The sequence below is a fragment of the Duganella aceris genome (assembly GCF_011090165.1).
In the GTDB taxonomy this organism is placed as follows: domain Bacteria; phylum Pseudomonadota; class Gammaproteobacteria; order Burkholderiales; family Burkholderiaceae_D; genus Rugamonas; species Rugamonas aceris.
Genome location: NZ_JAADJT010000003.1, coordinates 1 through 56,370 on the forward strand (window position 1 = coordinate 1; position 56,370 = coordinate 56,370).

The 56,370-nt window shown below is 65.9% G+C and carries 53 protein-coding genes, 1 tRNA gene and 1 pseudogene (1 of these 55 only partly in view); 12 read left to right on the forward strand and 43 right to left on the reverse strand.

Annotation, left to right across the window (positions count from 1 at the left end; genetic code table 11):
• Positions 1-120: 120 nt before the first annotated feature.
• Positions 121-717: a phage integrase N-terminal domain-containing protein gene (locus tag GW587_RS07210; RefSeq protein WP_229259344.1), complete on the reverse strand. Its 597-nt coding sequence runs from the start codon at positions 715-717 to the stop codon at positions 121-123.
• A gap of 832 nt (positions 718-1,549) precedes the next feature.
• Here GW587_RS07210 and GW587_RS07215 point away from each other — a divergent pair.
• On the forward strand, positions 1,550-1,756 hold the full coding sequence (locus tag GW587_RS07215) for a helix-turn-helix transcriptional regulator (RefSeq protein ID WP_229259345.1): 207 nt from the start codon (positions 1,550-1,552) through the stop codon (positions 1,754-1,756).
• A gap of 84 nt (positions 1,757-1,840) precedes the next feature.
• Here the strand turns inward: GW587_RS07215 and GW587_RS07220 are convergent.
• A tRNA-Pro gene (locus GW587_RS07220) sits at positions 1,841-1,917 on the reverse strand.
• A gap of 67 nt (positions 1,918-1,984) precedes the next feature.
• On the opposite strand from GW587_RS07220, the gene GW587_RS07225 reads away from it, so the two are divergent.
• A complete protein-coding gene (locus GW587_RS07225) occupies positions 1,985-2,809 on the forward strand; it encodes an SIR2 family NAD-dependent protein deacylase (protein ID WP_166100523.1) in 825 nt (274 codons plus the stop codon).
• A gap of 5 nt (positions 2,810-2,814) precedes the next feature.
• On the opposite strand, the gene GW587_RS07230 is transcribed toward GW587_RS07225, so the two are convergent.
• Entirely contained in the window at positions 2,815-3,522 is a 708-nt protein-coding gene (locus tag GW587_RS07230) for a fumarylacetoacetate hydrolase family protein (protein WP_166100526.1), read from the reverse strand.
• Between the two features lie 178 nt (positions 3,523-3,700).
• Between GW587_RS07230 and GW587_RS31205 the strand changes: the two genes are divergently transcribed.
• A complete protein-coding gene (locus tag GW587_RS31205; RefSeq protein ID WP_229259346.1) occupies positions 3,701-4,246 on the forward strand; it encodes a PEP-CTERM sorting domain-containing protein in 546 nt (181 codons plus the stop codon).
• Here GW587_RS31205 and GW587_RS07240 read toward each other — a convergent pair whose 3' ends face one another.
• The 4 genes from GW587_RS07240 to GW587_RS07255 form a co-directional block, all read right to left on the reverse strand.
• Positions 4,247-4,864 carry a TetR/AcrR family transcriptional regulator gene (locus tag GW587_RS07240; protein ID WP_166100528.1) on the reverse strand — a complete coding sequence of 206 codons (618 nt, stop codon included), beginning with the start codon at positions 4,862-4,864 and terminating at the stop codon, positions 4,247-4,249.
• Between the two features lie 82 nt (positions 4,865-4,946).
• Positions 4,947-6,383, reverse strand: coding sequence for an AdeC/AdeK/OprM family multidrug efflux complex outer membrane factor (adeC, locus tag GW587_RS07245; protein ID WP_166100531.1), 1,437 nt, complete (start codon positions 6,381-6,383; stop codon positions 4,947-4,949).
• A gap of 2 nt (positions 6,384-6,385) precedes the next feature.
• Positions 6,386-9,523 carry an efflux RND transporter permease subunit gene (locus GW587_RS07250; protein WP_166100533.1) on the reverse strand — a complete coding sequence of 1,046 codons (3,138 nt, stop codon included), beginning with the start codon at positions 9,521-9,523 and terminating at the stop codon, positions 6,386-6,388.
• 15 nt (positions 9,524-9,538) lie between these two features.
• Positions 9,539-10,744 carry an efflux RND transporter periplasmic adaptor subunit gene (locus GW587_RS07255; protein WP_166100535.1) on the reverse strand — a complete coding sequence of 402 codons (1,206 nt, stop codon included), beginning with the start codon at positions 10,742-10,744 and terminating at the stop codon, positions 9,539-9,541.
• A 218-nt stretch (positions 10,745-10,962) separates the two neighbouring features.
• Between GW587_RS07255 and GW587_RS07260 the strand changes: the two genes are divergently transcribed.
• The 3 genes from GW587_RS07260 (at position 10,963) to GW587_RS07270 (ending at position 16,257) form a co-directional block, all read left to right on the forward strand.
• Complete coding sequence (locus tag GW587_RS07260) at positions 10,963-13,116, forward strand: diguanylate cyclase domain-containing protein (RefSeq protein WP_166100538.1); 2,154 nt, start codon at positions 10,963-10,965, stop codon at positions 13,114-13,116.
• A 100-nt stretch (positions 13,117-13,216) separates the two neighbouring features.
• Positions 13,217-14,692, forward strand: coding sequence for an ATPase domain-containing protein (locus GW587_RS07265; RefSeq protein ID WP_166100541.1), 1,476 nt, complete (start codon positions 13,217-13,219; stop codon positions 14,690-14,692).
• Between the two features lie 5 nt (positions 14,693-14,697).
• On the forward strand, positions 14,698-16,257 hold the full coding sequence (locus tag GW587_RS07270) for a hybrid sensor histidine kinase/response regulator (protein WP_166100544.1): 1,560 nt from the start codon (positions 14,698-14,700) through the stop codon (positions 16,255-16,257).
• Between the two features lie 6 nt (positions 16,258-16,263).
• On the opposite strand, the gene GW587_RS07275 is transcribed toward GW587_RS07270, so the two are convergent.
• The 9 genes from GW587_RS07275 to GW587_RS07310 form a co-directional block, all read right to left on the reverse strand.
• A complete protein-coding gene (locus tag GW587_RS07275) occupies positions 16,264-17,025 on the reverse strand; it encodes a hypothetical protein (RefSeq protein ID WP_207393385.1) in 762 nt (253 codons plus the stop codon).
• 149 nt (positions 17,026-17,174) lie between these two features.
• The gene (locus GW587_RS07280; RefSeq protein WP_166100547.1) at positions 17,175-19,082 is read right to left on the reverse strand and encodes an MFS transporter; all 1,908 of its coding nucleotides are present in this window, start codon (positions 19,080-19,082) and stop codon (positions 17,175-17,177) included.
• Between the two features lie 96 nt (positions 19,083-19,178).
• Complete coding sequence (locus GW587_RS31615; protein WP_267878037.1) at positions 19,179-19,301, reverse strand: hypothetical protein; 123 nt, start codon at positions 19,299-19,301, stop codon at positions 19,179-19,181.
• A 165-nt stretch (positions 19,302-19,466) separates the two neighbouring features.
• Positions 19,467-21,026: a PepSY-associated TM helix domain-containing protein gene (locus GW587_RS07285; protein WP_166100550.1), complete on the reverse strand. Its 1,560-nt coding sequence runs from the start codon at positions 21,024-21,026 to the stop codon at positions 19,467-19,469.
• Positions 21,023-21,292, reverse strand: coding sequence for a hypothetical protein (locus GW587_RS07290; protein ID WP_166100551.1), 270 nt, complete (start codon positions 21,290-21,292; stop codon positions 21,023-21,025). Before GW587_RS07290 ends, GW587_RS07285 begins: the two co-directional genes overlap by 4 nt.
• Complete coding sequence (locus GW587_RS07295; RefSeq protein ID WP_166100552.1) at positions 21,282-21,575, reverse strand: hypothetical protein; 294 nt, start codon at positions 21,573-21,575, stop codon at positions 21,282-21,284. Before GW587_RS07295 ends, GW587_RS07290 begins: the two co-directional genes overlap by 11 nt.
• A gap of 13 nt (positions 21,576-21,588) precedes the next feature.
• The gene (locus tag GW587_RS07300) at positions 21,589-23,733 is read right to left on the reverse strand and encodes a TonB-dependent receptor (RefSeq protein ID WP_166100553.1); all 2,145 of its coding nucleotides are present in this window, start codon (positions 23,731-23,733) and stop codon (positions 21,589-21,591) included.
• 82 nt (positions 23,734-23,815) lie between these two features.
• The gene (locus tag GW587_RS07305) at positions 23,816-25,084 is read right to left on the reverse strand and encodes a sensor histidine kinase (protein WP_166100554.1); all 1,269 of its coding nucleotides are present in this window, start codon (positions 25,082-25,084) and stop codon (positions 23,816-23,818) included.
• Entirely contained in the window at positions 25,084-25,719 is a 636-nt protein-coding gene (locus GW587_RS07310) for a response regulator transcription factor (RefSeq protein WP_166100555.1), read from the reverse strand. Before GW587_RS07310 ends, GW587_RS07305 begins: the two co-directional genes overlap by 1 nt.
• Before the next feature lie 152 nt (positions 25,720-25,871).
• Between GW587_RS07310 and GW587_RS07315 the strand changes: the two genes are divergently transcribed.
• Positions 25,872-26,525, forward strand: a complete 654-nt coding sequence (locus GW587_RS07315; RefSeq protein ID WP_166100556.1) for an energy transducer TonB — start codon at positions 25,872-25,874, stop codon at positions 26,523-26,525.
• Here the strand turns inward: GW587_RS07315 and GW587_RS07320 are convergent.
• Positions 26,522-27,256, reverse strand: coding sequence for a class I SAM-dependent methyltransferase (locus GW587_RS07320; protein ID WP_166100557.1), 735 nt, complete (start codon positions 27,254-27,256; stop codon positions 26,522-26,524). The genes GW587_RS07315 and GW587_RS07320 overlap by 4 nt on opposite strands.
• 66 nt (positions 27,257-27,322) lie before the next feature.
• On the opposite strand from GW587_RS07320, the gene GW587_RS07325 reads away from it, so the two are divergent.
• Positions 27,323-28,183, forward strand: coding sequence for a polysaccharide deacetylase family protein (locus tag GW587_RS07325; RefSeq protein WP_371875553.1), 861 nt, complete (start codon positions 27,323-27,325; stop codon positions 28,181-28,183).
• On the opposite strand, the gene GW587_RS07330 is transcribed toward GW587_RS07325, so the two are convergent.
• The 25 genes from GW587_RS07330 to GW587_RS07450 all read right to left on the reverse strand — a co-directional run bounded on the left by GW587_RS07330 (position 28,184) and on the right by GW587_RS07450 (position 51,978).
• Positions 28,184-28,810 carry a 4'-phosphopantetheinyl transferase family protein gene (locus tag GW587_RS07330; protein WP_166100558.1) on the reverse strand — a complete coding sequence of 209 codons (627 nt, stop codon included), beginning with the start codon at positions 28,808-28,810 and terminating at the stop codon, positions 28,184-28,186. It lies immediately after the preceding gene.
• Between the two features lies 1 nt (position 28,811).
• Entirely contained in the window at positions 28,812-29,255 is a 444-nt protein-coding gene (locus GW587_RS07335; RefSeq protein WP_166100559.1) for an excinuclease ATPase subunit, read from the reverse strand.
• 13 nt (positions 29,256-29,268) lie between these two features.
• Positions 29,269-30,501, reverse strand: a complete 1,233-nt coding sequence (locus GW587_RS07340; RefSeq protein ID WP_166100560.1) for a beta-ketoacyl-ACP synthase — start codon at positions 30,499-30,501, stop codon at positions 29,269-29,271.
• Entirely contained in the window at positions 30,498-31,235 is a 738-nt protein-coding gene (fabG, locus tag GW587_RS07345) for a 3-oxoacyl-ACP reductase FabG (protein ID WP_166100561.1), read from the reverse strand. Before fabG ends, GW587_RS07340 begins: the two co-directional genes overlap by 4 nt.
• Entirely contained in the window at positions 31,232-31,699 is a 468-nt protein-coding gene (locus GW587_RS07350) for a hotdog family protein (protein WP_308495376.1), read from the reverse strand. Before GW587_RS07350 ends, fabG begins: the two co-directional genes overlap by 4 nt.
• Positions 31,696-32,877 (reverse strand): beta-ketoacyl-ACP synthase, encoded by a 1,182-nt coding sequence (locus tag GW587_RS07355; protein ID WP_166100562.1) that lies wholly within the window; start codon positions 32,875-32,877, stop codon positions 31,696-31,698. Before GW587_RS07355 ends, GW587_RS07350 begins: the two co-directional genes overlap by 4 nt.
• A complete protein-coding gene (locus GW587_RS07360; RefSeq protein WP_166100563.1) occupies positions 32,878-33,459 on the reverse strand; it encodes a DUF3261 domain-containing protein in 582 nt (193 codons plus the stop codon).
• A complete protein-coding gene (locus GW587_RS07365; protein ID WP_166100565.1) occupies positions 33,444-34,682 on the reverse strand; it encodes an NAD(P)/FAD-dependent oxidoreductase in 1,239 nt (412 codons plus the stop codon). Before GW587_RS07365 ends, GW587_RS07360 begins: the two co-directional genes overlap by 16 nt.
• Positions 34,679-37,027: an MMPL family transporter gene (locus GW587_RS07370; RefSeq protein ID WP_166100567.1), complete on the reverse strand. Its 2,349-nt coding sequence runs from the start codon at positions 37,025-37,027 to the stop codon at positions 34,679-34,681. Before GW587_RS07370 ends, GW587_RS07365 begins: the two co-directional genes overlap by 4 nt.
• Positions 37,024-37,632, reverse strand: a complete 609-nt coding sequence (locus GW587_RS07375; protein ID WP_166100568.1) for an outer membrane lipoprotein carrier protein LolA — start codon at positions 37,630-37,632, stop codon at positions 37,024-37,026. The genes GW587_RS07370 and GW587_RS07375 overlap by 4 nt, the downstream gene beginning before the upstream one ends.
• Complete coding sequence (locus tag GW587_RS07380; RefSeq protein WP_166100569.1) at positions 37,625-38,056, reverse strand: acyl-CoA thioesterase; 432 nt, start codon at positions 38,054-38,056, stop codon at positions 37,625-37,627. The genes GW587_RS07375 and GW587_RS07380 overlap by 8 nt, the downstream gene beginning before the upstream one ends.
• Positions 38,049-39,611, reverse strand: coding sequence for an HAL/PAL/TAL family ammonia-lyase (locus GW587_RS07385; protein ID WP_207393386.1), 1,563 nt, complete (start codon positions 39,609-39,611; stop codon positions 38,049-38,051). Before GW587_RS07385 ends, GW587_RS07380 begins: the two co-directional genes overlap by 8 nt.
• Positions 39,598-40,539 (reverse strand): lysophospholipid acyltransferase family protein, encoded by a 942-nt coding sequence (locus tag GW587_RS07390; protein WP_166100572.1) that lies wholly within the window; start codon positions 40,537-40,539, stop codon positions 39,598-39,600. Before GW587_RS07390 ends, GW587_RS07385 begins: the two co-directional genes overlap by 14 nt.
• Complete coding sequence (locus GW587_RS07395; RefSeq protein ID WP_166100574.1) at positions 40,536-41,279, reverse strand: glycosyltransferase family 2 protein; 744 nt, start codon at positions 41,277-41,279, stop codon at positions 40,536-40,538. Before GW587_RS07395 ends, GW587_RS07390 begins: the two co-directional genes overlap by 4 nt.
• Positions 41,272-43,122: an ApeI family dehydratase gene (locus GW587_RS07400; protein WP_166100575.1), complete on the reverse strand. Its 1,851-nt coding sequence runs from the start codon at positions 43,120-43,122 to the stop codon at positions 41,272-41,274. The genes GW587_RS07395 and GW587_RS07400 overlap by 8 nt, the downstream gene beginning before the upstream one ends.
• On the reverse strand, positions 43,115-43,660 hold the full coding sequence (locus GW587_RS07405; RefSeq protein ID WP_166100577.1) for a COG4648 family protein: 546 nt from the start codon (positions 43,658-43,660) through the stop codon (positions 43,115-43,117). Before GW587_RS07405 ends, GW587_RS07400 begins: the two co-directional genes overlap by 8 nt.
• Before the next feature lie 5 nt (positions 43,661-43,665).
• A complete protein-coding gene (locus GW587_RS07410) occupies positions 43,666-43,935 on the reverse strand; it encodes an acyl carrier protein (RefSeq protein WP_229259347.1) in 270 nt (89 codons plus the stop codon).
• A gap of 12 nt (positions 43,936-43,947) precedes the next feature.
• Complete coding sequence (locus tag GW587_RS07415) at positions 43,948-44,202, reverse strand: phosphopantetheine-binding protein (protein WP_166100579.1); 255 nt, start codon at positions 44,200-44,202, stop codon at positions 43,948-43,950.
• Positions 44,195-44,980, reverse strand: coding sequence for a lysophospholipid acyltransferase family protein (locus tag GW587_RS07420; protein WP_166100581.1), 786 nt, complete (start codon positions 44,978-44,980; stop codon positions 44,195-44,197). Before GW587_RS07420 ends, GW587_RS07415 begins: the two co-directional genes overlap by 8 nt.
• Positions 44,973-45,722, reverse strand: a complete 750-nt coding sequence (locus GW587_RS07425; protein ID WP_166100583.1) for a beta-ketoacyl synthase chain length factor — start codon at positions 45,720-45,722, stop codon at positions 44,973-44,975. Before GW587_RS07425 ends, GW587_RS07420 begins: the two co-directional genes overlap by 8 nt.
• A 237-nt stretch (positions 45,723-45,959) precedes the next feature.
• Positions 45,960-47,033 carry an ABC transporter ATP-binding protein gene (locus tag GW587_RS07430; RefSeq protein WP_166100585.1) on the reverse strand — a complete coding sequence of 358 codons (1,074 nt, stop codon included), beginning with the start codon at positions 47,031-47,033 and terminating at the stop codon, positions 45,960-45,962.
• Between the two features lie 25 nt (positions 47,034-47,058).
• Positions 47,059-48,834 carry an ABC transporter permease gene (locus GW587_RS07435; protein WP_166100587.1) on the reverse strand — a complete coding sequence of 592 codons (1,776 nt, stop codon included), beginning with the start codon at positions 48,832-48,834 and terminating at the stop codon, positions 47,059-47,061.
• A gap of 2 nt (positions 48,835-48,836) precedes the next feature.
• Entirely contained in the window at positions 48,837-49,925 is a 1,089-nt protein-coding gene (locus GW587_RS07440; RefSeq protein ID WP_166100590.1) for an ABC transporter substrate-binding protein, read from the reverse strand.
• Between the two features lie 20 nt (positions 49,926-49,945).
• A complete protein-coding gene (locus tag GW587_RS07445; RefSeq protein ID WP_207393387.1) occupies positions 49,946-50,911 on the reverse strand; it encodes a tripartite tricarboxylate transporter substrate binding protein in 966 nt (321 codons plus the stop codon).
• The gene (locus tag GW587_RS07450) at positions 50,911-51,978 is read right to left on the reverse strand and encodes a porin (RefSeq protein WP_166100592.1); all 1,068 of its coding nucleotides are present in this window, start codon (positions 51,976-51,978) and stop codon (positions 50,911-50,913) included. Before GW587_RS07450 ends, GW587_RS07445 begins: the two co-directional genes overlap by 1 nt.
• A gap of 179 nt (positions 51,979-52,157) precedes the next feature.
• Here GW587_RS07450 and GW587_RS07455 point away from each other — a divergent pair, with 179 nt between their 5' ends.
• The 3 genes from GW587_RS07455 to GW587_RS07465 are packed head-to-tail and all read left to right on the forward strand — an operon-like array spanning position 52,158 to position 54,732.
• Positions 52,158-52,856, forward strand: a complete 699-nt coding sequence (locus GW587_RS07455) for a response regulator (RefSeq protein ID WP_166100593.1) — start codon at positions 52,158-52,160, stop codon at positions 52,854-52,856.
• A gap of 21 nt (positions 52,857-52,877) precedes the next feature.
• The gene (locus GW587_RS07460; RefSeq protein ID WP_166100595.1) at positions 52,878-54,353 is read left to right on the forward strand and encodes a sensor histidine kinase; all 1,476 of its coding nucleotides are present in this window, start codon (positions 52,878-52,880) and stop codon (positions 54,351-54,353) included.
• Between the two features lie 37 nt (positions 54,354-54,390).
• Positions 54,391-54,732: a ribonuclease E inhibitor RraB gene (locus tag GW587_RS07465; RefSeq protein ID WP_166100597.1), complete on the forward strand. Its 342-nt coding sequence runs from the start codon at positions 54,391-54,393 to the stop codon at positions 54,730-54,732.
• Positions 54,733-54,823: 91 nt separating this feature from the next.
• Here GW587_RS07465 and GW587_RS31730 read toward each other — a convergent pair.
• Positions 54,824-56,079, reverse strand: a pseudogene (locus GW587_RS31730) (methyl-accepting chemotaxis protein); the annotation flags it as partial.
• Between the two features lie 97 nt (positions 56,080-56,176).
• Here GW587_RS31730 and GW587_RS07475 point away from each other — a divergent pair.
• Positions 56,177-56,370 carry the 5' portion of a sensor histidine kinase gene (locus tag GW587_RS07475; RefSeq protein ID WP_166100598.1) on the forward strand. It continues 1,231 nt past the right edge of the window, so only the first 194 of its 1,425 coding nucleotides appear in the window; it begins with the start codon at positions 56,177-56,179; its stop codon lies beyond the right edge, outside the window.

The following is a 56,370-nucleotide window of genomic DNA, read 5'->3' on the forward strand; positions in this document are numbered from 1 at the left end:
ATCCGCATTCGTCGTTGAAGTTGAAATCTCCTCGCATGTTCAGGAGGGAGCTGGCGCGCCGGGCTCAAGAAAGCGGCGCTAACTAAGCGATAGGACGTGTCCGGTTATACGGGGGCAAGATCACAGGCTTCCACCAGCGGCCAGCCGTTTGGCTTCATTGAGGACGGTGCGTTGTTCTGGCGTGCGGATGGCGATCTCGCGGTATTTGCCACCCTTGGTCCACGTGTCTTTCAGCTTTAATCTGTCGCCACCGTCGGCCCATGCGGGAATTATCTTGATGCTCTCTTCGCGGCGCAAGCCGAACGCGGATTGGAGGCGCAGCGACATCTCGGTGTAGGCATCGGTGATCTTGGCCAGACGCTCGTTATCGAGAGTTTTGGCCTTGGAGATGTTGGTGACGAAGGTGCGCTTGTCGATGTCGTAGCTGCGGTTGTCGCGGGCGATGATGTTGTCCTTGCCGATCTTCTGCGCCCACCAGCGCATGGCGCTCATGCGGTTCTTCATGGTGCCGGCGCTGATGCCTTCTGATTTCCATTGCTGTATCAGGGCGTCTACGTGCTTGGGTCGCAGGCTGTCTGCATTCATGTGGCGATATCCAAGTTCGTGCAACTGGTTGGCGACGTGGGAGAGGATACGTGTACGATCCGATTGCGTAGCGTAGCTGCCGTCACGATTGCGGTTGCATAGCTGCTTGAGTTGGTAGTTCAAGTCGCGCATGGTGCGTCTCCGATTTTGATGCGTAGTGTGGTCATGTCAGGTAAGTGTTTCTGGTCTCCGTGCTTGCCGCAGCAAGGACGGTTTGTTCAGACCTCGGGACACCACTCCCGTGTATGCGGTTTGTTCACTGCCTGCCCGCGCCGCATGCGCGTGTGGCGCCTCGATCCGCTTCTCGTGGAAGCCTGATCTCGGTGGGACCAGTTACCCAGGGTCCATGGGGTGTGCCTCGCACACGTTGTCGGCCCACGTGGGGCATATTGGCAAGCAGCGTTTTGCTGCACTGATGGCGGTCGATGCCGCCGTCACTGGCTGTCGTCACTATCGAAGCGGTGGCGCAGCCCTTATGGCGCTTGGTTGCTGGCGCGTCGTCACTGGCAGCAGGCCGCCAGTAACGACGCGCGGTTTGCGCTGCGGGAGATTGCGGCGCTGGGGATGCACGCGTTGGCGGGGCGGCGCGTGGATGCGGGCAGCTCTGTGGGTGCTCGCAAAATTGGGTTCCCGCTTTCGCGGGAACGACGGCGGGGGAGTTGATGGTCCGCCTTAGGTGGGGTGCTGCCATGGGTTGGTGGTGGTGGCTTTACCGCAGCCGGGCACCAGGATGTTTGCGTGGCCCTTTCTGGAACAGGGGCCGTATCGTTAGGCGCGTTACGAGCGCAACGCCTGGCATCCGCCAGGTGCGAAGGCGATCTTCGCATGTTGTGGGCTTATTGTGCGGCGTGCTTCGTCTTTATATCAACCCGGAATGGAGCCTTGTTTGGCTGCGCATTTGGGGTGGTGTACAGCGCGGAAGCTGGGGACACTGGTGGCTCCACTTGTACTTATGGAGGTTCCCATGATGCCCTCTTCTTCTGGCCACGGCACGCGATTGATACGGCTGCCGGAGGTGATGTCCATCTGCGGACTGGCCCGCAGTACCGTTTATTTGTATATCCAGCGTGGCGAATTTCCAGCCCCGGTTAAGATCACCAGACAGGCTTCTGCTTGGAGTCTGGAGGAGGTGCAGGCGTGGGTCGCCGGCCGGTTGCAGGCAAGGGTTTGATTTTGTTGGGGTATTTGTTGGGGTACGGCAGTAGTAGAAAAAACAAAGGCCCATCCGAAGATGAGCCTAAGTCTTTGATTCTATTGGTCGGGGCGAGAGGATTCGAACCTCCGACCCCGTGCACCCCATGCACGTACGCTACCAGGCTGCGCTACGCCCCGACGAACTTGAATTATAGCAGCGGCTTTAAGTATTTGTCATGTTTGCTTTGCGCAGCTAACATACCGCATGACCTCCGACGCCCTGCAACAAGCCGCCGACCTGCTCGACCAGGCCGACGCATTGATCATCGCCGCCGGCGCCGGCATGGGCGTCGATTCCGGCTTGCCCGATTTTCGCGGCGACGCCGGCTTCTGGAAAGCCTACCCCGCCCTCGGCCGCGCCGGGATGGCGTTCACCAGCGTCGCCTCGCCCGCCACCTTCCACCAAGACCCGGCGCTGGCGTGGGGTTTCTACGGCCATCGCCTGCGGCTCTACCGCGAGACGCAGCCGCACGCCGGCTTCTACCTGTTGAAACAATGGGGCGAGCGCATGGACCACGGCTACGGCGTCTTCACCAGCAACGTCGACGGCCAGTTCCAGAAGGCCGGCTTCGACCCGCTGCGCATGTACGAATGCCACGGCTCCATCCACCATCTGCAATGTCTGCAACCCTGCGGCGCCGACATCTGGTCCGCCGACGGCTACACGCCGCAAGTCGATACCGAAGCCTGCCGCCTGCTCAACGCGCCGCCCACCTGCCCTCGTTGCGGCGCGCTGGCGCGGCCGAATATACTGATGTTTGGCGATTGGGGATGGATCGAACAACGCGCGCAGATGCAGGAGAAACGCTTGCATGCGCTGCTGCGCAAGGCGCGCAGGCCGTTGGTGGTCGAGCTGGGCGCCGGCACGGCGATACCGTCGGTGCGCCATTTCGGCCAGCAGGTGATCCAGCAGCACAATGGCCGCATGATACGGATTAATCCGCGCGAGCCGCAGGTCGGCGGCCCGCGCGATGTCGGGCTGGCGATGGGCGCCATGGCCGCGCTGACGGCCATCGACGCCCTTATATAAACTATTTACACCAATTTGACGGCGATGCCCGACAGGCCGTCGACCTTGCCGGTCAGCGTCTGCCCGCGCACCACCGCGCCGACGCCTTCCGGCGTGCCGCTGAAAATCAGGTCGCCCGGCGCCAGCGCGAACAGCGTCGACAGGTTGGCGATGGTTTCGCTGATCGACCAGATCAGGTGATCGATGGTGGCCGATTGCTTGGTCACGCCGTCCACGTCCAGCCGGATCGCGGCCTGGTTGATGTCGCCCGCTTCGGCGGCGCGGTGGATCACGCCCACCGGCGCCGAGTAGTCGAAGGCTTTGCCGATCTCCCACGGCCGCCCGGCGTCGCGCATCTTGAATTGCAGGTCGCGGCGCGTCATGTCCAGCCCGACCGCGTAGCCGAAGATGTGCTGCGCGGCGTCTTCGGCGGCGATGTTGCTGCCGCCCTTGCCGATGGCCACCACCAGCTCGCACTCGTAGTGCAGGTTGCTGGTCACTTGCGGATACGGCAGCTCCAGCACCTGGTCCGGCGCGACGGCGATCACCGCTTGCGCGTCGTTCGGCTTGCAGAAGAAGAATGGCGGCTCGCGGTCCGGGTCGTAGCCCATTTCGCGTGCGTGGGCGGCGTAGTTGCGGCCGACGCAGTAGACGCGGCGGACCGGGAACAAATCACCGGTGCCGGCGACCGGCAGGCCGACGATGTCGTGGGCGGGGATAACGTAGGAAGTCATGATGCTCCGGTAGACAGGAAAAAGACATCACGATGGTACAACAGCCGCCGCCGGCTCACACGGGCGGGAAACAATAGGTGACAAATCTCCGGGAATATATTTCCATTTGCGAAATATTAGTGTAACCTTGGCAATTATTAGCGATGCACGAATTAACTGTCCCTGCGGGAGTCTCACCATGAAAAAACTGATCCGGTCGGCCGCGCTGGCCGTCACTCTTCTGTCCGGGGCGGCCGCACAGGCGACCACCTTCAATTTTTCCTATGATTTTGCAAGCGGCTATGCCTTCACCGGTTCCTTCGACGGCACGGCCAACGGCAACCTGGTGACCGGCCTGTCGAACTTCACCGTGATGCTCAATGGCGCCGCGTTTTTTACCGCACCGTTTACGGTGGGTGCTTACCATATGGCCTCCGACAGCTGGGACAGCAATGCCGTGGTGTCGTTTGATGGCTTGCACAGCAATTTCGGGCTCACGGACGGCGGCTTTTCCACTGGATATACGCACGCTTTCCTGCTGATCCCCTACGCTTCCACCACCACCGATCTGGCTCAGGCGATTTCGCCACAGGTATATGCGTTGGATCGGGCGTCGGAGACGGATGTTTCGGCCAACTGGCATCTGGACGCCGTCGCGGCGGTACCGGAACCGGAAACCTACGCGATGCTGCTGGCGGGCCTGGGGCTGCTCGGCTTTACCGCCCGCCGCCGCCAGCACGCCTGATCAGGTCAACAGCAGCGCCTTGAGCGCGACGCGGTAGCCTTCGACCAGGCCGTCGCGATCCAGTTGCGGCCGATACAAGGCCCGCACCGGCAGGCCGTGGAACAGCGACACCACGGTGTCGATGCGGCCGTCGAGCAACTCATCATCCACCGGCAGGTTGCGCCGCTCGCGTTCGCGCTTGATGATCGGCCGGAATTTCTCCATCGCCGCGACGTCGGCGGCGCGCAGCGCGGCGGCGATCTTCGGGTTGCGCGCCGCTTCGGCGCACATCTCCATCGGCAGCTCGAAAAAATGCGGATCCAGGCTTTCGTCGATGTGGCGCGGCGCTTCGTCGATCATCGACTGCAACGGGTCTTCCTTGCTGTCCAGCTCACGCAGCTGCGTCATCACATGCTCGGACTGCAAATCGACGAAGGCCATGATGATGGCGTCCTTGCCATCGAAATAATTGTAGATATGCCCGGCGCTCATGCCCGCCTCTTTCGAGATCTCGGCCATGCTGGCGCCATGGAAACCGCTGCGGGCGAAGCACACGGCCGCCGCCTGCAACACCTGGTTACGCCGGTTCTGCGCCCGTTCCGGGTCGCTGCGCCGTTTGGCGGTGGTGGGGGTGGTCATGCGGTGTTCCTTGGATCGGGTTTGTAACGAAGTATACCAAAACGGCGGACGCGCGATGGCGTCCGCCGACCCGGCTCGGGCCTTAGCCGCGCGGCGGCGCAAGCTCCGGCTGCCAGCCGCCGCCCAGCACCTTGTACAGGGTGACGGCGTTGCTGGTCTTGCTCAGGCGCGTGGAGATCAGCCCTTGCTGCGCCGCGTACAGCGCGCGCTGCGAGATCAACGCGTTCAGGTACGAGTCGGCGCCCTTGCGGTAGCGCGCTTCGTTGATGCGGTAGCTCTTCTCCGCCGCCTCGACCAGCGCCTGCTGCGACGCCACCCGTTCATCGAGCGTGCCGCGCGTGGCCAGCGCGTCGGCCACTTCGCGGAACGCGACTTGAATCGACTTCTCGTACTGCGCCACCGAGATGTCGCGGTCGGCCTTGGCGATGTTCAGGTTGGCGCGGTTGACGCCTCCGTCGAAGATCGGCAGGTTGATCTGCGGGATGAAGCTCCAGGTCGCCGAGCCGGCCTTGAACAGGCCGGACAAATTGGTGCTGGCGCTGCCGCCCGACGCCGTCAGCGAGATGCTGGGGAAGAAGGCGGCGCGCGCCACGCCGATGTTGGCGTTGGCGGCGCGCAGCGCGCGTTCGGCCTGCTGCACGTCCGGACGCGAGCGCAGCAGGTCGGACGGCAGGCCGGCCGGGATCGCGGCCAGCTGCGTCACGGCGTTCAAGTCGCCGCTCGGCAGCAGCTCGGCCGGCACGTCGCCGCCGACCAGCAGCACCAGCGCGTTCTGGTCCAGCGCCACTTGCGCGGTGTAGACCGCCATGTCGTTGCGCGCGCTCTCCACGCTGGTCTGCGAATCGTACACGTCGACGCCCGACGTGACGCCGGAGTCGAAGCGCTTCTTGCTCAGGTCATAGCTGGTCTGCTGGCTTTGCAGCGTGTCCGCCGCCAGCTTCAGACGCTGCTGGTCGGCGATCAGCGTCAGGTAGGCGTTGGCCACTTCCGACACCAGCGTGATCTGCTGCGCGCGGCGCGCTTCCTCGGTGCCGAGGTAGCTCTGCAGGCCGGCTTCGGACAGGTTGCGCACCTTGCCGAAGAAGTCCAGCTCATACGCGGACATCACCAGCCCGCCGGTGTACTGGCGGTTGATGAACGATTCGCCGGTGCCGGACAGCGTCGATGGCGTGCGCGACGCGGTCTGGCTGACGCTGGCCGACAGCTTCGGCAGCAGCGCGGCACTGTCGATGTTGTACTGCGCCTTGGCCTTCTCGATATTGAGCACCGAGACGCGCAGGTCGCGGTTGTTGGCCAGCGCCAGCTCGATCACCTTGCGCAGATTGGCATCGGCGAAGTAATCGCGCCACTGGATTTCCGACACCGGCTTGGCGTCGGCGGCGGCCTGCGGCACGCCTTTGTAGGCGTCGCCGGCGGGCCAGGCCTGGGGCACCGGCTGGTCCGGACGTTCGTACACCGGCGCCAGGCTGCAGCCGGCCAACATCGCCACGGCCGCCATCGTGATTAAAGATTTTTGCATGATTAATTTACCTCTACAGTCTTGGCTTCGGCCTTGCCGGGTTTCGGCGCGAAGTAGCCGCGCACCAGCACAAAGAACACCGGCACAAAGAAGATGCCGAGGAAGGTCGCGGTCAGCATCCCGCCCAGCACGCCGACGCCGATCGCGTTCTGGCTGCCGGAGCCGGCGCCGCTGCTGATCGCCAGCGGGAACACGCCGAGGCCGAAGGCGATGGACGTCATCAGAATCGGGCGCAGACGCAGCTTGACCGCCTGCAGCGTCGCCTCTTTCAGTTCGATGCCCTGCTCTTGCAGCTCCTTGGCGAATTCCACGATCAGGATCGCGTTCTTAGCCGCCAGGCCGATCACGGTCAGCAGGCCGACCTGGAAGTAGACGTCGTTCGACAACTTGAACACGAACGTCGCCAGCACGGTGCCGATCACGCCCAGCGGCACGACCAGCAGCACCGAGAACGGAATCGACCAGCTTTCATACAGTGCGGCCAGGCACAGGAACACGATCAGGATCGAGATCGCATACAGTTGCGTGGTCTGCGAGCCGGAGTCGCGCTCCTCGGTCGACAGGCCGGTCCACTCGTAGCCGATACCCGGCGGCAGCTTCTCGGCCAGCTTTTCGATTTCCGCCATCGCGGCGCCGGAGCTCTGACCCGGCGCCGGCGCGCCGAGGATCTCGGTCGACGGCAAGCCGTTGTAGCGTTCCAGGCGTGGCGACGCGTAGATCCACTGGCCGGTCGAGAAGGCCGAGAAAGGCACCATCTCGCCGTCGGCGTTACGCACGAACCATTTGCCCAGATCTTCAGGCGTCATGCGCGAATCGGCATCGCCCTGCAGGTACACCTTCTTGACGCGGCCACGGTCGACGAAGTCGTTGACGTAGGCGCTACCCCAGGCGGTGCTCAGCACCTTGTTGACATCGGCCACGGCCAGGCCCAGCGCGGTGGCCTTCTGCTGGTCGACGGTGATCTTGTACTGCGGCGTGTCTTCCTGGCCGTTCGGGCGCACACCCACCAGGATGGGACTCTTCGACGCCATGCCCAGCATCTGGTTGCGTGCCGCCATCAGCGCGTCGTGACCGACGCCGCCGATATCCTGCAGCTGCAAGTCGAAGCCGCTGGCGTTACCCAGTTCCAGCACCGCAGGCGGGGCGAAGGCGAACACCATCGCGTCCTTGATCTGCGAGAAGCTGCCCATGGCACGGCCGACGATGGCGTTGACGCGATGCTCGGCGCCCTTGCGCTCGGACCAGTCCTTCATCCGCACGAAGGCGATGCCGCTGTTCTGGCCATTGCCGCTGAAGCTGAAGCCGGCCACCGCGAACACCGAAGCGACGGCGTCCTTTTCATTGGTCAGGAAGTGCTGCTCGACCTTGTCGATCACCTTCAGCGTACGCTCCTGGGTGGCGCCGGTCGGCAGCTGGATCTGCGAGAACAACACGCCCTGATCCTCTTCCGGCAGGAAGGAGGTCGGCAGGCGCATGAACACCAGCACCAGCACCACCAGCAGCGCCGCATACATCAGCAGCGCGCGGCCGCTGCGGTTCAGCAGAGTACCGACGATGCCCTGGTATTTGTTGGTGCCGCGCTCGAAGCCGCGATTGAACCAGCCGAAGAAGCCGGTGTTGGCCATGTGGTGATCCTTGGCCACCGGCTTCAGGATGGTGGCGCACAGCGCCGGCGTGAACACCATCGCCACCACCACCGACAGCACCATCGCCGAGACGATGGTGATCGAGAACTGGCGGTAAATCACGCCGGTCGAACCGCTGAAGAAGGCCATCGGCACGAACACCGCCGACAGCACCATGGCGATACCCACCAGCGCGCCGCTGATCTGGGTCATCGACTTGCGGGTCGCTTCCAGCGGCGACAGGCCCTCTTCGGTCATCACGCGCTCGACGTTTTCCACCACCACGATCGCGTCGTCGACCAGCAGGCCGATCGCCAGCACCACCGCGAACATGGTCAGCGTGTTGATCGAATAGCCCAGCGCCGACAGGATGGCGAAGGTACCCAGCAGCACCACCGGCACCGCCATGGTCGGAATCAGCGTGGCGCGGAAGTTTTGCAGGAACAGATACATCACCAGGAACACCAGCACGATCGCTTCAACCAGCGTCTTGACCACTTCCTCGATCGACAGCTTGACGAACGGCGTGGTGTCGAACGCCACCACCGCTTTCAGCCCGGCCGGGAACTGCTTCTCCATCTGCGCGACCTTGGCCTTGACGGCGTTGGCGGTATCGAGCGCGTTGGCGCCGGTGGCCAGCTTGATCGCCAGGCCGGACGCCGGCTTGCCGTTGTAACGGGCCAGGATCTTGTAGCTCTCGCTGCCCAGCTCCATGCGGGCGACGTCGCGCAGGTGCACGGTGGCGCCGCTGGTGGAGGTCTTCATCAGGATCGCGCCGAACTGCTCGACCGTTTGCAGGCGGCTTTGCGCCGTCACGGTGGCGTTCAGCTGCTGGCCGGCGACCGACGGCAGGCCGCCCAGCTCACCGGCCGAGACTTCGGTGTTCTGCGCGGTGATGGCGTTGGTGACATCGGCCGGCGTCAGTTGATAGCTTTGCAGCTTGGCGGCGTCGAGCCAGATCCGCATCGCGTACTGCGAACCGAAGTTGGTGACGTCGCCCACGCCTTCGACCCGGCTGACCGGATCGATCACGCTGGCGGTGACGTAGTCGCCGATGTCGGCCTGCTTCATGCTGCCGTCTTCGGAGACGAAGCCCAGCACCATCAGGAAGTTCTTGGTGGCCTTGGCCACCACCAGACCTTGTTGCGTCACGGCGGTCGGCAGCAGCGGCGTCGCCAGCTGCAGCTTGTTCTGCACCTGCACCTGCGCGATGTCGGGATTGGTGCCGCTCTTGAAGGTCAGCGTGATGCTGATGCCGCCGGTCGAATCGCTCGACGACGACATGTAGCGCAAGCCGTCGATACCCTTCATCTTCTGTTCGATGACCTGGGTGACGGAGTCTTCCACCGTCTTGGCGGAGGCGCCCGGATAGGAGCCGCTGATCGAGATCGATGGCGGCGCGATGCTTGGATACTGCGATATCGGCAAGCCGAGAATCGCGATCACGCCCGCGAGCATGATCACTATCGCGACCACCCAGGCGAAAATCGGGCGGTCAATAAAGAAACGGGACATGTAATATCTCCTGGATTAGTGAGCGCTCTTGGCGTTCGGAGACATCGCGCCGCCGGCCGGGCCGGCAACGGCGGCGGCGGGCTTGGCGGCGGTCGCTGGCGCGCCCGGCTTGACCTTCTGCACGCCTTCGACGATCAGCAGGTCGCCGGCGACCAGGCCGGACTTGACCAGCCACTTGTCGCCCAGCGTGGCGCCGGTGACCAGCGTGCGCTGCTCGACCTTGCCTTCTTTGTTCAGCACCAGCGCGGTGGCCTGGCCCTTGGCGTTGCGGGTCACGCCCTGCTGCGGCACGGCGATGGCCGCCTCGTCGACGCCCGACTCCACCACCGCGCGCACGAACATGCCCGGCAGCAGATCATGCTTCGGATTCGGGAACAGCGCGCGCAGCGTGACGTTGCCGGTGCCCGGATCGACCGACACATCGGAGAATTGCAGCTTGCCCGCTTCGGCGTACTTGCTGCCGTCGGACAGCACCAGCGTGACCTTGGCCAGGCCGCCGGATTTTTTCAGGCCGCCGCTTTCGATGTCGCGCTTCAGGCGCAGCATGTCTTCGCTGGACTGGGTGACGTCGACATAGATCGGATCGAGCTGCTGCACGGTGGTCAGCGCGGTGGTCTGGTTGGCGGTGACCAGCGCGCCAGGGGTGACCGTGGAGCGGCTGATGCGGCCGCTGATCGGCGCGTTGACGTGGGTGTATTTGAGGTTGATCGCGGCCTGCTCCAGCGCGGCGGCCGCCGATTCGACATCGGCCTTGGCCTGCTCGTTGGAGGCGACGGCGTCGTCGTAGTCCTGGCGGCTGACGCCCTCGATCGCGACCAGCTCCTTGTAGCGCGACACTTTCGGGCCGCTGGTCATCAGGTTGGCCTTGGCCTTGGCCAGCGCGGCCTTGGCCGAGCTGACGGTGGCCTGGTAGGTGGCGGCGTCGATCTGGTACAGCGCCGTGCCGGCCTTGACGTCGGCGCCCTCGACGAACAGACGTTTCTGGATCAAGCCGCTGACCTGCGGACGCACTTCGGCCACCTGGAATGCGGCGGTGCGGCCCGGCAGTTCGGTGGTGATCTGCAGCGCCTCGGGAGCGACCTTGAACACGCCCACTTCCGCCACCGGCGCCGGCGGCGCTTCAGTCTTGGACTTGGAACAGCCGGCGACCAGCGTAGCGGCTGCGACCAGGGCGATGGCCCCTGCCGTCCGAGCGGACGGCTTGCGGAATTTGGCTTCCATAGTTGAAACTTTCTGAGTAGATGGTCATCACAAACTATAGAATGAACGATCATTCTAATTAAGTCAAGTGCGTTATTGCTGCAACGCAGCGAACTTAAGCGTGGCTTAAGCATCGCTTAAGTGCCGATTTAGTGGTGAATTTGTCCACGACACCCGGGGCATGACACCCGCCCGGTGCTACAATCGATTACTTTCCTTTAGACATCTTTCTAGCCTTCATGTCGACCACCGACCGCACCGCCCGCCCCCGCCTCGCCACTCTGGTGACGGTTGGCGTCAGCGCCATCGTGCTGCTGACGGTGCTGTCGCTGCTGGTGCTGGTCGACCACTTCGCCATCGACTACGCCGAGCGCGAAGCCGGGCAGCGGCTGCAACAGCTGTCATGGCAGATGCGCGACGCCCTGAACCGGGTGATCCAGAAGGCCACCGGCGACGTCGCCCTGCTGACCGCCTTGCCGCAGATCCGCGACGCGCAATCCCCGGCCGAGACCCGCAAGGTGCTGGAAAGCCTGCAAAAAACCTTCCCCGACTACGCCTGGATCGGCATGGCCAATCCCGACGGCACCGTCTACGCCGCCACCCAGGGCTTGCTGGAGGGCGTGGACGTCAGCGGCCGCGACTGGTTCAAGGGCGGCCAAGACAAGCTATACGCAGGCGACTTCCATCCGGCCGTGCTGCTCGGCAAGAAACTGCCGCAGTCGAGCGATCCATGGCGTTTCGTCGACGCCGCCGGGCCGGTGCAGCGCGCCGACGGCAGCTATCGCGGCGTGCTGTGCGTGCACATGAGCTGGGGCTGGGCGCGGCGTCTGGCGCACAACATCCTGGCGCCGGCCGACAAGCAATACTCGGCCGACATCTTCGTGGTGCGCGGCGACGGCACCGTGGTGCTGGGGCCGAAGGGCATGGAGGAACAAAAGATCGTCAACAGCAGCCTGGCGCTGTCGCAGGCCGGCGCCACCGGTTCGCTGAAGGAGACCTGGGGCGACGAGCGCCGCTACCTGACCGGCTATTCGCTCAGTGGCCAGAAAGGCGATCCGGCCACGCTGTCGTGGTCGGTGCTGGTGCGCCAGCCGGAAGACCTGGCGCTGGCCGGCGCGCGCGCGCTGGAACGCCAGATCCTGCTGCTGGGCGCGGTGCTGGGCGTGGTGCTGGCGCTGGCCGCCGCCGTGGTGGCGCGCCGCCTGACCACGCCGCTGAACGCGCTGAGCAAGAACATCGAGCAACGCCTGTCCATGCCGGCCAACGCGGCGGATGCGGCGCCGCCGGAGCTGGTGCCGGTCGACAGTTATCACGAGGTGCAGGTGCTGTCGCGCGCGCTGGCCGAGCTGCTGCGCAACGAGGAAGTCCATCTCGGCACGCTGCGCGCGCTCAACGAAAAACTGGAAACCACGGTGGCCGAACGCACCCGCGAGATCGCCCGCAAGGCGCTGCAACTGGAGCGCGCGCTGGCGCAGGAACAAAGCACGCAGCAGCTGTTGCAGGAACGCGCCGCCGAGCTGCGCGCCATCCTCGACAACGCCCACGACGCCTTCATCGCGCTCGATCCGGGCGGCGTGGTGCTGGACTGGAACCGCCAGGCCGAACGGCTGCTGGGCTGGAGCCGCGCCGAGGTGATCGGCCAGCCGCTCGGGGCGATGGTGCTGCCGCCGCTGCTGCGCCGCGCCTACGAGCGCGACATGCGCCAGCTGGCCGAAGCCGGCGCCGGCACGGAATCGGTGCTGAACCGCCGCATCGAGCTGACCCTGCACAACCGCGAGGGCAAGGAATTGTCGGTGGAGATCTCGCTGGCCTACGTGCCGCGCAGCAGCGGTCACCTGTTCATCGCCTTCCTGCACGATATCAGCGAACGCCGCTCGCTGTTCGCTTCGATGGAGGCGATGGCGCTGCGCGACACGCTGACCGGCCTGCCCAACCGTCGCGCGCTGATGCAGACGCTGGACGAAGCCTTGCAGCGCGCCAACCGCCTGCGCCAGAGCTGCGCCGTGTTCTTCCTCGACCTCGACCGCTTCAAGCAGGTCAACGACCGCTACGGCCACGAGGAAGGCGACGAGCTGCTGCGCCAGTTCGCCGAGCGGGTGCGGCAGACGGTGCGCAAGACCGACACCGTCGGCCGCCTGGCCGGCGACGAATTCATTGTCATCCTGGAGATGCTGCACAGCGACGACGACGCCCAGGAGACCGCCGACAAGCTGCGGCCGGTGCTGCAACAGCCGTTCGTGCTGAAAACCGCGACCGTGATGCTGGGCGCCAGCATCGGCATCGCCATCCACCACCCGGACGATCCGGCCGATATCGAGATGCTGCTGGGCCGCGCCGACCGCGCCATGTACGTCAACAAGCAGCAAGGCGCGCAGCAACGGGCGCGGCGCTGAACCGTGCGCGGGGTGCGGCAGCGCACGCATGGCTTATATCGGAAATCCAATTTTTGTTGTTTCAGGTAATATCGACCGAACCTCGTTTCGGACATTCGCCATGGAAGCGCAAAACAGCATCACCAACGATTTTCTCTCCTCCGGCGTGCCCGGACTCGACGATGTCCTCAACGGAGGGCTGACCAGCGACCGGCTGTACCTGGTCGAGGGCGAACCCGGCACCGGCAAGACCACGCTGGCGTTGCAGTTCCTCAACGAGGGCCGCGCGCGCGGCGAATCCACGCTATACATCACGCTGGCCGAAACCGCCGTCGAACTGCGCAGCGTCGCGCAGTCGCACGGCTGGAGCATGGACGGCATCCACATCGAGGAAATCGTCCCCGACGAGCGCGCGCTGGACCCGGACCAGCAATACACTATCTTCCATCCGTCGGAGATCGAACTGGGCAACACCACCCAGCGCATCCTGGCGGCGATCGACAAGTACAAGCCAAGCCGCGTGGTGCTGGACTCGCTGTCCGAGCTGCAACTGCTGGCCGAAAGCCCGCTGCGCTACCGGCGCCAGGTGCTGGCGCTGAAGCAATATCTGACCAGCCGCTCCTGCACCACCATCTTCCTCGACGACCGCACCGCGCTCAGCACCGACCTGCAGGTGCGCAGCGTGGCGCACGCGGTGCTGACGCTGGAGCTGGCCGACCAGGCCTACGGCGCCGAGCGGCGCCGGCTGCGCGTGGTCAAGTACCGCGGCATCGCCTTTCGCGGCGGCGCCCACGACTACAAGATCCTGCATGGCGGACTGCACGTCTACCCGCGCCTGGTGGCGGCCGATAGCCGCGAATCGGCGCGGCGGCTGCAGCTGTCGAGCGGCCTGGCCGAACTCGACGCGCTGATCGGCGGCGGCCTGGAGGAAGGCACCAGCACGCTGATCTCCGGCCCGTCCGGCACCGGCAAGTCGTCGCTGTCGGCGCAGTTCGTGCACGCGGCGGCCGCGCGCGGCGAGTCCAGCGCCATGTTCCTGTTCGAAGAGGCGCGCAGCAACCTGCTTAACCGCTGCGCCAATATGGGCCTGGAACTGAACCACGCCATCGACCGCAAGCTGCTGACCATCCAGCAGATCGACCCGGCCGAACTGTCGCCGGGCGAATTCACCCATGCGGTGATGCAGGCGGTCGATCGCGGCGTGAAGGTGGTCGTTATCGACAGCCTGAACGGCTACCTGAACGCGGTGCCGGACGAACGCTTCCTCACCATCTATCTGCACGAGCTGCTGACCTACCTGGGCCAGCGCGGCGTGGTCAGCATCCTGGTCGGGGTGCAGGCCGGCTTCCTCGGCTCGATGAGCAGCGCGGTCGACGCCAGCTACCTGGCCGACAACGTCATCATGCTGCGCTACTTCGAAGCGGCCGGCGAAGTGCGCCAGGCGATCTCGGTGTTCAAGAAGCGCGGCAGCGTGCACGAGCGCACCATCCGCCGCTTCGAGCTCAGCGGCGAAGGCATCCGCGTCGGTCCGGTGCTGAAGGATTTCCACGGCATCCTGACCGGCGTGCCGAGCCTGGTCGCCGCCGAAGAGCACTGACGCCGATGGAAACGCGCATCCTGATCTACGCGCCCACCGGCCAGGACGCGCCGCTGGCGGCCAAGGTGCTGCATATGGCGCAGATCGACAGCCATGTCTGCGCCACGCTGGCCGAGCTGGCGCGGCAGCTGGAGCAAGGCGCCGGCGCGGTGCTGACCGTGGAGGAAGCGCTGGCGCCGGGCGGCTATCAGCTGCTGCAGGATTGCGTGGCCAACCAGCCCGAGTGGTCCGACCTGCCGATCATCCTGCTGACGCATCACGGCGCCGATTCGCCGACGGTGCGGCAGGCGGTGGCCGGCCTGGGCAACCTGAGCCTGATGGAGCGGCCGGTGCGCACGCTGACGCTGATCACCGCGCTGCACTCGACGCTGCGGGCGCGCAACAAGCAGTACCAGGTGCGCGAGGCGGCGCGGCGCAAGGATGAATTCCTCGCCAGCCTGGGGCACGAACTGCGCAACCCGCTGGCGCCGATCCGCACCTCGGTGTCGCTGCTGACCCACCTGTACCCGGACGCGGCGCCGGTGGCGCGCATCCGCGAGGTGGTCGAGCGCCAGGTGCGGCTGCTGACGCGGCTGGTGGACGACCTGCTCGATGTCGCCCGCATCACCAGCGGCAAGATCACGCTGCAGCGCCAGCAGGTGACGCTGGCGGCCGTGATGCGCCATGTCGGCGAGCTGTGCCAGTACGCCGCCGACGCCAAGCGCATCCACATCGCCTGGCAGCTGCCGCCCAGCGAGATCATGCTCGACGTCGACTACGCGCGCGCGGTGCAGATCTACGCCAACATCATTTCCAACGCGGTCAAGTTCACGCCGCAGGGCGGCAACGTGCTGGTGCGCGCCGCCATCGACGCCGAAGGTGGCGACAGCGGCGCCGGCCCGGCTTTGCTGGTCAGCGTCAAGGACAGCGGCATCGGCCTCGACGCCGACACCATCCCGCGCATCTTCCGCATGTTCGAACAGAGCGCCACCGTCAGCGGGCAATTCTCCAGCGGGCTGGGGATAGGCTTGAGCCTGTCGCGCCAGTTCGCCGAGATGCACGGCGGCACGGTGGAGGCGCGCAGCGACGGTCCGGGACAGGGCAGCGAATTCCTGATCCGGCTGCCGGTGCTGGCGGGGAGCGGCGACGGCGCGCGCGGCGTGGCGCCGCTGGCGCCGCCGGCCGCCGCCGACGGCCGCAAGATCAAGGTGCTGGTGGTGGACGACAACGAAGACGCCGCCGATTCGCTGGCGGCGCTGCTGGAGATCGACGGATTCGACGTGCGCGCCGTGTACGACGGCGCGGCGGCGGTCGCGGCGACCGCGCAGTCGCAGCCAGACATGATCATCATGGACCTGGGCATGCCGGGCATGGACGGCTACGAAACCGCGCGCGCCATCCGCCAGCGGCCGGGCGCCGAGCGCATCCTGATGCTGGCCCTGACCGGCTGGGGCCAGAGCGACGCGCGCCGGCGCACGCTCGAGGCCGGCTTCGACCATCACCTGGTCAAGCCGGTGGAGCTGGAGCAGATCATCCGTCTGGCCGGCGCACGCCACAACCGCGACCAGGTCCAGGCGGCGCGCTAGCCCCGATTACAGCGGCTTGACGTCGACCTTGGCGCCCAGCAGGTAGATCGCATTGGTGCCTTCAAAGGCCGAGTCGGTGCCCAGCACCAGCCAGAACTTGCCGTCCTTGTCCGCCTGCACGGTGACTGGCTCGTCCGACTTGCGGCTGGCGGCGGCGAACTCGTTGCCGCCGCAGTCCAGCCCCTCGACGCCCAGCAGGCCGAGCACCTTGCCCTGCGCGCCGGAGACGGCCTGGTCGCCGTGATCGAAGTTCAAGCGGTAGCGGTGCGAGTTGCCGGAGACTTGCTTGACCAGCTTCGGCTCGTCCATCACGGCCGCGCCCACCAGGTAGATGCTTTCGCCGCGCGCGCCGCCCACGCCGAAGCAGCCGAGCGCCGCGCTGGTGGCGTAGCGCATCTCGAAGGTCAGCTTGTATTTCGCGCCCGGCACGAAGCCGCCAACCTGGTGCTTGGTGTAGGTGAACACGTCGTCGCTGTTGTTGTGCGAGATCAGGAAATAGCCCATGCCCTGCACCGGCGGCGGCAGCTTGGACCAGCCGGAGGCCGCTTCGGTCGGCTCGGAATCGTCGGCGTAGTCCGCCACGCCGGCCGTCCAGCCGTCGATGCCTTTGGTGAAGTCCACGCTGATGGTCGATGCGACCGGGGTTGGCGGCGGCGCCGCGACCGGGGGCGGAAGCACCACGGCGATGCCGTCCGAACCGCCGCAAGCGGCCAACGAGAGCAGGCCCGCAATGGCGAGCACGGAAAATACGGGGGTCTGTTTGAACATTTTGTTTTCCCTGGTTATGGTTTGCGGCGCCTGGTCGGACGCCGCAAAGCAGTCTAAAGAAAACTTGTAAAAACGGACGAGCAAATTGCAACCACTTGTAAATTACAATTCGTAACGACTTGGTAGTAAATCTTCTGGTAAAAGCGCCATCATTTCCATTCGCCGCGCAGCGCCGCCACCTGCGACTGCAAGCCCTCCGGCGTCACATCCTGCGGCGCCACCGGGGCCCCGACCGCCAGCGCCAGCCGCGAGCGCAGGCCGGTGCGGAAGGCGCGCTCGAACACGTTGTCGCCGCTGCGGCTCAGCAGATGTCCCCACAGGCCGCGCAGCGCCATCGGAATCACCGGCACCTGGCTGCGCGCGATGATCTTGGCGATGCCGCCCTTGAATTCGCTGATCTCGCCGGTGCGGGTCAGCCGACCTTCGGGGAAGATGCACACCAGGTCGCCCTCGTGCAGCGCCTGCGCGATGTCGACATAGGCCTTCTCCATCAGCCACGGATCCTCCTTGGCAGGCGCGATCGGGATCGCGCGCGCGGTGCGGAAGATCCAGCCCAGCAGCGGCAGCTTGAAGATGCGGTGGTCCATGACGAAGCGGATCGGACGCGGACTGGCGGCGCCGATGACGATCGCGTCGACATACGACACGTGGTTACACACCAGCACCGCCGCGCCCTCGTCCGGGATGCGGTCGGCGTCGACGGTGTGCACGCGGTGCACGGTGTGAATCAGCAGCCAGGCCAGGAAGCGCATCAGGAACTCCGGCACCAGCGAGAAGATGTAGACCGCCACCAGCGCGTTCAGCAGCGCCGTCACCAGGAACAGTTGCGGGATGCTGAAGCCCTGCCCCAGCAGCACGATCGCCAGGCCGGCCGCCGCCACCATGAACAGCGCGTTCAGGATGTTCATGCCGGCGATGGTGCGCGAGATGTGGGCCGGGTCGCAGCGGGTCTGGATCAGCGCGAACAGCGGCACGATGAACAGGCCGCCGAAGATGCCGATCATCAGGATGTCGAACAGGATGCGCCACATGCCGTGCTGCGCCAGCAGCGCCATCGCTTCCAGATGCGGGCCGGCGGTCAACGCCGCCACGCCGCTGCCGTAGGCCAGGCTGGCGAAGTACAGGTCGACGCCGAACACGGTCAGGCCGATCGAGCCGAACGGCACCAGCCCGATCTCCACCTTGTGGCCGGACAGGCGCTCGCACAGCAGCGACCCGCTGCCGACGCCCAGCGAGAACACCGTCAGCAGCAACACGAAGGCGCTGTGGTCGCCGTGCAGGTAATCCTTGGCGTAGACCGGGAACTGCGACAGCACCAGCGCGCCGTAGAACCAGAACCATGAGTTGCCCAGCATGGACAGGAACACGGTGCGGTTCTTGCGCGAGAAATTGATGTTGCGGATCGATTCACCGACGAAGTTCCAGCTGATCTTCAGCTCCGGCGCCGGCGCCGGCGAATCGGGAATGCGGTAGGCGGCGATCAGGCCCAGCGCCGCGACGAAGACGGTGGCGGCGGCCACCAGCGCGATGCCGCTGGGCTGCTTCACCACCAGCACGGCGCCCAGGATCTCGCCGAGCAGGATGCCGACGAAGGTGCCCATCTCGGTGACGCCGTTGCCGCCGATCAGTTCCTCCGGCTTGAGCTGTTGCGGCAGGTAAGCGTATTTGACGGGGCCGAACAGCGTCGAGTGCACGCCCATGCCGACCACGCCGAGCACCAGCAGCCACAAGGTGTGCGTCAACCATCCGGCGCCGGCGACCAGCATGATGCCGAGCTCCAGCCACTTGATGAAGCGGGTCAGGCCGGCCTTTTCGAACTTGTCGGCCAGCTGGCCGGCGGTGGCGGAAAACACCACATACGGCAGGATGAACAGGCCGGGAATCAGGTTGGTCACCAGCGACGGCGACAACGTGGTCCAGCTGAGCGCATCGAAGGTCAGGATGACGATCAGCGCGGTCTTGAACAGGTTGTCGTTGAAGGCGCCGAGAAACTGGGTCCAGAAAAACGGCGCGAAACGGCGCTGCGTCAACAGGGAGAACTGATTGGGCTGGCTCATGTCGTGCGGATCCCTTGCGTGTGGAGTTTCCGGAAAGATTGAGCGGATTATAACCGCATGCCAGAGCATGCAGAAAAGCAATGACGTAGACGCAGATCAACCGATCCAGGCGTCGAGCGCATCCTCCGCGCCACGGCTGGCCAGCGCACTGGATACTCGGTCCGGAATTCGCACCGGGAAGTTCGCCTTGCGGATATCGGAATCTTCAAACAGCAGCAAACCGGCATCGATGCCGCCATCTCGCCACGATTGCGTGTCCGCAACGCCGGATTCAACGGCAGCAATTCAGAGAACTCCGCAAACTCCACCCGATCGGCTGCGGTGGTGAATGCTGTTTCCATGGCGATGTTCCCCGATGACTTCCAGGATTGACTATACGCCGCTTTACGCCGCCTGCCGCGCCTCCCCCGCCGCCTCGGTCGGCGCGCGCAGCGACCAGACGCTGTGCGGGTCGCCGTGCAGGCCGCGTTGCAGCACCGCGCGCGCCATCTTGCGGTACAGCGCGGCGAACAGCAGCGACACCAGCGCCACGCCCACCACCACGCCATCGCCGTCCACCAGCGCCAGCAGCGGATTGACGCCGCTGCCGAACCAATGCGCCAGCGGGATCGCCAGCGTCAGGCCGGCGCACAGCATCAGCAGTTCGTAGCCCGCGCGCGCCGGCGGCCGCGCGAAGGCCCACGCCACGCACAGCAGGAACACCGCGTAATAACCGCGCTCCTCCCACAAGGGCAGCGCATCCGCCGGCCCCAGCTTGTTGATCAGGAAGACCGCCGACACGCCCGCCACGCAACCGAGGCACACGCCCAGCGTCCCCTGCGCCATCAGCTTGCCGCTGCGCGGCTGCACCAGGCTTTGCCGCTTGCGCCGCGCCTCGATCCACAACAGGTTGCCGCTATAGAAAAGGAAAGCGCCCGCCATGCCGAGAATGAAGTACATCCACTGCACAGCAGCCTGGCCGAAGCCGCCGAAGTGCAGCGCCTGCAGGCTGCGCAGAAAGCGCGTGCCAGGGCTGAAGTTCTCCGGCACCATCACCCGCACCACCTTGCCGCTGCTGGCGTTCAGCACCACCGCGGCCATGTCGGCCACGGTGTGCTGCGCGATCTTGCCGTAGGCCTGCACCTGCGCGTTGGCGTCGCCGGCGTGACGGTAGGACAGCGTCTCCACCTGCACGCCCGGCGCCTCGCGCCGTATCGTCGCCAGCAGCTGCGATGCCGGCAGCAACGGCGCCGCCACGCCGGCCGGCTTGGACGGCGCGGCCACGTAAATATCCTGCCCCACCAGCTCCAGCAGCTTGCCATCGAAGATCAGGTACTGGAACGGCGCCAGCAGGATCACGCCCAGCGCCAGGATCGCGCTGCTCCACGCGTACATCAGGTGGAACGGCAGCGACAGGATGCCGATGGCGTTGTGCGCGTCCTGCCACATGCGCTTGATGTTCTTGCCGATGCGTAGCGCGAACAAATCCTTGAAGAAGGTCGGCGCATAGACGATCACGCCGCTGGCCAACGCCACGCCATACAGCACGCAGACCACGCCCAGCAGATACAGGCCCACGCTGCGCGGCAAGCCCGCCGTGTAATGCAGGCGATAGATGAACCCCGACAGCTGCGAATGCTCCTTGAACTCCTCCAGCTTGCCGGACGCGTCGAAACGGAAGTGGCGCTCGTCGAATTCCAGCACCAGCTGCGGTTCGTACCGCGACGGCAGACGGAGATAGAAAACATCCTTCGCCTTCGGATGCGCCGCCAGCACCGCGTCGATCAACGCCTGCGGCTCGGCCGCCGCCTGCGCGGCGCGGGGCGGCGGCGTCTCCCACGCATGCAGCTCCTCGTGGAAAATGGTGACCGCACCCGCGTAGAAGGCGATGAACAAACAGAATCCGGCCACCAGCCCCACCCAGGTATGGACCGCGATGTATGTGCGTAAAGTCGAAGATTTCATGCGCCCACCCTAAGCAGGCCCGCCGCCTTTAAAAAGTGCAGCAGCGTGAAGCCGACGATGATGGCGCCGCCCATCCACAGCCAGGCGCGCAGCCCGGTCTTGAACAAGTAGGTGCAAGTCATCGCGGCCACCCACACCACGAAGAACATCAGCAGCAGCGGCAAGGTGGTGGTCCTCTGGTCGCCGCTGAGCAGCGCGATGAAGCCCACCACCAGCGCCGCCAGCGGCATGGCGAGAAACACGGCGGCGGTCGATTTACCCCACATGGCGCGCTCCCGGCTTGGCGCGCGGCTTGCCGCCGTTGCGCCACGCATCGAGATACGGCAGCGCGACCAGCATCGTCATGAAGCCGGAAAGGCCGATGCACACACCGCACCAGACGCCGTAAGCCTCCACCGCCGAAGCGATCGAACCCACCGACAGCGGCACCGCCAGCCAGCGCAGGAAATTTTGCCGCCGCAGCGCGGCCGGCCACAAGCCCTGGTGCGGCGACGCCAAATAAAGACATAGCGCGGCCAGCGCAGCCACGCCGATACAGATCCAGTTCATGACGAGCTCCTTGTCAGATATTGCCTTGCACGCCGAAGCCGACCTGGCGCGCGTTGCCCAGCACCACGGCGTAGCGGCCCGTCACCGATTCCAGATGGTTGGCGGTGATGTAGGTGCGGTTGGTCAGGTTGCTGCCGAAGGCGAACAGCGACACGCCGTTGGACAACAGGTACGAAGCCTTCGCGCCGAGCAGCGTGTGGCCGTCATTGCGATCGACGTTTTCCGGGCCGGTGTAGGTGCCGCCGCTGTGTACCAGGTTGGAGTTTAGCGTCCAGCGGCCAGGGGTCCAGTTGAAGCCGACCGACTGCGTCTCGCGCGGCGAGCGGGCGAACTGCTTGCCGGTGAAGTCGCCCTGCGGCGAGACGAAATCGATGAAGCGCGATTTCGCCACGCCCAGCGCGCCGAACAACTCCAGGTTCTTGTTGATCTTGCCGCGAATCTCGGCCTCCAGCCCTTGCAGTCGCGACTTGCCGGCGTTGATGAAGTAGACGTCCAGCGTATTGCGGCCGACGTTGACTTGCTGGTCGCGCCAATCGACGCGGTAGGCATTCAGCGCCACGACCATGCCGTTGTCCAGCGCGCCCTTGAGCGAAGCCTCGTAGTTCTTGGTGAACTCCGGGCCGAAGGCATGCGGGCCGCGCTGGTAGCTGTAATCGACGCCGCCGGTGCGGTAGCCGCGCTGCGCGGTCAGGCCGGCCACCCACTCCGGCGCCAGCGCGTAGCGCACGCCCAGCTTGGGCAGCCACACCGAGTTGTCGGTGCCCAGGTTCTGCACATTGTCGCCGGCGAAGATGCCGCCGTTGATCAGCTGCGTGAAGATGGTGCGCGCCAGCGGCGAGGTGCCGCTGGTTTCGGTGGTCAGCACGCGGCGCTGGCGTTCGCCGTCGAAGCGCATGCCGGCGGTCAGCGTCAGCTTGTCGATCGCGTAATCGAGCTCGGTGAAGGCGGCGCGGGTCTTGGTGGCGTCGGCCTGCAGGTTGCGGCGGTTGATGAAGTCAGCGCCGTAGGCCGCGTCGCACGCCGCCTGCACCCGGCACTGGCCGACCAGGCCAAGCACATACGACACCGGCACCGTGAACACATCGTCGCCGCTGTAATGCTGGTTCGAATAATACAGCCCCGCCACGCCCTTCAACTGGCGGCCGAACAGCGTCGTGTCGAAATTGGCGCGCGCCTCCTGCACCCACTGGCGGTCGATGTTCTGGCCGGCGCGGAAGCCCTGCTTCAGCTCCGTCGCGTCGTAATCCTGGATGCGGTCGTACAGATTGTGCGAATACGTCGTGAGCAAGGTGATGCCGGCGCCGCCGAGGCGGAAGGTCTGCTCCAGCGCGGCGGAGCGGGTGTGGTTGTCGGAGACGCGCAATTCATTCGACAGATTCTGCCGCGCCTTGATGGGCACCGTCACCGCCTCCACCGACGGGCTGCCCATCTTCTGGCGGTCGTCCACCAGGGTCAGCAGCGCCTGATAGCGCTCGCCCCATGGCGTGATGCGCAGCTTGCCGCGCAGCGTGTGGCCGTCTTCGTGGTTGGCGCGTTCATCGTCGCGGGTCGGGTTGTACACTTCGCCGTCGCGCTTGCGCTGTTCGAACGAGATGCGCCCCGCCAGCACCTGCTCGACGATGGCGCCGCCGCCGGCCATCGCCACCCGGTGCGCGTTCTGGTTGCCGACGCTGGCGCGGTAGCTGAAGTCGCGCACATCGGACGGATCGCGGGTCTTCATCACCACCGCGCCTGCCAGCGAGTTGCGGCCCTGGTTAGTGGATTGCGGGCCGCGCAGCACCTCGATGCGGTCGGCGTCCCACAAGGTCATGTTGCTGAACTCCTGGCCGAAACCGTCCTGCGACACGCCGTCGACCACCACGGTGATGGTGCGGCCGCCGCCGCCGGTCGGCCCGTACACGCCGACGCCACGGATCGACAGCCCCTCGGCGGTGCCGACGTTGGCCATCTGCGCGGCCACGTCCTCGATGTTGTTGGCGCCAAGTTCGGCGATCTGGCGGCGGTTGCGCGAGCCGACGCTGGCGCTGCTGTCGATCTCGGTGCGTTTCAGCTTGTCGCCGGAAATCACCACCTGCTCGATCGGCGCGGTTTCCTCGGCGTGCGCCTGCCAGCCCGCCGTCACACCGGCCAGCGCCAGCACCATCACTTTGATACGCATTCCATTTCCCCTATTTTTATGAATGAGAATTATTCTCAACTCAATATGGTAAATGAGAATCGTTTACATTCAAAGGAAAATTTTATTGAATTGGCATCGAAATGGCGATGCGGGTGCCGGCGGCGAGGCCGGTATCGATCTCGATCCGGCCGTTGAAGGCATACACCCGCTCGCGCATGCCGACGATGCCGATGCCCTGCGACGCCAGCGCCGGATCGAAGCCGGCGCCATTGTCGGCGATGAGCATGTGCAGTCCCGCCTCGTCCAGCGACAGCGTCACCGACGCCTGTGTGGCGCGGGCGTGCTTGACGATGTTGGACAAAGCCTCCTGCATGATGCGGTAGGCGGAAATGCCGATGCCACTCTCCAGCCGCGAGAAATCGCCGCCGGCCTGGAAGGTGAAACGACAGCCGGAGCGCGCGCTGTCGTAGTGGCGCACGATCTCCTCCACCGCGCCGTCCAGTCCCAGCATGTCCAGCACCTCGGGACGCAGGCGCCGCACCAGCGAGCGGCCGCTGTTGTAGAGGCCCAGCGTCAGCTTGATGATGGACTGCGCCTTGTCGCGGATTTCGCCCTCGCCCGCCAGGTCGGCGATGCGCTGCGCCTCCAGCCGCGCCGCGATCAGCGTCGCGTTCAGCTCATCGTGGATCTCCAGCGCGATGCTCTTGCGCTCATCCTCCACCACCGTGTTGACCTTGCGGATCAGGCGCCGCTTCTCCGCGTCGGCCTCGCGCAGCGCCCGCATCGACGCTTGCAGCGATCCATCCAGGCCCTTGGCCAGCTGCCACGCCAGCAGTACGCAGGCCAGCAGGCCCAGACTGCCGACCAGCAGCTCGACGTAAAAACGCCTGGTCTGCTTGAGCAGCATCGCCGACGGCGACATCGTCACCCGCACAAAGCCCATGGTCTCCACCGTGAGGCCGCTGCGCTGGTCCTTCACATAGGGCTTGCCGTCGGCGCCCAGCATGTTCACCCACATCAGGCGCTTGACGATGGGCGCCTCGTAGGCGCGCGGCTCAGGTTCGCCCGAGCCGCGCGCCGCCGCGTGCACCAGCTCGCGCCGCTGCGCATCCAGCACTTCGATGCGGTAGATGCTGGCGTCCGACTTCAGCAAGCCGTTGATGGTCAGCTTCAAATCGTCGTAGCGGCCGGCCAGCAGGCTGAATTCGCTGCTGTCGGCCAGCACCTTGGCCACCAATGGGCCGCGCTCCGCCATCTCGTCGCGCACTTCCGACAAGCGCGATTGATGGGCGTACCAGATGAAGGTGCAGAACATATAGGCCAGCGGGATGGCGGTCATCGCCATCAGCCGCGAACGCACGCTCCAGCGGCGCCAGAAGTCGAACCGCATCAGGGTTCGATCAGGCCGTGCTTGACCGCCAGCCGCGTGATGTAAGCCGGCCGGTGCACACCGAGTTTCTCTTTCACGGACTGGCTGATATTGCTGATGGTTTTAGTCGAGACGTCGAGCTTCTCGGCGATCTCCGCGTTGGTCAGGCCTTCGGCCATCAGCGTGAAGATCTCCAGCGCGCGCTCGTCCAGCTGCGATTGCGGCGAGGCGTCGCCGCGCACCGACAGGTTGGCCAGCCGCTCGGCGATGTGCGGCAGGAAGTACAACTCGCCTTCGTGTGCGCGCCGCACCGCCGCCGCCAGATCGGCGGGGTCGCAGTCCTTGGTCATGAAGGCGCGGCCGCCGAGACGGTAGGTCTCCTTGATCAAACTATCCTGATCGAACTGACTGAGGAAGACGATGGCCGCCGCCGGCGTCTGCGCCAGGATCTGCTTGGCCACATCGAGGCCGGTCAGCTGCTCGCCGAAGCGGATGTCGAGCACGATCACGTCCGGCTGCAACTGCCGGAACTGCGCCAGCGCATCCTCGGGCGTGCGCGCCTGCGCCACCACGTCCAGCCCCTGCCCTTGCAGCGACATCGCGAACCCCGTCATCACGATCGGATGATCGTCCGCCAGCATGACGCGTATCTTCATTTGCCACCTCCAAGAATATTAATTACCAGATGGTGGAAGCATAACACACCCTGCAAGCGCAAAATATTCCAATGAATTCCTTTTATTTTGCCACTTCATGGAATAGTATACTTCCAACACATAGCAGTTTTGATCACCACCAAGGGGAAACCATGAACTTCAAACAAGGCAAAAAGAAGAACCTGACCGGCATCACCGTGGTCGCCGCGCTCCATGTGGCGCTGCTGGCCGCCTTCCTGCACGGATCCAAGCTCACGGTATTCAAGCAGGCGCCGACGGAGATCGACCTGGTGCCCTACGTGGAGCCGCCCAAGCCCAAGCTGCGCGAACCCGAGCTGCCGGAACCAGCTCCGAAAGACCCGCCCGTGCTTCAGGTGCCGATGCCGCCCACCCCCATCCCCGTCAACGACGAACCCCGGCCGACCGCGCAGCCGATGCCGGACCAGGCGGTGGCGCCGCCGTCAGGCACCGGCGGCGCCGGCACCGCCAGCGCCGGCGAAAAAACCCAGGTCAAGGCGCCGCCGGTGCACATCGCGGCGGTGGTCGACGCCAAGGCCTGCGCCAAGCCGGAATATCCGAAGACCGCGCTGCGCAACGGCGATACGGGCGTGGTGACGCTGGCCCTGCTGATCGGGACCGATGGCCGGGTGGCCGAATCGAAGGTGGAAAAGTCGAGCGGATTCCGCGAACTGGATCGCGCCGCGCAGGTCGGACTGGGGCTGTGCAAATTCAAACCGGGCACGCTGGACGGCGCGCCCTACCAGTCCTGGACCCGGATGCAGTATGTGTGGAGCCTGGACGACTAAGCCGGCATGGGCTTGACGCCGACCAGATTGATCAGCGTCTCTTCGCGCACCGCCGGCGGCTTGATGCGCAGCGCGGTTTCCATCAGGCCCAGATCCTCGCGGCTCCACCACAGGAAGGGATAGGAGACCGCGCTGTCCGGCACCGAGAAGCCGGCGGCGCGCACCATCGCCAGGTATTCCGGCGCGGTCTTCTGCACATCCATCGGATGACGGAACAGCAGCCGGATCACCCACGAATGGATGTAGCGCCGGGTCGATTCGGCGAACAGCAGCACCCCGCCCGGCTTCAGCACGCGGTAGAACTCCCGGATCGCCCGTTCCTGGTCGATCAGGTGGTGGAAGGTCTGATGGCAGAACAGCAGGTCGACCGAGTTATCCTCCAGCTTGATGTTGGAGCTGGAGCAGCAGATGAACTCCGCCTTGATGTTCAGCGCCGCGACCTCCTTGGCCGACTCCTGCAGCATCTCCGGATCGATGTCCATGCCAATCAGACGTTGCGGCGCGAAGCGCTGGTGCAGCTTGCCCAGCGAGCGGCCGAAGCCGCAGCCCACGTCCGCCACCACGCCGAAACTGCGCGGCTGCCCCGCCGGCATCAGGCGTTCCAGATCCTGCAAGGCGCGCTCCAGCACATGCACGGTCCAGGTCTCGGTCCGCAAGAACCATTTGCCGAACGCCGTCTCCGGCACGTGGGGATCGGTGGACGGCTGCATCAAATCCAAATTCGCGCTCATAAGCCCTTCGTCTGCTCAAGTTGATAAATCACGTACAATGACGGACCCTCTTCATTTGTCCAGCCCGTGTCAGTTCTTCGTTCCCGCCTGCTGTTTTCCACCCTGTTACTTCTGTCGTGCGCGAGCGCCTCGGGCCAGGGCGAACCCGCGCCGCCGCCGGTGCGCTTTCTGCTGACCTTCGACGACGGCCCGGCCGCCGCCGACAGCGACAACCCGACCGTGCGCGTGCTCGAAACGCTGGCCCACAATCCCTACCAGGACAACATCAAGGCCGTGTTCTTCACCCAGACCCGCGCCTGGCACGGCGGCGGCACCGACACCGGCCGCGCGCTGATCCGCCGCGAACACGCCGAGGGCCACGTGGTCGCGCTGCACTCCGCGACCTGGTTCCATTCCAACCACCGTTTCATGAGCCGCGCGACGCTGGACGAGACCATGCAGCGCGGCGTCGACGACCTGGTGGCCGAAACCGGCGTCGCGCCCAAGCTGGTGCGCCCGCCGTTCTGGGCTTACGACGCCGAGACGCTGGACTCCTACCGCCAGCACGGCATGCAAATGCTGCTGACCGACCTGAACGCCAACGACGGCAAGATCTACGGCATCAACTTCAGCTGGCACAAGCGCTCCAACATGCTGACCCACCTGGCCGAGACACGCAAACGCTGGGCCGCCGGCGCCATGCCGGTGGTCGACGGCAGCACGCCGATCGTGGTCACCTTCCACGACGTGAACACCTACACCTCGCGCCACATCGAGGAGTACATGGGCATCCTGCTCGACGTCGCGCGCGAACTGGACGTGCCGCTCGCCGCCAAGCCGTTCTACGACGACCGCGAAGAACTGGAGCGCGCCGCGCTGGCCAGCACCGTCAACAGCGCCGACGCCAAGCCGCAGCTGCCCGGCTTATGGAACTGGCTGTGGCAATGATCACGACGGCAGCGTAACGACCTCGATCTGCGGCGGCCGCACCAGCGGCGATTCGCTGCACACCACCACCGACAACTCCGTATGCGCCACCACGGCGCAAAGTCCGGTCGCCGCCTCGCCCAGCTTGAACCGCGCTTCCTTCTCGCTCCACATCCGATAGAAGCCGTCGACGCGCTCCTCATCGGGCAGGTTCTGCATCCGCACCCACTGCGCCATCTCCGCCGCGTCGAAAGCCTGCTCCGCCAAGGCCGCCAGATCGCGCCCCGGATCGCGCATCTCGATATCCAACCCGAGCGCGGTCTGCGCGCTGGTGGCGCAGGCGACCCAACGGCCGCTGTGCGCGATGCTGAAACCGGGCGGCGCGCCCTTCAACACCGGCGCCACCAGGCGCGGCGCCTTGCCGACCTGTTCCTCCAGCCGCACATCCTGCGGCGTCACGCCAAGCAAGCGCCCCAGCGCCATGCGCAGCAGCACGCGGCCGACCACGAACTGGCGCTGGCGCTGCGCGCGCACGAAACGCTGATAACGCGCCATCTCGCTCGGCAACAACCAGCCGCGATAGCGCAGCAGATCCGCATCCGACACGGCATCCGCATCCACCATCCAAAGCGAAACAGCGGCGCTCATCTTACTGTGCGATCTTGACGAAGTCGGCCTTCAGCGCGACGCCAGCCATGATCGCGCCGTCGGCGCATTCGAACTCGGTCTGGCTGGCCATCTCGACGTCCTTGAAATTGCTGACGATGTTGATCACCGCGTTGGCGCCGACTTCCTGCGCGCGCTTTTGCAAAGCCAGCATCGCCGACAGGAACACCCAGTTGCAGGCCTTTTCCGCCGACTTGCCGAAGCCGTTGGTGCGCTGGCTGGTCTTGTCGCTGGTGATCTTGGTGAGGACTTTCGGCGTCGGCTGGTCGGCGAAGTAGAACTTGACCGAATCGCCCAGGCGCGATTGCGCGTCGTTGGCCGCCATCGCGGCGGCGATCGGCAGCTTCAACATGGTATCGGCCGCCGATGCGGAGAACGAAGTCAGCGAAACAGCCAGCAGTGCGGCGACAGAAATCATCTTCTTCATTTTTGTGTCTTCCTTATTTGACGTACCGTTTAAAAATCAGTGACGTATTGATGCCGCCGAAGGCGAAGTTATTCGACATCACATACTCGCATTGCAGCGCGCGGCCTTCGCCGGCGATGTAGTCTAGCGGAGCGCACTCCGGATCGACTTGTTCCAGATTAATCGTCGGCGCGAACCAGCCCTCGCGCATCATCTCGATGCTGATCCACGCCTCCAGCGCGCCGCACGCGCCCAGCGTGTGGCCCATATAGCTTTTCAATGAACTGATCGGCGTGTCGCCGCCGAACACCGCCAGCGTCGCCTGCGATTCGGCGATGTCGCCCTGCTGCGTGCCGGTGCCGTGCGCGTTGACGTAGCCGATGTCCGATGGCTGCAAGCCGGCGTCCCGCAAGGCCAGCTGCATCGCCGTCTGCATGGTCGCGGCGTTCGGCTGGGTGACGTGGCAACCGTCGCTGTTGGTGCCGAAGCCCACCAGCTCGGCGTGGATCACCGCGCCGCGCGCCAGCGCGTGCTCCATATCCTCCAGGATCAGGCAACCGGCGCCCTCGCCGATCACCAGACCGTCGCGGCCGGCGTCGAACGGGCGCGGCGTGGTGTGGCCGGCGTCGTTGCGGGTGCTGGTGGCGAACAGCGTGTCGAACACCGCCGCTTCGGTGGCGCACAATTCCTCGGCGCCGCCGGCCACCATCGCGGTCTGCTTGCCGGCGCGGATCGCCTCGTAGGCGTAGCCTATGCCCTGGCTGCCGGAGGTGCAGGCGCTGGAGGTGGTGATCACGCGCCCGGTCAGGCCGAAGAACACGCCGATGTTGACCGGCGCGGTGTGCGCCATCATCTTGATGTAGGTGGTGGCGTTGATGCCCTTGGTGGTGCGCTCCTCCATCATGCGGCCGAAATCGCCGATGGCGCTCGGCGTGCCCGCCGACGAACCGAAGGACACGCCCATGTCGCCGCTCTTGACCAGCGGATGGTCCAGCAGCCCGGCGTCGGCCAGCGCCAGCTCGGTGGCGCGGGTGGCCATCAGCGCGACCCGGCCCATGCTGCGGATCGCCTTGCGGTTGTAACGTTCGTTCAATTCGAATGGTGCGGCCGGCGCGCCCAGGCGCGTGTTCAGGCCATCGTAATCGTCCCAGTCATGCATATGCACGATGGCGTTGCGGTACTGGCCGAGGCGCTCGCGGATCGCGGCCCAGTCGTTGCCGATCGGGCTGATGCCGGCCATGCCGGTGACGGCGACGCGGCGGCTCATGCCAGGCCTCCATTGACGGAGATGACCTGGCGCGTGATGTAGCCGGCCTCCTCGCCGATCAGGAAGCTGACGGCGGCCGCCACCTCCTCCGGCTTGCCGACGCGGCGCGCCGGGATCATCTTCAGCGCTTCCTCCATCGGCACCTCGCTGGTCATGTCGGTCTCGATCAATCCAGGCGCCACGCAGTTGACAGTGATCGCGCGCTTGGCCAGCTCCAGCGCCAGCGCCTTGGTGGCGCCGATGATGCCGGCCTTGGCCGCGCTATAGTTCACCTGTCCGCGATTGCCGATCAGGCCAGAGACCGACGCCAGCGTGACGATGCGGCCCGGTTTGCGGCGCTGGACCAACGGCATCACCAGCGGATTGAGCACGTTGTAGAAACCGTCCAGGTTTGTTTGCAGCACGATGTCCCAGTCCTCGCCGGACATCGCCGGGAAAGCGTTATCGCGCGCCACACCGGCGTTGCACACCACGCCGTAGTAGCAGCCGTGCGCCTCGATGTCCGCCTCCAGCGCGGCGGCGGTGGCGGCGCGGTCGGCGATATCGAACTGCAGCACGCGCGCGGCGCGGCCCATGGCTTCGATCTCGCGCGCCACGGCGTCGGCCTCGTCGCGCTGGCTGCGGCAATGCAGCACCACGTCGTAACCGTCGCGCCCCAGCCGCAGCGCGATCGCCTTGCCGATGCCGCGCGACGACCCCGTCACCAGCACGCTCATGGACTTATTCTGGTTCATCCTGCGTTTCCATCTTTGAGAAATTGATTGACATTATCCGGCTGGAATACCGTCACCGTGGCGGTGGCGGCGTGCGCCAGACCACCCACGATGTCGATGCGGCACTCGAAGGCGCCCAGGCCGTTCTCGGCCTGCAGCACGCGGTGCACATGCACGCGCAGCACATTGCCCGGCGCGAAGTGCGACACCTTCGCATCATACTTGCGCGAACCGAGCAGGAAGCCGACCTTGACTTCCTGTCCGCGCTCCAGCGCCAGCCAGCCGGCGTGCGCGGCGATCGCCTGCGCCATGTATTCGATGCCGACCCACGCGCCCACGCCTTCTTCGCCGGCCAGCATGCTGCCCGCGTGGATGCGCACTTCGGCGCACAGGTTGTCGGCATCGGCGCTGACGGCACGGTCGAGCAACACCATCTGCCCGGAGTGCGGCACCAGCGCGCGGATATCGGGCATGGTCATCATCATGACGACCTCCCCAGCACCAGCGCGGCATTGGAACCGCCGAACGCAAACGAGGCGCTCAGCACGAGGCGCAGCGGACGGCCCAGCGATGCGCCGACCGGCGCCAGGTTCAATGCCGGCAACGCCGGATCGGCGGCGCTGTCCCACAGGTGCGGCGGCAGCCTGCCTTCCGGGTTATCGTCCTGCATCGCACTCCAGCACAGCGCCGCTTCGATCGCGGCCGCCGCACCCAGCGCATGGCCGGTGAACGGCTTGGTCGAGCTGACCGGCGTGGCGAGGCCGAACAGGTCCTCGATCACGCGCGATTCCATCGCATCGTTCTGCGGCGTCGCCGTGCCGTGCATATTGACGTAGTCGATGCGCGCCGCGTCGATGCCGGCGCGTTGCAGCGCCTGCGTCATCGCCAGCCGCGCGCCGCCGCCGGCCGGATCCGGCGCCGACATGTGATGGCCGTCGGACGATTCGCCCCAGCCCAGCAGCGCCACCGGCGCGCGCTCGGCGCTCATCAGGAACAACGCCGCGCCCTCGCCGATGTTGATGCCCTTGCGGTTGACGCTCATCGGATTGCACTGTGCCGCGCTGACCGATTCCAGCGCGGCGAAACCGGCCACGGTGAAGGTGCACAGCGAATCGACGCCACCGCTGATCACCGCGTCGCACAAACCCATGTTGATCATCCGCGCCGCGCTGGCCATGGCCTTGGCGCTCGACGAACAGGCGCTGGAATGCACATAGGCCGGGCCGGTGAGACCGAGCTCCCGCGCCAGCATGTCGGCCGGCGAACCCATTTCCTGCACCGCGTAATGGAAATCGGCAGGCAGCGCACCGAGTTCCGCGTGGCGGCCGATGGCGGTCTCGGTCTCGCCGATGCCGGAGGTGCTGGTGCCGAGCACCACGCCCACGCGGTCCGCGCCGTGGCGTGCGATGGCGGCTTCCACCGCCGGACGTATCTGCGCCAGCGCCGCCAGCGCCAGCGCGTTGTTGCGGCTGCGCTGATGCGGCGGCAGGTGCGCCATCGACGGCAGTTCGCCGCGCACGCAGCCCAGCGGCAGCTCGCGGCCCGGCGACCAGCGGCCGGTCGCGGCCACGCCGGTGCGGCCGGCGTACAGGTGCGACATCACCTGCACGTGGCCATCGCCAAGCGCACAGATGATGCCGCAATCGTTCAGGTAAATAGTCATTCAGGTCTCAGGTGCGAACTGTATCGTCAGCTTATAGTGATATCGCAGGTTCTCCAATACCACGGTGCCGCTCCAGCGGGGCGTGCCGCTGTAAACTATCTCCATGATAGGCTCATCGGCGAGGTACAGGGTGCGCTTCAGGCCTTGCTCGGCCACGCGCCAGCCGGCGGGCAGCGCGGCGGCGATCGCCTCGGCCGGCCACAGCGTCAGCTGCATGTCCTCCAGCACATCCTCGGCGCGCACCTGCGACGGCAGCATCACGTGGCGCCACGAGGTCAGTTCCTTGCCGTCGTAGCGCATGGTCAGCACGCGCTGGCCGAAGGCCAGGCCTACCACATCGATCGCTTCCGGCTCCACCTGCAAGGCGACGTCCATGTCGTCGGTGCGGCCGTTGCGCTCGACCTTCAAGTGCTGCTGCACGCTGATCGACGTGCCCAGCGCCGCCGGCGCCAGCTTCAGGCCGAGGCGCGCCTGCGGCGGCGGGGCCACGCTGGCGCAGGCGCCCAGCATCAGCGCCAGCGCGACCGTCAACGCGACCGCGACGACGGCACGCGCGCCACGCCACGTCAAGCCGGCGTGCATAACGCCTCCAGCGCAGCCAGACGGCGCGGCGTCTCCTTGACGAACGGGTTGCTCAAGTCCCAGGCATAGCCGGCCAGGATCGCCGCGATCATGCGCTTGATCTCAGGCTGCTGGTTCTCGTGGAAGATGATCTTCTGGAAGCCGCCGGCGTACCACGACTCGACGAAGGCGCGGAAGGTGTCCACGCCCTTGCGCAGCGGCGCGCCGTAATCCGCCTGCCAGTCGACCGTCTCGCCGGCGAACTGACGCCGCAGCGCCTCGGTGGCCAGGCTGGCGGACTTGAAGGCGATGGTCACGCCGGACGAGAAAACCGGGTCAAGGAATTCGCCCGCGTTGCCTAGCAGCGCGTAGCCCTCGCCCCACAATTTCTCCACGTTGGCCGAGTAACCGACGATCTGCCGCGCCGGCGTATCCCATTTGGCGTCGGCCAGCAGCGCCTGCAGCGACGGTTCTTCCGCCACAATGGCTTGCAGCCGCTCGGTGGCGCTGCCCTGATAGCGGTCGAGGAAGCTGGTCTCCGCCACCACGCCCAGCGAACAGCGGCCGGCGGCGAACGGAATGGTCCAGAACCAGACGTCGCAATGCTTTGGGTGTACGGTGACGCGGATCTTGTTGCGATCGAAGCCGCCGCGTATGCCATCCTCGATGTGGGTGAAGATCGCGCCGCGCACCGGGAAGTTGGACGGCGTTTCCAGCTTCAGGAGACGCGGCAGGATGCGGCCGAAACCGCTGGCGTCCAGAATAAAGCCGGCGTCGACTTGATACTGGCCGCCGTCGGCATCCTTGACTGTGACGCGCGCGCCGCCGTTGGCGCCCTGCCCCAGTTCGATGTTCAGCACCTCATGCCGATAGCGCACCTCGGCGCCGAAGCGCTCCGCTTCCTTGGCCAGGATGTGATCGAAGGTGGCGCGCTGCACCTGGTAGGTGGTGCCCCAGCCGTCCGAGTGCTTGTCGCGGAAATCGAAATCGGTGTAGCGGCCGTCGTGCATGAAGGCGGCGCCGTTCTTGAATTGGAAGCCCGCCTCCACCACGGCGCGCAGCATGCCGGCCTTTTCCAGATACTCCATACTTTGCGGCAGCAGGCTTTCGCCAATGGAGAAACGCGGGAATTCCTCGCGCTCGATGACCAGCACCTGCCTGCCTTGCTGGCGCAGCAGCGCGGCCGCGACCGACCCGGCAGGGCCGGCGCCGACGATCAGGATTTCTGCGGTGTCGATATTCATTGCATGCTTTCTTTGGTGGAGCCGAAACAGGGAACAATCAGCCAGACCAGCGCGGTCCCCAGCAGCATCGTCAGGCCGAAAGCCTGCAACGCCGGGGTGGAACTCAGGCCCAGCAAACCAAAGGACAAAATCGTATTCGCCGCCGACATGCCGACCGCCAGCCAAGGCGTGTGGTCACGCCGGTCCGGGTGCTCCTGCATGAAGATGCCGTAGTCGACGCCGACGCCCAGCAGCAGCATCAACGCCAGCACATGGAACAGTTGCAGGTTCTGCGACGCGAAGCCCAGCAAGGCCAGAGTGGCGATGCTGGCCAGCGCGGTCGGCGCCAGCACGCGCCAGGTGCGGCCGCGATAGCGCGGGAACAGCAGCGCGAACACCACCACGTACGCGCCCAGCACCACCCAGCTCATATAGGCGCGGTAGCGGCCCAGCACCGACGAGATCTCGGCCACCTTGTCGACCCACTGCACGCCGTCCAGCCCCTCGGCCGCCAACAGCACTTGTGGCACGGCGGCGTTGGACAGGCCGCGCAGCGCGACGATGCTGGCGTACACGCCTTGCGTCTCGCCCAGCCACAGATGGCGCCACGGATCGCTGGCCGGCGTCTTGAGGAAATCGTCCAGCGTCAGCGGCGCTGCGGCGGCCAGCAGGCCGGCGCGGGTGGCGGCGATCCATTGCGCATCCTCGCCGGTCTGGGTGGCGATGCCTTGCAGCGGGCCGCCGTCGGCCAGCAACTTCTGCTCGATCAGCGCGCGGCGTCCGGCCTGCGTCAGCGCCGACGGCACCCAGTTGGACATGGCCTGATAGCCGGTGATGCGCTTGGCGGCGATCAGCGTATCGAGCCGCGCTTTCAGGCCTTCCTCGCGCCGCAGCACCGTCTCGGCGGAATCGCCGCGCACCAGGAAGTACTGCACCGGCGTCGGAGCGTCCAGCAGCTTGCTTAACTTGATCTGGTCGGCGATCAGATGCTTGGGTGGATTTTGCAGCAGGCGGATATCGTCGTTGGCGCCGAGGCGGCTGACGCCATAACCGGCGGCCAGCACGAACACCACGGCGGCGGCCAACGTGGCGCGGTTGAAGCGCAGCAGCGGCCAGCGTTGCAAGGCGGCGCCGTAGACCCGCACCAGCCCTCCGCTCTTCAGCGTGCGGCCGCCGATCAGGGTCGGGAACCAGAACACCACCGTCAGCCAGGCGAACACCAGGCCGAGCGCGGAGAACACCGCCATCTGGCGCAGGCCCGGGAACGGCGTCAGCGCCAAGCCCATGTAGCCGATCACCGCCGCCAGCAAGGTCAGGCCGAGACCGGGCAGCAGGCGCTTGAGCAGCGCCGGCGAATCCAGTATCTCATCGGCGGCCAGGCGGTTGCACAGGAAATAGATGCCGTAGTCCTGCGCCACGCCGATCAGGCTGGCGCCGAACACCAGCGTCATCAAATGGATATGCCCGAACAGCATCCAGCACACCGACAGCGCGCCGAGGCAGCCGATGCCGATCGACAGCAGGATCAGCGAAATCGGCTTGAACGAATGGAACGCGAACCACATCAGCAGGATGATGCCGAGCAGCGAACCGATGCCGATGGTCGACACCTCACCGCTGGCCTGCGCGCTGGCGTTGGCCGCATGCAGGATCACGCCGGCCTGGATCAGCTCCACTTGCGGCGTCGCCTTGCGGGCGGCGTCGCCGGCCTGCTTCAGCAGCGGCAGCACGGTTTCCTGCGCCGTCATCGACAGCGCGGGGACCTTCAACGTCAGCGGCAGCAGCACGTATTGGCGGTCGGCGTCGGCGACGAACAGATGGCCGTCGCGCGGACGCACCGGCGTTTCCTGCGCGCGCTCCTGCACCCAGCCGGAGAACAGGCCGAACGGATCCTCCCGCCACGAGCCGAGCTTCGGCCCGCCGAACGGCGCGTACAGCTTGGCCAGCGCCGCGTCCAGCCAGAATTGCGCCGGCTGGTCGCGCAATTGCGCTTCCTGCTGCGCGGTCAGTAGAATCAAGCGATGTTTCTGGAACAGCGACAACCAGTCGCTCTGCGTCTGCTCGTTGATCGGCGTGGCGTCGAAGACATCCTTGCGCGCGGCCAGCGTGGCGCTGTAGGCGTCGGCGGCACGCTTGGCGCCGTCCCAATCGGCGGCGCCGACCAGCACCACCACCCGCTGCTGCGCCGCGTCGACCATGTGGCTGAACGATTGTTGCAACACCGGGTCGCGCTCCTGCACCGGCAGCAGCGCCATGATGTCGGTGTCCGGCACGATGCGCTTGACCGCCCACAGATAGACGTTATGCCCCAGCAGCAGGCACACCGCCACGAGCCACAGCAGAGCGAGTTGTCGGGTGCGCGTCAAAACAGCGCCGCCTCTTCCTTGGTCATCGCCGCTTCGCCGGACTGGATCGCGGAGAACACGATGGTGGTGCGGTCGCCGCTGGCTTCACTCATGACGATGGATTTGACATAGGAGCCGCCTTCCAGCTTGATGGTGCCGATGGCCTTCTCCAGCGCGGCCTGGCGCGGTTTCAGCGCGACGGTCCAGCCGTTGGCGTCGACCGTGCCGTCGCCTTCGAACAGCGCATCCAGTTGTCCCAGGTCGCCGGCCAGCAGCGAGAACAGCACGTTGTTGATGACGCGGACCGTTGGCTCGGTCTTGGCGTCCAGCCGCATGGCGACGCGGTCGCCCTGGTAGTTGACGATTTCGTCGCGCGTCAGGCGCAGCGTGCTGGGAAAAGGCTTCAGCGTGCGCCACAACACGCCTTTGCCGGCGACGACGCAGAAGCGGCCCTCCGACGCCAGCGGCTTCTTCATGCCCGCCAGCTGCTTGGTCTGGTCGAAGCGGCCGCACATGACGGACGGCTTGGACAGCATGGCCTGGATCTTCGCGGCCGGCACGGCGGCCTGCGCGTGGTTCAACGCGGCCAGCGACAGCGCAGCGATGGCGTAGTTCAGCTTATTCATGTGCGATTCCCAGTTTTTCAAACAACACCGGCGGCGAGACGAAACACATTTCCTTGGTGGCGATATCGACGGCGACCATGGTGGTGCTGGCGCGGTTCAGGCGCTTGCCGGTTTCGGCGTCGGTGATCAGATAATCGATCTTCAAACGGTTTTCCCATTCGACGATGTCGGCGCGCAGCTTGAGCTTCTGGCCGAAGGTGGCCGAGCCGACGTAGCGCAGCTGCATGTCGATCACCGGCCATGCGTAGCCGGATTCCTTCATCTGCGGGTAGTTGTAGCCGATTTTATCCAGCAAGGCGCAGCGCACCACTTCCAGGTACTTGACGTAGCGCCCGTGCCAGACGATCTCCATCGGATCCAGATCGAAGAACTGAACCTGCATCTCGACTTCCGCGAACCAGCGGCTATCCTTTTGCTTACGCATACAGATCCCATGCCTTGGCGCGGATGCGCTCCAGCAGCAGGCGCAGGTCCGACTCCAGGCGGCGGTCTTCCTCGACCGGCTTGATGTCCTTGCCCAGCGCCTCCTGCATCGCCGCCAGCGCGGCTTGCGGTTGCAGCTCCGGGCTGGCCTGGCAGCGCAGCCAAACGCCCTGGCGCACCGTGATCAGCAGCGCGGCGACCACCTGCTCGGTCAGTTCCAGCACGCGCAGGCAGTCGCGCGCGGCGATGGTGCCCATGCTGACCTTGTCCTGGTTGTGGCACTCCGTCGAGCGCGAGAACACCGACGCCGGCATGGTCAGCTTGAGCGCTTCCGCCGTCCACGCCGAGGCGCTGATCTGCAATGCCTTCAGGCCATGGTTGATGGCGGCGCGCGGGCCGGTGGCGCCGGACAGGTTGGCCGGCAGGCCGTGGTTGTAGCGGCTGTCGACCAGCAACGCCATCTGGCGGTCCAGCAGGTCGGCCAGGTTGGCGACGGCGTTCTTCATGCCGTCCATGGCGAAGGCGATGTGGCCGCCGTAGAAATGGCCGCCGTGCAGCACGCGCTCGTTGTCGGCGTCGATCAGCGGATTGTCGTTGGCGCTGTTGAGTTCATTCTCGATCGACTGGCGGAAGAACGGCAGCGCGTCGGCCAGCACGCCGATGACGTGCGGGGCGCAGCGGATCGAGTAGCGGTCCTGCAGGCGCTTGCCGTTGCGTTCCCACTCGTCGGTCGGCAGGTCGCTGCGCAGCCATGCCGCCACCTGCTGCATGCCGGCGTGCGGCTTGGCGGCGAACAGCACTTCGTCGAAGTGGTGCGCGTTGCCGTCCATCGCGAACGAGGCCATCGCCGTGATGCGGGTGGTCAGCCTGGTCAGATAGTCGGCGCGGTCGTAGGCCAGGCAGGCCAGCGCGGTCATGACGGCGGTGCCGTTCATGATCGCCAGGCCTTCCTTCGGCCGCAGGCGCAGCGGCGTGATGCCGGCCTCCTGCAAGGCCTGCGCGGCCGGCAACTGAACGCCGTCGCGCCACACTTCGCGCTCGCCGCACAACACCGCCGCCAGATAGGACAACGGCGTCAGGTCGCCGCTGGCGCCGACCGAGCCTTCGGATGGAATCAGCGGCAGCAGGCCGGCGTCCAGCAGGCGCGTGATCTGCAACAGCAGTTCGACGCTGACGCCGGAATAGCCCTTGCTCAGCGACGCCAGGCGCGAAGCCAGGATGGCGCGCGTCTGCGGCGGCGTGAAGTATTCGCCGAGCCCGACGCCGTGGTAGGTGTACAGATGGTGCGGCAGTTCGGCCACCAGTTCCGGCGGCACGGTGACGGTGCAGGAGTCGCCATAGCCGGTGGTGACGCCGTAGATGGTGCCGTCCTCGCGCAGCAGGCGCTCAAGGAAATCGGCGCCGCGCTGGATGGCGGAGCGGAACGCCGGCTCGTCCGACAGCACGGCCGTGGCGCGGCCTTGCGCGATGTCGACGATGTCCTCGATGCTCAGGCGGTTCTGGTCGAAGCGCACGGTACGCGGGTTATTGAGTTGGGCAATGTCAGCGAGGTGCATCGGAACGTTCCAATTGGGGTGAGTGCCAGAAATCATAAAAGTTAAACCATTGCAGCGGCGCGCGCAAACAGTAGTGCTCCAGCCGCTTGGCGTAGTCGCCGGCCAGCGCGCTGAACGCGGCGTCGCGGCCCTGGCGCGGAATGCGCACCGAGTCGCGGAACGATTCGAAGTACACCGCCGAGCGGCGCCCCTGGCGAATCGAGAACAGCAAATAGACCGGGCATTGCAGGATGCTGGCCAACACATACGGCCCGACCGGAAAGGCAGCCGGCGCGCCGATGAAGTCGGCCATGGCGACGCGCGGATTGTGCGATACAGGCACGCGATCGCCGGCGATGACGACGAACTCGCCGCGCGCCACGCGCTCCGCCAGCACGATGGCGGTGGCCGGCGACATCTCGGTCACCTGCATCAGGTTCAACTGGCTCTCCGGATTCAGCTTGCCCAGCATTTCGTTGAAGGCTTGCGCGTGCTTGGTGTGCACCAGCACCGTCAGTTTGATGTCGTGACGCTGGCGCGACAGCACGCGGCACAGTTCCAGGTTGCCGAGGTGGGCGCAGATCAGCAAGCCGCCGCGCCCCGCCGCCACCGCTTCGCTGATCAGTTCACCGCCGTGCAGGTCGACGCTATCGAGCTTGAACAGGCCGCCCCACAGCAGCATTTTGTCGAGGATGCTCTCGCCGAAGGCGGCGAAGTGGCGCATCACGCCGGGCAGCGCGGTGGAGGTATAGTCGGCCACGCGCTTCAGATAGTCCTGGGAGGCGCGGCGCGGCAGCGGCTTGGTCAGCACGTACCAGCCCAGCACCGGGTACAACACCACGCGGAACGGCCAACGGCCGAACACGCGGCAGATCCAGAACAGCAGCCGCATGCCGGCGACGAAACTGATCTCGTTGATGGAGGCCCAGTGCAGGCCGCGTGCGCTCATTTGGTTTGCCATTTGCGCGCCAGCAGTCGGGGAATACGCGGCAGCATGCCGAAGAACAGGACCGTGTGCATCCACGAAATCAGCACGTTGTCGCGCCAGACGCGGAAGTGCGACACGCCGTCCGATGGATACGAGACGCGGGTCGGCAGGTTGATCACTTGCAGGCCGTCCCAGAACAGCCGGACCAGGATGTCGGTGTCGAAGTTCATGCGCACGCCGATGGCGTGGCGTGCGGCCAGCGCGTTGACCGGCGCCACCGGGTAGACGCGGAAGCCGCACATCGAGTCCTTGATGTCGAACGACAGCGTGTTGATCCAGACCCAGATGTGGGTGGCGTAGCGGCCGTACAGGCGGGCCTTCGGCACCGATTCGTCGTAGATCGGGTGGCCGGCGATGATGGCGTCCGGATGCGCGGCGGATTGGGCGAGGAACTTCGGCACGTCGGCGGTTTCGTGCTGGCCGTCGGCGTCGATTTGCAGCACGTGGGTGTGGCCCAGTTCCGCGGCGCGGCGGAAGCCGGCCAGCACGGCTGCGCCCTTGCCCTGGTTGTGCGGCAGGCGTACCAGCACCACGCGCTCGGCGTGTTCTCGTGCGAGAGCGTCCAGCACGGCGGCGCAGGCGGCGTTGCTGCCGTCGTCGACCAGCAGGCATGGGACGTCGTGGCGCAGCAGGCCGGCCAGCACGGCGCCGATGGCGTGTTCGTGGTTGTAGACCGGGACCACGATGCAAGGCTTAAACATCGGCGGCTCCGAGCATGATGCGGCCGCTGGCGTGCTGGCCGGCTTCGGACACGTAGCGGAAATTCAGGCTGCCTTTGCTGGTGTCGTGCAGCAGTTCCAGTTGCACAGGCATGTCGGGCTGGATCACTTGCTGGAACTTGAGTGCGTTGATGCCTTTGAACTGCGGCGGCAGGCTGAAATACTGGCGGCCGTAGTGGATCGCCCATTCGACTTGCACCACGCCGGGCAGGATCGGGGCGACGTCGAAGTGGCCGTCGAAGTACAGCAGGTTGGCGGGGGCGCTGACTTCGAGCAGCACGCGTTGCGGTTCGCGCTCCATTACCCGGAGTTGCGGGAAGCGTGGGCGGTGCGTGGGCGCGCCCTCTTCGCTGTCCAACAGCGCGAGCAAGGCGGCCAGTGTGGTCTTGCCTTGGGCGTTGACGGGCATCTGGTCGAGGTAGCGCCAGCGGCGCGGCAGTGCGACCGCTTCCACGGTGGTCGCCAGCGCGGTGCGCAGCTTGGCGTTCAGCGCTTGTTTGCCATCCAGGTCCAGCAGGGTGCGGCCTTGCGGCGTCGGCACGATGAAGGCGGCCAGGCGTTGGCGTTCGCCGGCGGCGGGTTCGCACAGGATCACGCGGGCTTCGGCGGCCAGGCCGGTGGCCAGCAGCGCCGCTTCCATGGCGCTGAGCGAGATGCGCTTTTCTTCGATCTTGACGATGCGGTCGCTGCGGCCCAGCAGCAGGAAGCGTTTTTCGCCGCTGCGCGCGGCGCGGTCGGCCAGCGCCAACCAGTTGTCGTCTTCAAGGTGGGGCGAGCGGACTTCGAGGGTGTCGTCGTCTTCGCCGAGGCGCCAGTCGACCGTTGGGAATGGCAGCCAGGAGTCGTCGCCGCAACGGCTGCGCTGGCGCCAGGCGACGCCGCCGGTTTCGGAGCTGCCGTAGACTTCGATCGGGACTTCGCCGAGCATGCCGCCGACCGAGGTTGCGGTTTCCGGCGCGAGCGGGCCGCCGGATGAGAAGACGCTGCGCAGCATGCGCGCGGCGGCGGTCCAGTCCAGGTGGTCGGGCAGGCGTTTGAGGTGGGCGGGGCTGGCGATCAGCACGCAGGGGCCGGCGGCCATGGCGGGGGCCAGTTCTTCGGGATAGGTGATGCTGAGCGCGTGGATCGGGCGGGCGGTGCTGAGCGGCCAGAGGACTTTGAACAGCAGGCCGTAGATGTGCTGGTGCGAGACGGTCGCCAACACGGCGGCATCGCCGGCCGCGCGGCCGAACAGCACGTCGAGCGTTTCGACTTCGCTGGCCAGCTGCGACAGCTTTTTAGGGATGGCCTGCGCTGCACCGGTGCTGCCGGAGGTGAACACCACCAGCGCCGGCATGTCGCCCGAAAGCGCGCCGCCAAAGCCGACCATGGCAGAACGAGCAGCGGAGGCAAGAACAGCGATGCCGGAGGCGATCGCCGCGACAGAGGCGTCGCCAAGGCTCAGCGTAAATGCGGCGGCGTCGGCAAACGGCGACGCGGCGGGGGCAGCGTCAGGCGACAGCGGTTGCTGCGCGGCGGGGAACTGGCCGAGGAAGCCGTCGACCGAGGTGCGCAGCGAGGCGCAGGTGGCTTCGAGCGTGTCGGCGCTGAGCCAGATGGTTTTCCCTGCATGCCACGCGCCCAGCAGCGCCGCGCCGAACTCGATGCTATCGTCCAGATACAAGGCGAAATCGCGCCCCGCCAGCCCGCGCAGCAGCGCGTGCCACGCCTGCACGCGGGCCAGGAACACTTCATTGCAGACGCCCTCGCCCGCGCGCCAGCCGACCAAACCGTCAGCCGGCCGCGCCGCAATGGCCGCATACAAATTCTCGATACGATCAGACATGATGTAAACGCTTAAACCGCAGACGCACCAGATACTCCGCGCCGAACAACACCGCCATCAACAGGTAGGAAATCACCCCCGTGTACAGCGACCACACCGCCTCCGATGCCCACAACGCCGTGCCGAACGCCACCGCGCCATTGAACACAAAGAACCCGCACCAAACCCGCGTCACCGACCGCATATAAGCCTGCGCCACCGGCGGAAAATCCTCGCCGCGCAAACGCGCCATGCGCTCGACCGCCGACACCGGCGTCGTCAGGCTATAAGCGAAGCCCGCCAGCAATGCCAGATTCACCAGCACCGGATACAGCTTGAGCGGCAACAGCAGATTGCTCCAGATGGCGCAAGCCACCAGCACCAACGCCCCGGCCACCGACCAGCGCGCGACGCCGCTCAGCTTCAGCGCCGGCAAGCGCGTGGCGACCGCCAGCAGCAGCAAGCCGGCCAGCCAGCGCGGCTCCACCTGCCCATGTCCGAACCAGATCGCCAGCGGGTACAGCAGCGTCACCGCCGCCGTCAGAACAGTCATCGGCATCGTACTTACGCCGCCTGCTCCGTCATGCCTGCCAGCGCATCGACCACATCGCCGATGGTGCGGATGGTCTTGAACACCTCCGGCTGCAGGCGCTTGCCGGTCAGCTGCTTCAGCTTCACCGCCAGATCGACCGCATCGATGCTATCGATATCCAGATCCGCATACAGATTCGATTCGGCCGTCAGCTCGGCCTTGTCGAGTTCAAACATCTCCGCCAGCAGGTCGACCACCCACACCTGCAGCTGGTCCTTGCTCATTTCATTCAAGTCGATCATGGTGCTGTGTCCTTATTTCTTTCTATGGCTATCGATCATCGCCGCCAGCGCCTGCACGGACGCGAAGTGGCGGCGGGTGTCCTCCGAATCGGCGGACAGCGAGATCCCGTACTTCTTCTGCAACGCCACGCCCAGTTCCAGCGCGTCGATCGAATCGAGACCCAGGCCGTCGACGAACAGCGGCGCCGCGCTGTCGATATTGGCCGGCGTGATGTCCTCCAGCTGGAGCACATCGATGATCAGTTCCTTCACTTCCAGTTCAAGCATGGCTTTGGCACTTCCCGGTAAAATAATTTTGCAAAAAATCCGTCAACTGGCGCGCCGCCATCACCTCGCTGGCGCCGCCTCCCGTAAAGCCTTGTATCGCCAGGTCATCCTGGACGTCGATCCGTATCAGCACCCGGCGCGGCGGCACGCGCCACCACTTCTCGCCCTTGCCCAGCGTGAGCGGATCGCAGCGGATCAGCACCGGCGTCATGTCGCGCGCGCCGCGCACCGCGATGTTGGCCGCGCCGCGCTTCATGCTGATCACGCCGTCGGCGCCGGTGCGCGTCCCCTCCGGGAACACGATCAGGTTGTTGCCCCGTTCCAGCGACGCGATGCAGTCCTTGACCAGCTCCGCGCCGCCCTCGTTGTTGATATAGCCCGCCGCCCGCACCGGCCCGCCGGTGAACGGGTTGTTCCACAAGGCGCCCTTGACGATGCAGTCGGCGTTCTTCACGAACGCCATCAGGAACACCGTGTCGATCAGCGTCGGATGGTTGGCCAGTATCAGCAGGCCGCCCCGCTCCAGCTTGTCCAGCCCGCGTATCTCGTAGTGCAGCACGCCCAGCGCCCGCATCAGATCGACGTAGGCGCGGAAGGCGCGGCGGATCACTTCGCGCGCCAGGACCACGCGGCGTTCCGGCCGCCGCACCATCAGGTTCAGCAAGGGGAACACCACGATCCGCAACGCCAGCCCGCCCACGCCGAACACCACGAAACTCAAGCCGGTTGCGAACACGCGCCAATACAACGACAGGCGCGCCGCCACGGCATCAAGCATCGCGGCTCCAGCGCCAGCGCAGGCGGCCGTCGCAGCGCTCCATCGTCCGCGCGCCGCGCAGATGGAAGGCCGCCACTTCGAGCCCGCCCGGCATGCCGGATACCGGCTTGTCGTCGCAGGCGCTCCAGGCCAGCGCGATGGTATCGGCGTCCGCATCGGCGCCGGCATCGGCGGACGTCATCAGCCACGCCCACGCGTGCGGCTGTTCTTCGCAATCCTCGAAAGGCTTGAACAATTCCGGCAGCGGACAATCGCAGGCCACCAGCAGCACCGACGGCGCGCCGTCGGCCAGCAAGCCGCAGGCCTCGATCACCGCATGCTCGATCGTCGCCGCGCCGGAAGCCAGCGCGATGTGGTTGGCGCGGTCGGCGCGGGCGATGGTCAGCAACCCGGGGATGGCGTTATGCACCGCCATGCCGAAGGCCGTCGGCGACAGCGCTTCGCCGCGCGCAAGGTCGGTCAGCAGATCGACCGCGCGCGCCACGTCGCCGTGCCGCGAACAGAATACCGTGGGGATGTCGCCGCGCCCGTCGAGGCACTGGTAAGCCACTTCCAGCGCCATCTTGCCGAGAAAGCCGGCGCGCCGGCGCAGCATTGCGGGCATGGCCTTGACGCCCGGCTCCTCGCCGGTCCGGATCGCGTACGGCGCCTCGGCCCACGCGGCCCATGCCTCGGGCGTGGTCAGACCCGGCGCCCATTCGGCGTGTCTAGCGATGGAAAAACGGACGCCTTGAGTGCGCATATATGTTGTGATTTAAAAAGGCCAGCCGGCGTACTTTTCAAATTATAAACGACCCGAATTGTATAGCTCCAAATAAATAGACTGGAAGCAACTATTTTATTGATCCAGCTCCAATATTGTGCAATTTACTGCACAGATTCTCTCCAAAAACCACCGTTCTTAGCATAAACCAATAAAAAAGGGCGGCCCGCACAATTGCGGCGCCGCCCTTCGGCCCGGCAGAAGCGGGTCAGCCAATTAGAACACCCACAGCTTGTCGGCCGGCAGCTGCAACCAGTAGCGTCCCGACTCCAGCCGGTACTTGGAATAGGCGCGCAGCGTGGTCTCCGCGCCGGACTCGCTCTTGAACAGGCATTCGAAGCGGTCGCCCAGGTACATGCAGGTCAGCAGCGGCAGTTCGATCGCGTTGTCGGCCGGCGTGGCGCTGATCTTCACCTCCTCGACGCGGATGATGGTCGACGGCTCGGCCCCGCCCGCGCCACGGGCCGTAGCCTGCAGCGTCGCGCCGTTGATGTCCAGCGTGACCTGCGCGCCGTCGCGTCGCATCACCTTGGCCGGCAGGCGGTTGTTACTGCCCATGAACTCGGCGGTGAACAGCGTTTCCGGCGTCTCGTACATGCTTTGCGGCGTGCCTTGCTGTTCGATCTTGCCGTTATTGAGCAGCAGGATGCGGTCCGAGATCGCCATCGCCTCGGCCTGGTCGTGGGTCACCATCAGCGCCGACAGGCCCAGACGCACGATCAACTCGCGCAGGAAGGCGCGCGCCTCCTCGCGCAATTTGGCATCCAGGTTGGACAGCGGTTCGTCCAGCAGAATCACCGGCGGGTTGTAGACCAGCGCGCGGGCGATCGCCACCCGCTGCTGCTGGCCGCCGGACAGCTGGTGCGGATAGCGCTCGGCCAGGTGGCCCAGGCCCAGGTTCTTCAACACGTCCGCGACCTTGTCCTTGATCTCGCTGGCGCCCAGCTTGCGCAGCTTCAGGCCGTAGGCCACGTTGTCGAACACGGTCTTGTGCGGCCACAGGGCGTAGGATTGGAACACCAACCCCAGGTTGCGGTGCTCGGCCGCCATCTCGAAACCCTTGGCGCCGTCGTAGACGTTGCGGTCGCCGATGGCGATGGTGCCGGCTTTCGGGCTTTCCAGTCCGGCCACCGCGCGCAGCAGCGTGGTCTTGCCGCTGCCCGAGGGACCGAGCAACGCCACCACTTCGCCCTTTTGCAGGTGCATCGAGACGCCCTTCAGGATCGGGTTGGCGCTGGCGCCGCTGCCGTAGTCCAGATGCAGCTCGTTGACGGTCAGTTCATTGGTCATGATGTCTCGTTTCATAATTGTTTACTCAGTTATGGAGCTTCACGCCGAAGCGCAGCGCGACGCCGAGGCCGATCGCCACCAGCGAGATGTTGATGAACGATAGCGCCGCCACCAGGTCGGTGGAGCCGGTGGCCCACAGCGACACCAGCATCGCGCCGATCACCTCCGTGCCCGGCGACAGCAGGTACACGCCGGTCGAATATTCGCGCTCGAAGATCAGGAACACCATCAGCCACGCGCCCAGCAGGCCGTACTTGATCAGCGGGACCGTGACGTCGCGCGTGACCTGGCCGCGCGAGGCGCCCACCGCGCGCGCCGCCTCTTCCAGCTCCGGCCCGACTTGCAGCAGCGCGGTCGAGATCAGGCGCATGCCGTAGGCCAGCCACACCACCGAATAGGCCAGCCACAAGGCGAAGATGGTCGAACGCACGGAGCGCAGCAGCGGTATCGCATGCTCGCTGAGCCACAGCGCCACGCCGTTGTCCATGCCCTTCAACATGCCGTCCATCCAGCTCGGCACGAACAGGAACACCCACAGGAACGACAGGCCGGCCAGCAGCCCAGGCACGGCGCGCGGCACCAGCACGCTGTAGTCGAGGAAGCGGGTGATGAAGTCCGGCTTGCGGTGCATCGCCAGCGCGATGGCGCAGTAGCAGATCACCGCCAGGCCGCCGCCGATCACGCCGATCAGCACCGTGTTGACGATGCCGCGGATCAGCGCCGGCTGTTCCAGGATTTCGCGGAAGTGCTGCAAGGTCAGCACGTCGCGCAGGTTGACACCCTCGCCCCAGTACTGGACGAATGAGCGCAGCACGATGCCCGACATCGGCATGATGATGGTGAACATCAGCCAGCCGAAGATCAGCGCGAACGCCAGCCACTTCCAGCGGCCCAGCGGCATCGCCTTGCTGCGCGCGCCCTTGCCCTTGATCGAGACGAACTTGTTGGCCGATTTGAGCAGATGGCGCTGCACCATCACCAGCGGCATCGTCACCATCACCAGGCAGACCGCGACGGCGGCCATCAGGTGGTACGACGGCGTACCGAGCTTGTTGGTCAGCTTGTACAGATAGGTGGCCAGCACCATGTGGCCCTCGGGATCGCCCAGCACCAGCACCAGGCCGAACACCTCGAAGCCGAGGAAGAACACCAGCACGGCGGCATACGCCAGCGCCGGCGTGATCATCGGCAGCGAGACGTTGAACATCACCTGCAACGGCGAGGCGCCGGCCACGCGCGCAGCCTCCTCCACGTCCGATCCCAGGCTTTTCAGCGCGGACGAGGCGTACAGGTAGACGTGCGGCACGTGGGTCAAACCGGCGATGATGACGATGCTGGTGAAGGAGTAGATATTCCACGGGATGAAGCCGAGGATCTCCTTGAACCACAGCGAGTAGAAGCCCACCGGCCCCATCGACACCACGTAGCCGAAGCCCATCACCATCGGCGAGACGAAGATCGGCACCAGCAGCAGCGGCGCGATGAAGCCCTTGCCCGGCAGGTCGGTGCGGATCATCAGGAACGCCAGCATGCCGCCCAGCGGCACCGCGATCACCGCCAGCCCGGCGGCCAGCCAGAAGGCGTTCTTGAAGGCGACCGCGAAGTCCGGGTCGTCGAAGATGAAGCGGTAGGCGTCGAAGCCGAATTCCTTGACCGGCATGAAGAAAGGCGCGTTCAGGAAGCTCTGATAAAAAATCAGGAGCAGCGGCAGGAAGATGGCGATGGCGGCCAGCGCCACCACCACGCCGCGCGGCCAGTTGATGCCGCGCCGACCCGTGCTGGGAAGTGTGAGCGTGTTCATGATTATTTCTTACCTGCGGTTTCTTTCCACTGCTTGAGGAAGGCCATGCGCTTGGCCGGTCCGAGGAACTGCAGCACCATCGGATGCACCGGCACCGGCTTGACGTTGTCCTTGCCGATCTGCTTGATCAACTCGGCCGAGGTGGTTTCGCCGGTCACATCCTGGCGGATCGCGAACAGCTTGGAGTCGTTGGCGATGATGGTCTGGCCGCGATGCGACAGCATGTAATCCATCCACAGCTTGGCGGCGTTGACGTTCTTGGCGGCCTTGTTGATGAAGATCACGCGCGACATGATCAGCGTGTAATCCTTCGGCAGCACCACGCCGATCGACGGGTCGGCCTTGGCGCGCACCAGCGCGTAGGAGCCCAGCACGTTGTAGCCGATCAGGTTCTCACCCGACGAGATGCGCTCCATCATGGTGCCGGTGGACGACTGCACCCGTACCTTGGCCACGCCGAAGGCGTTTTCCAGATCCACGAACTTCGGATTCTCGCGCGCATCCTGCGTCATGAACATGAAGCCGACGCCGGATTTCTCGATGTCATAGGTGGTGACCTTGTCCTTGAACTTCGGCTGCTGTATCAGCTTGGCGAAGTCGGCGTGATTCTGCGGCACTTCCTTGGCGTCGACCAGGCGCTTGTTGTAGACGATGGCGGCCGGCTCGAAGGTGGTGCCGTAAGCCTTGTCGTCCCACACCGCCCAGCCGGGGATCTTCGAGACCTCGACCGATTTGTACTGCAGCGCGTAACCGTCCGATGCCAGGCGCATTTGCAGGTCCATCGCCGACGACCACAGGGCGTCGGCGGTGTTGCCGCCGGCCGCCGCTTCGGAGATGAAGCGGTTGTACACCTCGGTGGAATTCATGTCGTTGTACTCGACCGTGATGCCCGGGTACAGCGCGTTGAAGTCCTTGATCAGCGGCTGGGTCGCCTTGCTGTCGGTGGCGCCGTAGATCACCAGCTTGCCCTCTTTCTTGGCGCCGTCGATGATCTTCTGGTAGTCGGCCGGATAGCCGGCGGGCACCTGCGCCATGGCGGCGCCGGCGAACAGGGAAGCGCATGCGGCGGCCAGAATCGTTTTCGAAATCATAGTAGTCTCCATTGGTTTGATCAGCGCACCAGTCCCATTTCGGCGGCGCGCTTGCCGTAGTCGTCCACGGCTTTTTTAACATAGGCCGCCAGCGCATCGCCGGTCAGCCCGAAGGGAAAGAGACCGGCGGCCGCGCGGGTCTGCGCGAACTCCGGGTTGGCCAGCACGCGGTCGAAAGCCGACACCCACTGGCGGTAATCCTGATCCGTCACATGAGGCCCCATCCACACGCCGCGGATGATCGGCCACACCACATCGATGCCCTGCTCGCGCGCGGTCGGCACGTTGGCCAGCACGCCCGGCAAACGCTGCTCCGACAGCACCGCCAGCACGCGGGTATTGCCGCTGGCGTAGAGCGTCGCCTCGCTGGCGTCGCCGGACACCACCTGCACGAAATTGGCGTGCATCGCGGTGAAGGCTTCGCCGCCGCCCTCCAGCGCCACGAAGCGCAGCCCTTTCGGATTCAGGCCGGCGGCCTTGAACACCATCGCCATCTTCAGCCAGTCCTGGCTGCCGATGGTGCCGGAGACGCCGATCAGCACCTTGGTCGGATTCGACTTCAGCGCCGCCATCAGGTCGGCCAGCGTCTTGTAGGGCGAGTCGGCGCGCACCGCGATCATGCCGTAGTCCGCGCCCAGCGCCGCCACCCAGCGCACATCGCTGGCCTTGGCCTTGCCGAACTTGCCCTGCGCCAGATTGAGCAGCGAGCCGCCGGAAAACGCCACCAGCGTGTTCGGTTCGGCGCGGCGCTGCGACACCAGCGAGTGCCAGGCCACCGCGCCGATGCCGCCCGGCAGATAGCTGATGTGCATATCCGACGGCGGCGGATTCGGCGTGGCGCGCAAGCCCGCCAATCCCTTCTGCGCCAGCTTGCAAGTCAGGTCCATCGCGCCGCCCGGCTTGGACGGTACGATGCACTCCAGCTCCGCGGCCCGCGCCGCGCCGCTCAACAGCAGCATCGCGAACAATGCCAGCAGGGTTTTCATCAGAAGCGGTGCTGCATGCCGACGGTGACGCCGCGCTGGCTGTCGCTGTTGCCGGCGTCGTCGCGCGACAGGCCGGTCAGCTGACCGTGCCTGGCCTTGGCGTAGGCGGCCGACACGTGCAGGTCGGTGCGCTTGGACAGCGCGTAGCGGTAGCGCGCCACGTACATGGTCGGATCGGCGTCCTTGCCGGCGGCGACGTTCTTGACGTTGACGTGGTAGATCGCGCCGGTCAGCGTGGTGACGGCGTCGGTCTTCCAGGCCAGGCCGAGCCAGGTGGTGGTGGCGTCGACATCGGTGGTCAGGGCCTTGCCGGCTTCCAGCTTGTAGTCGCGCATCACGGCCCACAGCTTGACCGGACCGGTTTCGTAGTTGGCGCCGATGTGCCAGACGGTGTTCTTGTCGCGGTTGCCGGTGGCGACCACGGTGTTGCCGTTGTTGCGCTCCCAGGTCGCCATCAGGTTGGCGTCGCCCAGCTTGTAGACGGTGGTGAAGCCCATCTTGGCGCTGTCGCGGTTGTTGCCGGCCTGCTCGCCGGCGCCGTAGTTGGCGCCGAACTTGAAGTCGCCGAAGCTGCCGGCGTACTTGATGATGTTGTCGTACTGGGTGGTGAAGCCGTATTTGCTCGGGCCCGTGGCCGGACCGGAGGTGGCCCACGAGTAGTAAGGCGCGAAGCCCATCGGGTCGAACGAGATCACGGTGTCGTACACGCTGGTGAACGAGCGGCCCATGACGATGCGGCCGTAGGAGCCTTCCAGACCGACGTAGGCCTGGCGCTTGAACAGCGCGCCGTCCTGGGCGCCGGTGTCCATCAGGATGCCGCCTTCCAGGCCGAACACCGCTTTCAGGCCGCCGCCCAGGTCTTCGCTGCCGCGCAGGCCCCAACGCGAGGTGTTCATGCCGCCGGAAATGACCTTGGTGGCGCTGCCGTTGTTGGGGGTTTGATGGTTGGCGTTTTCGACGCCGACGTCGAGCAGACCGTAGATCTGTACATTGGACTGGGCCTGGGCGGCGCCGGCGGCAGCGGCGGCCATAGCCAATACTGCGAGGTTGAACGCGGTCTTGTTCATGCTGTGTCTCCAGAAGGATGGTTTTTATATTTAGTATCTGATCTTTGCGATCAGGATGCCACTATAAAAGCTGCTTCCTTTCAATTGCCTTTCAATGTCTCCGGCGAGCCACATTTAGCGCGGGGGCTTCCCTTTTCGCGCCGGGCGGACCATGATGCTGCTTTCAAGGACCGGAAGTCATGCGCATACTGTTAGTAGAAGATCACACCGAACTGTCGCACTGGCTGTCGAAGGCCCTGCGCGACGCCCACCTGACGGTGGAATGCGTCGACAATGGCGCCGACGCCGACGCCCTGCTGCATACCCAGGACTACGCCCTGGTGATCCTCGACCTGACCTTGCCGCGCATGGATGGACTGGAAGTGCTCAAGCGCCTGCGCGCGCGCGGCGGCCCGCGCGGCCAGACGCCCGTGCTGATCCTGACCGCGCGCGGCGGCCTGGAAGACCGGGTACAGGGCCTCAACCTCGGCGCCGACGACTACCTGGCCAAGCCGTTCGAACTGGCCGAACTGGAGGCGCGCGTGAAAGCTTTGCTGCGCCGCAGCGTCGGCAACGAGGCGCTGGTGCACAGCTGCGGCGCGCTCAGTTTCGACACCGTCACCCGCATGTTCAGCTACGCCGGCGTCGCGCTGGCGCTGACGCCGCGCGAGCACGCGGTGCTGGAGACGCTGATCACCCGCGCCGGCCGGGTGGTCTCGAAGGAAAAGCTGTTCGACGAAGTGTTCGCGCTGGAGGACCACGCCAACCTCGATGCGATCGACCTGTACATCCACCGCGTGCGCAAGAAGCTCGACATCCCCGCCACCGACGCCGCCATCATCACCACGCTGCGCGGCATCGGCTACGTGCTGCAACCGCGCCCGGCGCCGGCCGCCTGACGCGCGCCGGGCCGGGAACGCATGCCGCTGCTGACCAACCTCGCCCGCCGCGTCGGCCCCGGCGCGCCGCTGGGCAGCCTGCGCGGCCAGCTGTTGCGCTGGTTGCTGGGGCCCTTGCTGGTGCTGGTCGCGCTCAATACCATCTCGGTCTACCGCAACGCGCTGGACGCCGCCGATGTCGCCTACGACCGCTCGCTGCTGGCGTCGACGCGCGCGCTGGCGGAGCGGGTGTCGGTGGTCGACGGCAAGGTGGTGGCGGACGTGCCCTACGTCGCGCTGGACAGCTTCGAGACCGACACGCTGGGCCGCATCTACTACAAGGTCACCGGCATCAAGGGCGAGACCGTGTCCGGCTACGGCGACCTGCCGCCGGTGCCGGCCAACGTGCCGCGTTCGGAGGCCTATCCGGCGCTGGTGCGCTTCTATCACGCCAATTACAACGGCCAGCCGGTGCGCATCGCCGCGCTGCTGCAGCCGGTCTATGACGACTCGATGCGCGGCATCGCGCTGATCCAGGTCGGCGAAACGCTGGAGGCGCGGCGCGGCCTGTCGAACCAGATCCTGTTCGACACGCTGATCTGGCAAGCCTTGCTGCTGGCTGCGGTGGCGCTGCTGGTGTGGTTCGCGGTGCGGCTGGTGCTGCAACCGCTGATGCGGCTGAAGATCGCGGTCGAGGCGCGCAGCCTGAACGACTCGTCCGACGTCGACCCGGAGCTGGTGCACAAGGAGGTGCGGCCGCTGGTGGCGGCGATGAACAGCTCGCGCGCGCGGCTGCACATCCTGATCACCAGCCAGCGCCGCTTCATCGCCGACGCCTCGCACCAGCTGCGCACGCCGCTGACGGTGCTCAAGACCCAGGCCGAACTGGCGCTGCGCGAATGCGACCGGCCGGGCGTCGACGCCGAAGCCGGCAAGGCGGCGCTGCGCGACATCGTGCGCAGCATCGCCGCCACCACCGATTCCACGGTCAACCTGGCCAACCGCCTGCTGACGCTGGCGCGCATCGAGCATGGCGGCAGCGCCGAAGCGGCGCACGGACCGGTGGCGCTGCGCGACATCGCGCGCCAGGTCGGGCTGGAGCTGGCGATGGTGGCGGTGGCGAAGAACATCGACCTGTCGCTGGAAGCCGAGCATCAGGGCATGGTCAACGGCCAGGCCTTGCTGCTGCACGAGATGATCGCCAACCTGATCGACAACGCGCTGCGCTACACGCCGCAAGGCGGCACGGTGGCGCTGCGGGTGCGCGAGGATGCGGACGGCGTGGTGCTGGAGGTGGAGGACAGCGGCCACGGCATCGTCGCGGCGGAGCGCGAGCGGGTGTTCGCCCCGTTCTACCGCGCCGCCTCGACGCTGGAGCGCAATCCGGGCGGCGCCGGCCTGGGCCTGGCGATCGTGCGCGACATCGCCACGCTGCACGGCGCCGGCATCGCGCTGGACGACGCCGGCGGCGGCCAGGGCCTCAAAGTCAGCGTCGCCTTTCCGCGCTTGGTAAAATAGCGCTCTCCGCGCACCGCCGCCGCACAAAGGAACAAGAATGATCACCAAAGAAGAAATGGTCGAGCTGTTTGCCGACATGGAAGCGAACGCCCCCTGGGACCTCAGCAAGCCGCTGCTGTGGGGTTACTTCTTCGCCGACAAATCCAAGACCAAGCTGGAACTGGCGCAACTGCTGTTCAAGACCAAGGGCTATCAGATCGTCGGCATCTACGACTCCAAGCCGGAGGCGGATTCGCCGGCGCTGTGGTGGCTGCACGTCGAAAAGGTCGAGCACCACACGGTCGACACACTGCACGCCCGCAACCAGGAGTTCTACCAGTTCGCCGAGGAACACCAGATCGAATCCTACGACGGCATGGACGTCGGCCCCGCCGACTAACATGGGGGTCAAGTCTGACATTCGGACACGGGCTCTACCGTAGCGCGCTACGGTAGAGCCCGTGTCCGAATGTCAGACTTGACCCCCATGCTACGACGCCCGCCTCGTCCACCAGCACGCTGCCGGCGTCGACCTTCAGCACCGAATCGCCGATCAACTCCTTGATCTCGCGCGCCGCGCCGGCCGAGCGCTGCGCCAGGTTGCGCACCTCCGACGCCACCACCGCGAAGCCGCGTCCCTGCTCGCCGGCGCGCGCCGCTTCGACAGCGGCGTTCAACGCCAGGATATTGGTCTGGAACGCGATGCCGTCGATGACGCCGATGATGTCGACGATCTTGCGCGAGCTGTCCTTGATCGACACCATCGTCTGCACCACCCGCCCCACCACCGCGCCGCCCTCGGTGGCGTAGCCGGACGCCGACCGCACCAGCTGGTTGGCGTGCCGCGCGCTGTCGGAATTCCGCGCCACGGTCGCGGTCAATTGCTCCATCGCCGACGCGGTCTGCTCCAGGCTGGACGCCTGCGCCTCGGTGCGCGCCGACAGGTCGAGGTTGCCGCTGGCGATTTCGCTGGACGCGGTGGCGATGGTCTCGGTGCTGTCGCGCACCCGGCGTATCGTCTGGCTCAGCGACGCGACGAAGCGGTTGAAGGCGTCGGCCAGCGCGCCGACCTCGTCCTCGCTCTCGACCGTCATCCGCCGACTCAGATCGCCGTTGCCGTCGGCGATCTCGCCCAGCATCTGCGCCGCGCGCGCCACCGGCGCGGCGATCGCCATGCTGACCAGATAGATGACGAACATGCCGATGCCGCCGCCGACCAGGCCGCCGATCAGCGCCGAGATCGTCACCGAGCGCTGAAGGCCGGCAGATCCTTGATGAAATGCTTGCCGTCGGCCAGCGCGGCGTCGCGGTGCACGATCAGCATGCCGTTCGGCCGCACCAGATACACGAAGCCGGAGGCGCCGACCTTGTAGCTGCGGATGGTGTCGGCCAGCTTGTTGACCGCCAACCCGAGACTGGCGACGCCGATCTTGCCGTCGCCGGCGTCGAAGCGGGTGTTGATGAAGACGTTGTAGGCGGTCGCGCCCGGCGCCTTGTCCAGCTTCAGCGAATACGCGGCGCCGCTGGCGGTGGCCTTGCGCATGCTGGCCGCGAAGGTTTCCCAGCCGGCCTCGCCGCTGTCGGGCAGGCCGGCCTGTTCCCAGTCCGGCAGGAAGGTGTTGGCGGCGACGGCGCGCGCCGCCGCCAGCGGTTCGCCGATCTGGCGCTGGATGTCGTTGCGGAGCTGGCCGACCTCCGCCGGCAACTCCTGGCTCACCACCCGCTCGCGGATGCCGTTGCCGGTCATGACCACGCTCAGCGTCGCCGACACCCGGCCAATCGAACAGGCTGTTTCGGGGCTTTCGCCATATCATTCAGCCAATATAGTCCCCAATTCAACGACCATGCTCTCGAAACTCTCGTTTCGCCAATTGCTGCTGGGCGTCTTCCTGCTGATCGCCGTCCTGCTGAGCGCCGCCTCGTTGCATGCCCTGTGGACGCTGGACCGGCTGGCCGCCCACAGCCGCGACAGCGGCCGCCACGCGCTGGCGCTGACCGAAAACACCCAGCAACTGGCCGAGCGCAGCGTCGCCATGAC

Excerpts from the sequence above, each read along its gene's own strand:
- GW587_RS07430 (WP_166100585.1), bottom strand. The coding sequence starts at position 47,033 with ATGACCAATGAACTGACCGTCAACGAGCTGCATCTGGACTACGGCAGC.
- GW587_RS07270 (WP_166100544.1), top strand. The coding sequence starts at position 14,698 with ATGGAAACGCGCATCCTGATCTACGCGCCCACCGGCCAGGACGCGCCG.
- GW587_RS07265 (WP_166100541.1), top strand. The coding sequence starts at position 13,217 with ATGGAAGCGCAAAACAGCATCACCAACGATTTTCTCTCCTCCGGCGTG.
- GW587_RS07385 (WP_207393386.1), bottom strand. The coding sequence starts at position 39,611 with ATGCACCTCGCTGACATTGCCCAACTCAATAACCCGCGTACCGTGCGC.
- GW587_RS07460 (WP_166100595.1), top strand. The coding sequence starts at position 52,878 with ATGCCGCTGCTGACCAACCTCGCCCGCCGCGTCGGCCCCGGCGCGCCG.
- GW587_RS07340 (WP_166100560.1), bottom strand. The coding sequence starts at position 30,501 with ATGAGCCGCCGCGTCGCCGTCACCGGCATGGCCGGCATCAGCCCGATC.
- fabG (WP_166100561.1), bottom strand. The coding sequence starts at position 31,235 with ATGAACCAGAATAAGTCCATGAGCGTGCTGGTGACGGGGTCGTCGCGC.
- GW587_RS07435 (WP_166100587.1), bottom strand. The coding sequence starts at position 48,834 with ATGAACACGCTCACACTTCCCAGCACGGGTCGGCGCGGCATCAACTGG.
- GW587_RS07395 (WP_166100574.1), bottom strand. The coding sequence starts at position 41,279 with ATGTTTAAGCCTTGCATCGTGGTCCCGGTCTACAACCACGAACACGCC.
- GW587_RS07410 (WP_229259347.1), bottom strand. The coding sequence starts at position 43,935 with ATGATCGACTTGAATGAAATGAGCAAGGACCAGCTGCAGGTGTGGGTG.
- GW587_RS07380 (WP_166100569.1), bottom strand. The coding sequence starts at position 38,056 with ATGCGTAAGCAAAAGGATAGCCGCTGGTTCGCGGAAGTCGAGATGCAG.
- GW587_RS07285 (WP_166100550.1), bottom strand. The coding sequence starts at position 21,026 with ATGAAATCTTCGACTTTACGCACATACATCGCGGTCCATACCTGGGTG.
- GW587_RS07255 (WP_166100535.1), bottom strand. The coding sequence starts at position 10,744 with ATGGAAGCCAAATTCCGCAAGCCGTCCGCTCGGACGGCAGGGGCCATC.
- GW587_RS07445 (WP_207393387.1), bottom strand. The coding sequence starts at position 50,911 with ATGAAAACCCTGCTGGCATTGTTCGCGATGCTGCTGTTGAGCGGCGCG.
- GW587_RS07210 (WP_229259344.1), bottom strand. The coding sequence starts at position 717 with ATGCGCGACTTGAACTACCAACTCAAGCAGCTATGCAACCGCAATCGT.
- GW587_RS07425 (WP_166100583.1), bottom strand. The coding sequence starts at position 45,722 with ATGCGCACTCAAGGCGTCCGTTTTTCCATCGCTAGACACGCCGAATGG.
- GW587_RS07230 (WP_166100526.1), bottom strand. The coding sequence starts at position 3,522 with ATGACTTCCTACGTTATCCCCGCCCACGACATCGTCGGCCTGCCGGTC.
- GW587_RS07310 (WP_166100555.1), bottom strand. The coding sequence starts at position 25,719 with ATGAAGATACGCGTCATGCTGGCGGACGATCATCCGATCGTGATGACG.
- GW587_RS07300 (WP_166100553.1), bottom strand. The coding sequence starts at position 23,733 with ATGCGTATCAAAGTGATGGTGCTGGCGCTGGCCGGTGTGACGGCGGGC.
- GW587_RS07320 (WP_166100557.1), bottom strand. The coding sequence starts at position 27,256 with ATGAGCGCGAATTTGGATTTGATGCAGCCGTCCACCGATCCCCACGTG.
- GW587_RS07355 (WP_166100562.1), bottom strand. The coding sequence starts at position 32,877 with ATGACTATTTACCTGAACGATTGCGGCATCATCTGTGCGCTTGGCGAT.
- GW587_RS07260 (WP_166100538.1), top strand. The coding sequence starts at position 10,963 with ATGTCGACCACCGACCGCACCGCCCGCCCCCGCCTCGCCACTCTGGTG.
- GW587_RS07405 (WP_166100577.1), bottom strand. The coding sequence starts at position 43,660 with ATGCCGATGACTGTTCTGACGGCGGCGGTGACGCTGCTGTACCCGCTG.
- GW587_RS07375 (WP_166100568.1), bottom strand. The coding sequence starts at position 37,632 with ATGAATAAGCTGAACTACGCCATCGCTGCGCTGTCGCTGGCCGCGTTG.
- GW587_RS07250 (WP_166100533.1), bottom strand. The coding sequence starts at position 9,523 with ATGTCCCGTTTCTTTATTGACCGCCCGATTTTCGCCTGGGTGGTCGCG.
- adeC (WP_166100531.1), bottom strand. The coding sequence starts at position 6,383 with ATGCAAAAATCTTTAATCACGATGGCGGCCGTGGCGATGTTGGCCGGC.
- GW587_RS07240 (WP_166100528.1), bottom strand. The coding sequence starts at position 4,864 with ATGACCACCCCCACCACCGCCAAACGGCGCAGCGACCCGGAACGGGCG.
- GW587_RS07420 (WP_166100581.1), bottom strand. The coding sequence starts at position 44,980 with ATGCTTGATGCCGTGGCGGCGCGCCTGTCGTTGTATTGGCGCGTGTTC.
- GW587_RS07360 (WP_166100563.1), bottom strand. The coding sequence starts at position 33,459 with ATGCACGCCGGCTTGACGTGGCGTGGCGCGCGTGCCGTCGTCGCGGTC.
- GW587_RS07400 (WP_166100575.1), bottom strand. The coding sequence starts at position 43,122 with ATGTCTGATCGTATCGAGAATTTGTATGCGGCCATTGCGGCGCGGCCG.
- GW587_RS07365 (WP_166100565.1), bottom strand. The coding sequence starts at position 34,682 with ATGAATATCGACACCGCAGAAATCCTGATCGTCGGCGCCGGCCCTGCC.
- GW587_RS07450 (WP_166100592.1), bottom strand. The coding sequence starts at position 51,978 with ATGAACAAGACCGCGTTCAACCTCGCAGTATTGGCTATGGCCGCCGCT.
- GW587_RS31205 (WP_229259346.1), top strand. The coding sequence starts at position 3,701 with ATGAAAAAACTGATCCGGTCGGCCGCGCTGGCCGTCACTCTTCTGTCC.
- GW587_RS07275 (WP_207393385.1), bottom strand. The coding sequence starts at position 17,025 with ATGTTCAAACAGACCCCCGTATTTTCCGTGCTCGCCATTGCGGGCCTG.
- GW587_RS07350 (WP_308495376.1), bottom strand. The coding sequence starts at position 31,699 with ATGATGATGACCATGCCCGATATCCGCGCGCTGGTGCCGCACTCCGGG.
- GW587_RS07330 (WP_166100558.1), bottom strand. The coding sequence starts at position 28,810 with ATGAGCGCCGCTGTTTCGCTTTGGATGGTGGATGCGGATGCCGTGTCG.
- GW587_RS07215 (WP_229259345.1), top strand. The coding sequence starts at position 1,550 with ATGATGCCCTCTTCTTCTGGCCACGGCACGCGATTGATACGGCTGCCG.
- GW587_RS07390 (WP_166100572.1), bottom strand. The coding sequence starts at position 40,539 with ATGAGCGCACGCGGCCTGCACTGGGCCTCCATCAACGAGATCAGTTTC.
- GW587_RS07295 (WP_166100552.1), bottom strand. The coding sequence starts at position 21,575 with ATGAACTGGATCTGTATCGGCGTGGCTGCGCTGGCCGCGCTATGTCTT.
- GW587_RS07280 (WP_166100547.1), bottom strand. The coding sequence starts at position 19,082 with ATGAGCCAGCCCAATCAGTTCTCCCTGTTGACGCAGCGCCGTTTCGCG.
- GW587_RS07225 (WP_166100523.1), top strand. The coding sequence starts at position 1,985 with ATGACCTCCGACGCCCTGCAACAAGCCGCCGACCTGCTCGACCAGGCC.
- GW587_RS07415 (WP_166100579.1), bottom strand. The coding sequence starts at position 44,202 with ATGCTTGAACTGGAAGTGAAGGAACTGATCATCGATGTGCTCCAGCTG.
- GW587_RS07305 (WP_166100554.1), bottom strand. The coding sequence starts at position 25,084 with ATGCGGTTCGACTTCTGGCGCCGCTGGAGCGTGCGTTCGCGGCTGATG.
- GW587_RS07455 (WP_166100593.1), top strand. The coding sequence starts at position 52,158 with ATGCGCATACTGTTAGTAGAAGATCACACCGAACTGTCGCACTGGCTG.
- GW587_RS07290 (WP_166100551.1), bottom strand. The coding sequence starts at position 21,292 with ATGTGGGGTAAATCGACCGCCGCCGTGTTTCTCGCCATGCCGCTGGCG.
- GW587_RS07465 (WP_166100597.1), top strand. The coding sequence starts at position 54,391 with ATGATCACCAAAGAAGAAATGGTCGAGCTGTTTGCCGACATGGAAGCG.
- GW587_RS07335 (WP_166100559.1), bottom strand. The coding sequence starts at position 29,255 with ATGAAGAAGATGATTTCTGTCGCCGCACTGCTGGCTGTTTCGCTGACT.
- GW587_RS07440 (WP_166100590.1), bottom strand. The coding sequence starts at position 49,925 with ATGATTTCGAAAACGATTCTGGCCGCCGCATGCGCTTCCCTGTTCGCC.
- GW587_RS07315 (WP_166100556.1), top strand. The coding sequence starts at position 25,872 with ATGAACTTCAAACAAGGCAAAAAGAAGAACCTGACCGGCATCACCGTG.